The 51,763-nt window shown below is 73.3% G+C and carries 44 protein-coding genes and 1 pseudogene (1 of these 45 cut by a window edge); 16 read left to right on the top strand and 29 right to left on the bottom strand.

The window, feature by feature from the left end; translation table 11 throughout:
* Positions 1-168, bottom strand: partial view of an aspartate 1-decarboxylase gene (panD, locus tag ACFYYN_RS23390; RefSeq protein WP_500547380.1) — the 5' portion only. The gene continues 255 nt to the left of window position 1, outside the view; only the first 168 of its 423 coding nucleotides appear in the window; its start codon is at positions 166-168; its stop codon lies off the left edge, out of view.
* A 212-nt stretch (positions 169-380) separates the two neighbouring features.
* Between panD and ACFYYN_RS23395 the strand changes: the two genes are divergently transcribed.
* Positions 381-2,186 (top strand): AMP-dependent synthetase/ligase, encoded by a 1,806-nt coding sequence (locus ACFYYN_RS23395; protein ID WP_500547381.1) that lies wholly within the window; start codon positions 381-383, stop codon positions 2,184-2,186.
* Here the strand turns inward: ACFYYN_RS23395 and ACFYYN_RS23400 are convergent.
* The 13 genes from ACFYYN_RS23400 to betA all read right to left on the bottom strand — a co-directional run bounded on the left by ACFYYN_RS23400 (position 2,165) and on the right by betA (position 20,828).
* Positions 2,165-2,695, bottom strand: a complete 531-nt coding sequence (locus ACFYYN_RS23400) for an NUDIX hydrolase (RefSeq protein ID WP_500547382.1) — start codon at positions 2,693-2,695, stop codon at positions 2,165-2,167. The genes ACFYYN_RS23395 and ACFYYN_RS23400 overlap by 22 nt on opposite strands.
* A 17-nt stretch (positions 2,696-2,712) precedes the next feature.
* The gene (locus tag ACFYYN_RS23405; RefSeq protein WP_500547383.1) at positions 2,713-3,915 is read right to left on the bottom strand and encodes a globin domain-containing protein; all 1,203 of its coding nucleotides are present in this window, start codon (positions 3,913-3,915) and stop codon (positions 2,713-2,715) included.
* An 89-nt stretch (positions 3,916-4,004) separates the two neighbouring features.
* The gene (locus ACFYYN_RS23410; protein WP_500323110.1) at positions 4,005-4,454 is read right to left on the bottom strand and encodes an RrF2 family transcriptional regulator; all 450 of its coding nucleotides are present in this window, start codon (positions 4,452-4,454) and stop codon (positions 4,005-4,007) included.
* A 61-nt stretch (positions 4,455-4,515) separates the two neighbouring features.
* Entirely contained in the window at positions 4,516-5,109 is a 594-nt protein-coding gene (locus tag ACFYYN_RS23415) for a sarcosine oxidase subunit gamma (RefSeq protein ID WP_500547384.1), read from the bottom strand.
* Positions 5,102-8,155, bottom strand: coding sequence for a sarcosine oxidase subunit delta (locus ACFYYN_RS23420; protein WP_500547385.1), 3,054 nt, complete (start codon positions 8,153-8,155; stop codon positions 5,102-5,104). Before ACFYYN_RS23420 ends, ACFYYN_RS23415 begins: the two co-directional genes overlap by 8 nt.
* A 12-nt stretch (positions 8,156-8,167) precedes the next feature.
* Positions 8,168-9,400, bottom strand: a complete 1,233-nt coding sequence (locus ACFYYN_RS23425) for a sarcosine oxidase subunit beta family protein (RefSeq protein WP_500547386.1) — start codon at positions 9,398-9,400, stop codon at positions 8,168-8,170.
* Positions 9,397-10,683 carry a serine hydroxymethyltransferase gene (gene glyA, locus ACFYYN_RS23430; RefSeq protein ID WP_500547387.1) on the bottom strand — a complete coding sequence of 429 codons (1,287 nt, stop codon included), beginning with the start codon at positions 10,681-10,683 and terminating at the stop codon, positions 9,397-9,399. Before glyA ends, ACFYYN_RS23425 begins: the two co-directional genes overlap by 4 nt.
* A gap of 61 nt (positions 10,684-10,744) precedes the next feature.
* A complete protein-coding gene (locus ACFYYN_RS23435; RefSeq protein WP_500547388.1) occupies positions 10,745-13,186 on the bottom strand; it encodes a GcvT family protein in 2,442 nt (813 codons plus the stop codon).
* 249 nt (positions 13,187-13,435) lie between these two features.
* Positions 13,436-14,425: an ABC transporter substrate-binding protein gene (locus ACFYYN_RS23440; RefSeq protein ID WP_500547390.1), complete on the bottom strand. Its 990-nt coding sequence runs from the start codon at positions 14,423-14,425 to the stop codon at positions 13,436-13,438.
* Positions 14,426-14,444: 19 nt separating this feature from the next.
* Positions 14,445-16,433, bottom strand: a complete 1,989-nt coding sequence (locus ACFYYN_RS23445; protein ID WP_500547391.1) for an ABC transporter permease — start codon at positions 16,431-16,433, stop codon at positions 14,445-14,447.
* On the bottom strand, positions 16,433-17,533 hold the full coding sequence (locus tag ACFYYN_RS23450) for a quaternary amine ABC transporter ATP-binding protein (protein ID WP_500323098.1): 1,101 nt from the start codon (positions 17,531-17,533) through the stop codon (positions 16,433-16,435). Before ACFYYN_RS23450 ends, ACFYYN_RS23445 begins: the two co-directional genes overlap by 1 nt.
* Before the next feature lie 20 nt (positions 17,534-17,553).
* The gene (locus tag ACFYYN_RS23455; RefSeq protein WP_500547392.1) at positions 17,554-19,023 is read right to left on the bottom strand and encodes an aldehyde dehydrogenase family protein; all 1,470 of its coding nucleotides are present in this window, start codon (positions 19,021-19,023) and stop codon (positions 17,554-17,556) included.
* Between the two features lie 140 nt (positions 19,024-19,163).
* Positions 19,164-20,828: a choline dehydrogenase gene (betA, locus tag ACFYYN_RS23460; RefSeq protein ID WP_500547393.1), complete on the bottom strand. Its 1,665-nt coding sequence runs from the start codon at positions 20,826-20,828 to the stop codon at positions 19,164-19,166.
* 206 nt (positions 20,829-21,034) lie between these two features.
* Between betA and ACFYYN_RS23465 the strand changes: the two genes are divergently transcribed.
* Positions 21,035-21,832, top strand: a complete 798-nt coding sequence (locus ACFYYN_RS23465) for an IclR family transcriptional regulator (RefSeq protein WP_500547394.1) — start codon at positions 21,035-21,037, stop codon at positions 21,830-21,832.
* Here the strand turns inward: ACFYYN_RS23465 and ACFYYN_RS23470 are convergent.
* The 3 genes from ACFYYN_RS23470 to ACFYYN_RS23480 form a co-directional block, all read right to left on the bottom strand.
* Positions 21,820-22,953, bottom strand: a complete 1,134-nt coding sequence (locus tag ACFYYN_RS23470; RefSeq protein ID WP_500323094.1) for an aromatic ring-hydroxylating oxygenase subunit alpha — start codon at positions 22,951-22,953, stop codon at positions 21,820-21,822. The genes ACFYYN_RS23465 and ACFYYN_RS23470 overlap by 13 nt on opposite strands.
* Positions 22,954-23,035: 82 nt before the next feature.
* Entirely contained in the window at positions 23,036-24,205 is a 1,170-nt protein-coding gene (locus tag ACFYYN_RS23475) for an NAD(P)/FAD-dependent oxidoreductase (protein WP_500547395.1), read from the bottom strand.
* Positions 24,202-24,564 (bottom strand): bifunctional 3-phenylpropionate/cinnamic acid dioxygenase ferredoxin subunit, encoded by a 363-nt coding sequence (locus ACFYYN_RS23480; protein WP_500547396.1) that lies wholly within the window; start codon positions 24,562-24,564, stop codon positions 24,202-24,204. Before ACFYYN_RS23480 ends, ACFYYN_RS23475 begins: the two co-directional genes overlap by 4 nt.
* Before the next feature lie 260 nt (positions 24,565-24,824).
* Here ACFYYN_RS23480 and ACFYYN_RS23485 point away from each other — a divergent pair, with 260 nt between their 5' ends.
* From ACFYYN_RS23485 to ACFYYN_RS23495, 3 genes are all read left to right on the top strand, one after another.
* Positions 24,825-25,550: a response regulator transcription factor gene (locus ACFYYN_RS23485; RefSeq protein WP_499515328.1), complete on the top strand. Its 726-nt coding sequence runs from the start codon at positions 24,825-24,827 to the stop codon at positions 25,548-25,550.
* Between the two features lie 195 nt (positions 25,551-25,745).
* A complete protein-coding gene (locus ACFYYN_RS23490) occupies positions 25,746-28,520 on the top strand; it encodes a SpoIIE family protein phosphatase (RefSeq protein WP_500547397.1) in 2,775 nt (924 codons plus the stop codon).
* An 84-nt stretch (positions 28,521-28,604) separates the two neighbouring features.
* Positions 28,605-29,639 (top strand): helix-turn-helix domain-containing protein, encoded by a 1,035-nt coding sequence (locus ACFYYN_RS23495; RefSeq protein WP_500547398.1) that lies wholly within the window; start codon positions 28,605-28,607, stop codon positions 29,637-29,639.
* Here ACFYYN_RS23495 and ACFYYN_RS23500 read toward each other — a convergent pair.
* The gene (locus tag ACFYYN_RS23500; protein WP_500547399.1) at positions 29,626-31,050 is read right to left on the bottom strand and encodes a sensor histidine kinase; all 1,425 of its coding nucleotides are present in this window, start codon (positions 31,048-31,050) and stop codon (positions 29,626-29,628) included. The two genes, ACFYYN_RS23495 and ACFYYN_RS23500, sit on opposite strands and share 14 nt — an antisense overlap.
* A gap of 115 nt (positions 31,051-31,165) precedes the next feature.
* Between ACFYYN_RS23500 and ACFYYN_RS23505 the strand changes: the two genes are divergently transcribed.
* The 3 genes from ACFYYN_RS23505 (at position 31,166) to ACFYYN_RS23515 (ending at position 32,676) form a co-directional block, all read left to right on the top strand.
* The gene (locus ACFYYN_RS23505; RefSeq protein WP_500547400.1) at positions 31,166-32,110 is read left to right on the top strand and encodes a D-2-hydroxyacid dehydrogenase family protein; all 945 of its coding nucleotides are present in this window, start codon (positions 31,166-31,168) and stop codon (positions 32,108-32,110) included.
* 146 nt (positions 32,111-32,256) lie between these two features.
* Positions 32,257-32,415: a hypothetical protein gene (locus tag ACFYYN_RS23510; RefSeq protein WP_500547401.1), complete on the top strand. Its 159-nt coding sequence runs from the start codon at positions 32,257-32,259 to the stop codon at positions 32,413-32,415.
* A gap of 18 nt (positions 32,416-32,433) precedes the next feature.
* Positions 32,434-32,676, top strand: a complete 243-nt coding sequence (locus ACFYYN_RS23515) for a DUF4190 domain-containing protein (RefSeq protein ID WP_500547402.1) — start codon at positions 32,434-32,436, stop codon at positions 32,674-32,676.
* Between the two features lie 43 nt (positions 32,677-32,719).
* On the opposite strand, the gene ACFYYN_RS23520 is transcribed toward ACFYYN_RS23515, so the two are convergent.
* The 5 genes from ACFYYN_RS23520 to ACFYYN_RS23540 form a co-directional block, all read right to left on the bottom strand.
* Positions 32,720-33,352 carry an MBL fold metallo-hydrolase gene (locus ACFYYN_RS23520; RefSeq protein WP_500547403.1) on the bottom strand — a complete coding sequence of 211 codons (633 nt, stop codon included), beginning with the start codon at positions 33,350-33,352 and terminating at the stop codon, positions 32,720-32,722.
* The gene (locus tag ACFYYN_RS23525) at positions 33,349-34,434 is read right to left on the bottom strand and encodes an S-(hydroxymethyl)mycothiol dehydrogenase (protein ID WP_500323083.1); all 1,086 of its coding nucleotides are present in this window, start codon (positions 34,432-34,434) and stop codon (positions 33,349-33,351) included. The genes ACFYYN_RS23520 and ACFYYN_RS23525 overlap by 4 nt, the downstream gene beginning before the upstream one ends.
* A gap of 203 nt (positions 34,435-34,637) precedes the next feature.
* Complete coding sequence (locus ACFYYN_RS23530; protein ID WP_500547404.1) at positions 34,638-36,944, bottom strand: ABC transporter permease; 2,307 nt, start codon at positions 36,942-36,944, stop codon at positions 34,638-34,640.
* 5 nt (positions 36,945-36,949) lie between these two features.
* Positions 36,950-37,723, bottom strand: coding sequence for an ABC transporter ATP-binding protein (locus tag ACFYYN_RS23535; RefSeq protein ID WP_500547405.1), 774 nt, complete (start codon positions 37,721-37,723; stop codon positions 36,950-36,952).
* Positions 37,720-38,226: a PadR family transcriptional regulator gene (locus ACFYYN_RS23540; protein ID WP_500547406.1), complete on the bottom strand. Its 507-nt coding sequence runs from the start codon at positions 38,224-38,226 to the stop codon at positions 37,720-37,722. Before ACFYYN_RS23540 ends, ACFYYN_RS23535 begins: the two co-directional genes overlap by 4 nt.
* 169 nt (positions 38,227-38,395) lie before the next feature.
* On the opposite strand from ACFYYN_RS23540, the gene ACFYYN_RS23545 reads away from it, so the two are divergent.
* The 7 genes from ACFYYN_RS23545 to ACFYYN_RS23575 all read left to right on the top strand — a co-directional run bounded on the left by ACFYYN_RS23545 (position 38,396) and on the right by ACFYYN_RS23575 (position 47,123).
* The gene (locus ACFYYN_RS23545) at positions 38,396-39,673 is read left to right on the top strand and encodes an ABC transporter substrate-binding protein (RefSeq protein ID WP_500364001.1); all 1,278 of its coding nucleotides are present in this window, start codon (positions 38,396-38,398) and stop codon (positions 39,671-39,673) included.
* 254 nt (positions 39,674-39,927) lie between these two features.
* Positions 39,928-41,613, top strand: a complete 1,686-nt coding sequence (locus tag ACFYYN_RS23550; protein WP_500547407.1) for a glycoside hydrolase family 13 protein — start codon at positions 39,928-39,930, stop codon at positions 41,611-41,613.
* Positions 41,614-41,653: 40 nt separating this feature from the next.
* Entirely contained in the window at positions 41,654-42,985 is a 1,332-nt protein-coding gene (locus ACFYYN_RS23555) for an ABC transporter substrate-binding protein (protein WP_500547408.1), read from the top strand.
* Between the two features lie 9 nt (positions 42,986-42,994).
* Complete coding sequence (locus ACFYYN_RS23560; RefSeq protein WP_500547409.1) at positions 42,995-44,347, top strand: carbohydrate ABC transporter permease; 1,353 nt, start codon at positions 42,995-42,997, stop codon at positions 44,345-44,347.
* A complete protein-coding gene (locus ACFYYN_RS23565; protein ID WP_500323075.1) occupies positions 44,344-45,270 on the top strand; it encodes a carbohydrate ABC transporter permease in 927 nt (308 codons plus the stop codon). The genes ACFYYN_RS23560 and ACFYYN_RS23565 overlap by 4 nt, the downstream gene beginning before the upstream one ends.
* A 175-nt stretch (positions 45,271-45,445) precedes the next feature.
* Positions 45,446-46,717, top strand: a complete 1,272-nt coding sequence (locus ACFYYN_RS23570; RefSeq protein ID WP_500547410.1) for an alpha-L-fucosidase — start codon at positions 45,446-45,448, stop codon at positions 46,715-46,717.
* Positions 46,718-46,790: 73 nt separating this feature from the next.
* Positions 46,791-47,123: a hypothetical protein gene (locus tag ACFYYN_RS23575; protein ID WP_500547411.1), complete on the top strand. Its 333-nt coding sequence runs from the start codon at positions 46,791-46,793 to the stop codon at positions 47,121-47,123.
* A gap of 159 nt (positions 47,124-47,282) precedes the next feature.
* Here the strand turns inward: ACFYYN_RS23575 and ACFYYN_RS23580 are convergent, their stop codons facing one another.
* The 5 genes from ACFYYN_RS23580 to ACFYYN_RS23600 all read right to left on the bottom strand — a co-directional run bounded on the left by ACFYYN_RS23580 (position 47,283) and on the right by ACFYYN_RS23600 (position 51,101).
* Positions 47,283-47,672 carry a hypothetical protein gene (locus ACFYYN_RS23580; protein ID WP_500547412.1) on the bottom strand — a complete coding sequence of 130 codons (390 nt, stop codon included), beginning with the start codon at positions 47,670-47,672 and terminating at the stop codon, positions 47,283-47,285.
* 143 nt (positions 47,673-47,815) lie between these two features.
* On the bottom strand, positions 47,816-48,796 hold the full coding sequence (locus ACFYYN_RS23585) for a hydroxyacid dehydrogenase (protein WP_500547413.1): 981 nt from the start codon (positions 48,794-48,796) through the stop codon (positions 47,816-47,818).
* 209 nt (positions 48,797-49,005) lie between these two features.
* The gene (locus ACFYYN_RS23590; protein ID WP_500547414.1) at positions 49,006-50,082 is read right to left on the bottom strand and encodes an adenosine deaminase; all 1,077 of its coding nucleotides are present in this window, start codon (positions 50,080-50,082) and stop codon (positions 49,006-49,008) included.
* The gene (locus ACFYYN_RS23595) at positions 50,079-50,501 is read right to left on the bottom strand and encodes a VOC family protein (RefSeq protein WP_499515307.1); all 423 of its coding nucleotides are present in this window, start codon (positions 50,499-50,501) and stop codon (positions 50,079-50,081) included. Before ACFYYN_RS23595 ends, ACFYYN_RS23590 begins: the two co-directional genes overlap by 4 nt.
* Before the next feature lie 114 nt (positions 50,502-50,615).
* Positions 50,616-51,101 carry an acyl-CoA thioesterase gene (locus ACFYYN_RS23600; RefSeq protein ID WP_500547415.1) on the bottom strand — a complete coding sequence of 162 codons (486 nt, stop codon included), beginning with the start codon at positions 51,099-51,101 and terminating at the stop codon, positions 50,616-50,618.
* On the opposite strand from ACFYYN_RS23600, the gene ACFYYN_RS23605 reads away from it, so the two are divergent.
* The gene (locus tag ACFYYN_RS23605; protein WP_500547416.1) at positions 51,100-51,621 is read left to right on the top strand and encodes a hypothetical protein; all 522 of its coding nucleotides are present in this window, start codon (positions 51,100-51,102) and stop codon (positions 51,619-51,621) included. The two genes, ACFYYN_RS23600 and ACFYYN_RS23605, sit on opposite strands and share 2 nt — an antisense overlap.
* Here the strand turns inward: ACFYYN_RS23605 and ACFYYN_RS23610 are convergent.
* Positions 51,605-51,763 (bottom strand): annotated as a pseudogene (locus ACFYYN_RS23610) (ABC transporter ATP-binding protein); the annotation flags it as partial. The gene ACFYYN_RS23605 and the pseudogene ACFYYN_RS23610 overlap by 17 nt on opposite strands.

The following is a 51,763-nucleotide window of genomic DNA, read 5'->3' on the forward strand; positions in this document are numbered from 1 at the left end:
CTCCAGTCGGGCGCCGTTGGTGATGTCCACGATGTGGACCAGCTCGCCGGGCAACAGGTCGGCGGCGTCCATCAGATCGGCGTCGACGGTGACGGAGCCGACGTAGTGCAGGTCGGCCTCGGTCACGGTGGCACGGTGGACCTTGGACTTGAACATGGTGCGCAGCACGGCTCACACTCCTGATGCGGACGGTCGCGTCCCGGTCGGGGTACGCGCCTGATGAGGCCATGATAGTCGGCGCGAACCACGGGCCCCGAGGTGCCCGTTCGCGTCAGTGACTGCCGCTTCCGCCCCACCTCTAGGCAAGTGGACCAATAGCCGGATATCTTCCCTGCCTGCCGCCTCGCCGCGGCGTGGCACAGGCTCGGGGAAGGGGCGCCGTGCGCGAGTTCAGCCTTCCGCCCCGGGCGGAGCAACTGCGGTCGGGGGGACTCGCCGACTCGGTGTACGACGCGGCCGACAGGCGCCCGGACGCGGCCGTCCTGGCCCGGCGCGAGGGGCACGAGGGCGATCGCTGGCAGGAGGTCGGCGCCGCGGCCTTCCGCGACGAGGTGGCCGAAGTGGCCCGCGGTCTGGTGGCGGACGGTGTCCGCTTCGGCGAGCCGGTGGCGGTGATGGCCCGCACCCGGTACGAGTGGACGCTGTTCTCCTACGCGCTGTGGTCGGTGGGTGCCCGGATCGTCCCCGTCTATCCCACCTCCTCGGCCGAGCAGGTCCGCTGGATCCTCGCAGACTCCGGGGCGGTCGCGGTCGTCGTCGAGCACGAGGACCACGCCATGACGGTGGGCGCCGTCTGCGACACGCTGCCCGCGCTGCGCCGGATCTGGCAGCTGGACGCGGGGTGCGTCCCGTGGCTGGCGGCGCTGGGCCGGCAGGTCCACCCGGTGATGCTCGACCAGTTGCGCTGGGCGGTCGAGCCGCAGTCGGTGGCGGTGATCGCCTACACCTCGGGCACCACGGGGCCGCCCAGGGGCTGCCTGATCACCCACGCCAACCTCGCCGCCGAGTGCGACACGCTGCTGGCCGGGTACGGCTCGATCTTCGCCCCGCCGGGGGTGCGGCCGTCGGTGCTGGCGTTCCTGCCCATGTCGCACATCTACGGGCTGATGGTGACCACCTGCGCGGTGCGCGGGGGCGTGCTGCTCGGTCACCAGCCCGACCTGACACCGGGCGAACTCCTCCCGGCGTTCCGTTCCTTCCGGCCGACCATCCTGCTCGCCGTCCCGTACGTCTACGAGAAGATCATCCAGGGCGCGCGGAACACCGCCGCCCGCGGCGGCAAGGCCCATGTCTTCGACCGGGCGGCGGACGTGGCGGTGCGCTACGCCGAGGCCGTGGAGCGGCACGCGCTGGGCTCGGGTCCGGGGCCGGGACCGCTGCTGCGGGCGGCGCACTCGGCGTTCGACCGGATGGTCTACCGGCGGATCCGGGACGTGCTGGGCGGGCGCGTGCACTACACCGTCTCAGGCGGGTCCCCGCTCAGCCGTGAACTGTCGCTGCTGTTCGCGGGTGCCGGGCTCACCATCTACGACGGGTACGGGCTGACCGAGACCACGGCCGCGGTGACCGCGCAGCCGCTGGGGAAGGTGCGCTTCGGCACCGTGGGCCGGCCGCTGCCGGGCAGCGCGGTGCGGATCGCACCGGACGGCGAGGTGCTGGTGCGGGGGACGACGGTCTTCGCCGGCTACCACGCCGACCCGGTCGCGAACCACGAGGTGTGGCGCCGCGGCGGCTGGATGGCCACCGGCGACATGGGCTCGCTCGACCCGGACGGGTACCTGACGATCACCGGGCGGAAGAAGGACATCATCATCACCAGCGGCGGCAAGAGCGTGGCGCCGCTGGTGCTGGAGGAGCGGCTGCGCGCGCACCCGCTGGTCTCGCAGTGCATCGTGGTCGGCGACAACAGGCCCTTCGTCGCGGCGTTGATCACCCTGGACCGGGAGGCCGTCCAACTGCGGACCGCGATGGCCGAACCGGACGTGCACGCCGAGGTCCAGCGCGCGGTGTCGATGGCCAACGCGGCGGTCTCGCGGGCCGAGTCGATCCGGGCGTTCCGCATCCTGCCGCACGAGTTCTCGGTGGAGAACGGGATGCTGACGCCCTCGCTGAAGCTCCGCAGGAACACGATCGTCAGCGAGTACGCGGCGCAGATCGAGTCGATCTACTCCTCTCCGGCCCCCTGACCGGCTCCGCCGGCGCCGCCCCCGTCGATCAGCCGGCGCAGCCGGTCGAGGAACGTCCGCTGGGCGGAGAGGATCTTCCCGTGGGCGGCCGGGCCGAGCGGGAACCACGCGGCCCGGTCGACCTCGGGGAACTCCCGGACCCGGCCCGAGCCCCGGGGCCACTCCATGGAGAAGGTCCCGGGCACCACGAGGCCGGTGTCGAGGTCGCCCTCCAGCGCCCAGACGGTCACGACCTTCCCGTTGGGCTGCAGGTTCTCGCCGAGCGGCAGCAGCTCGCCCTGCGGCACGGGCAGGCCCAGTTCCTCCAGGAACTCGCGCCGGGCGGCCGCCTCGGCGGTCTCGTCGGGCTCGTACTCGCCCTTGGGGATGGTCCAGGCCCCGGCGTCCTTGGAGGACCAGAACGGGCCGCCCATGTGGGCCAGCAGCACCTCGGGCGCGCCGCGCGGGGTGCCGCGGAAGAGCAGGATCCCCGCGCTGCGCTTGACCGCCTTGTCCGCCTTGTCCGCCATCCGACCAGTGTGGCCGGTCAGCCGCGGGCCAGCCACAGGTCGGGGCCGAAGACCTCGTAGTGCACGTCCGCGGCGGGCACGCCGCGTTCGATGAGCTGGCTGCGCACGGCGCGCATGAAGGGCAGCGGGCCGCACAGGTAGGCCCGCAGGCCGTCCGGCAGGTCGACGCCTGACAGGTCGACCCGGCCGGTGCGGTCGCCGGGGACGGCGTCGGTGCCCGGGTCCTCGTACCAGAAGTGGGCGCTGCCCCCGGAGAGCTTCTCGGTCAGGGCGCGGTGGTCGGCGGCGTGGGCGTGGTGCCGCGGCGTGCGGTCGCCGTGGACGACGGTCACGGGGGCGCCGTAGCCGTCGCCGGCGAGCCGGTGCAGCATGGCGAGCATCGGGGTGCAGCCGATGCCTGCCGAGGCGAGCAGCAGGGGCCCGCCGTCGTCGTGGAGGACGATGTCGCCGTAGGGGGCCGACAGCTCGACCAGGGCGCCCTCGCCCACGTGGTCGTGGAGGTGGCCGGAGACCTCGCCGGCCGGATCCCCGGCGACGCCGCGCTCGCGCTTGACGGTGATCTGCCGGGTGGTGTCGCCGGGGGCGCCGGAGAGGCTGTACTGCCGGATCTGCCGGGCACCGTCGGGGAGTTCGACGCGCACCGAGACGTACTGGCCGGGGCCGAAGTCGGGAAGCGGCAGGCCGTCCGCGGGACGGAGCCGGAGGGAGACGACGTCCTCGGTCTCCTGCACCTTCCCGGCGACCTCCCAGGGGCGCCAGGTGTCCCCGGCGAGGACGCCGTGCTCGGCGTACAGCCGCTGCTCGATGGCGATGAGGGCGTTCGCCATCAGCCAGTAGACCTCGTCCCAGGCGGCGGCGACCTCCTCGGTGACGGCGTCGCCCAGCACTTCGGCGATGGCGGCGAAGAGGTGCTCCTGCACGACGTGGTACTGGCCCGGGGTGATGCCGAGCGACGCGTGCTTGTGGGCGATGCGGGAGAGCATCGCGTCGGGGCGCTGTCCGGGGTGCTCGACCAGGACGGTGGCGAAGTGCGCGATGGCTCCGGCGAGCGCCTCGCGCTGCGTGCCGGCCGCCTGGTTGCCGCGGTTGAACAGGTCCCTCAGCAACTCGGGGTGGGCGGCGAAGAGCCGGTCGTAGAAGAGCGCGGTGATCTCGGAGATCGCGCCGCCGACGGCGGGCAGGGTGGCGCGGACGGTCGCTGCGGACTTCTCGCTGAGCATGGACGGGCTCCCTAATTGGTATCTGATACTCGCATTAAAGGACGTGCGAAGGCCCGCCCTCGGCGGGCGGTCGGTTCGGACGGGCCGGGTCAGCCCCGCGGACCGGGCGGGCCGGAGCCGACCAGCCCCACCAGGACGGGTCCGGTGGGCGCGGCGGTCAGATCCGCGACGGTGAGCGGGTCCAGGGAGGCGTAGAAGGCCTCCTGCGCCCGGCGCAGCGCGCCGCGCAGCCGGCAGGCACCGGCGAGCGGACAGGGCGTCTCGCCCTCGCAGTCCACGACGTCGCCGACACCCTCCAGCTCCCGCACCAGGCGGCCGACCGAGGCCGTCCGCCCGGCGGCGGTGAGCTCCAGGCCACCGCCGCGCCCCCGGCGGGTCTCGACGACCCCGAGGTGCTGCAGCCGGGCCACCACCTTGGCCAGGTGCGAGTACGGGACCCGCATCGCCTCGGCCACGTCCCGGGCGGTGGACGGCTCGTCCTTGACGGACAGGGCCATCACCGCGCGGAGCGCGAGGTCGGTGGACTTCGTCAGGCGCATACCTTGAGGCTAGATAATGCGCATCAGGGATTCAAGTTAAGAGGGGGGCGTGCGGCCCACGTCACACGTACTCCGTGGCGGCGTCCAGGAGCCAGTCGGCGAGGTACCCGGCGAAGGAGGAGCGGACCAGTACCCAGAAGCCCGCCCGCACCTCCTCCCTGGCCACCAGCACCACCTGGGCGCGGGCCAGCGCGGTCTGCGCGCAGCGGCCGGCGGTGAACGCCCGCGGGTGCAGGTCGAGCGAGCAGCCGTGGGCCAGCAGGTCGCGGGCGCGGGGGCCGGAGACCAGCAGGGTGGTGCGCTGGGCGGAGACGTCGGTGACGGAGACGTGCGCCTCGCCCGCGGCCTTGCGCAGACGGGCCTCCAGATCCTCCTGGGCATCGGGCGGCCCGACGACCAGCCACTGGTCGGGGCCGAGCCACAGGACCGCCAGGTCCCCGGTGCGGACGGCCGTGCAGGGCTCCAGGGGCAGCGGTGCGCCCAGGGCGAGCCCGGCGGCCTCGGCAGCCGGGCCCCGGAAGTCCAGGCGCAGGTCGATCTGCGTGAGGAAGGGCAGTTCGGCCAGGCGCAGGGCGCCTCCCGAGGCGCGGGTCGCGGCGGCGAGCCGGCCGGCCGCGGCCGACAGCGGACTGAGCCGGGCGACGGTGTCAGCCATCACGGCGGGCCCCCTCGGGGTCGTAGAGGACGGGGGAGGCGACGGTCACGGGCACCAGACGGTCGCCGACGGGCGCGTACAGCCGCTCCCCCATCCGCTCCCGGCCGCCCTTGACCAGGGCGAGCGCGAAGGTGCGGCCGAGGGCGGCACTGCGGTAGCTGGAACTGACGTGGCCGAGCGCCGGGACGGGCGGTCCGGGCAGTACCGGGTCCGCGACGAGGTGGGTGCCCTCCGGGAGCAGCAGGCCCGGGTCCTCGGGCAGCAGGCCGACGAGGTGCTTGCGGTCGGGGCGTGCGGTGTCGGTGCGGGTGTGCGACCGCTTGCCGATGAAGTCGCGCTTCTTCTTCGACACGACCCAGCCCATGCCGAGGTCCTGCGGGGTGACCGTGCCGTCGGTGTCCTGGCCGACGATCGGATAGCCCTTCTCGGCGCGCAGCACGTGCATCGTCTCGGTGCCGTACGGGGTGGCGCCCGCGGCCCGCACCGCCTCCCACAGGGCCGTCGCCCGCCAGGGCAGTACGTTGATCTCGTACGCGAGCTCCCCGGAGAAGCTGATCCTGCACACCCTCGCCGGCAGCCCCGCCACCGTCGCGTCGCGCCAGGCCATGAAGGGGAAGTCGGCGTTGTCCACGGCCAGTCCGGGGGCGAGCGCGCCCAGCACCTCGCGCGAGCGCGGGCCCACGAGGGCGACGGTGGCCCACTGCTCGGTCACCGAGGTGCAATGGGCGCGCAGTTCCGGCCACTCGGTCTGCAGCCACTCCTCCATCCAGTCCAGCACGGCCGCGGCGTTGCCCGTGGTCGTCGTGACCAGGAAGCGGTCCTCCGCGAGCCGGATGACCGTGCCGTCGTCGAAGACCATGCCGTCCTGGCGGCACATGACGCCGTAGCGGATCATGCCCGTGCGCAGGGTGGACATCAGGTTGGTGTAGAGCCGGTCCAGGAGCTCCGCCGCGTCCGGGCCCTGGACGTCGATCTTGCCGAGGGTCGAGGCGTCCATGAAGGCCACGTCCTCGCGGGCGGCCCGGCACTCGCGAAGGACGGCCGCCGCCATGTCCTCGCCGGGGCGAGGGTAGTACCGGGGGCGTTTCCACTGCCCCACGTCCTCGAAGACCGCGCCTCCGGCGAGGTGGAGGTCGTGCAGCGCGGTCACCCGGACCGGGTCGTGGAGCGCGCCCCGGTCGCGGCCCGCGAGCGCGGCGAAGGACACCGGCGCGTACGGGGGGCGGTACGTCGTCGTGCCGAGCGCGGACACCTCCACGCCGAGCAGGCCCGCGACGACGCCCGAGGCCAGGACGCCGGAGGTCTTCCCCTGGTCGTTCGCGGTGCCCGCGGTGGTGTACCGCTTGGTGTGCTCCACCGAGCGCATCCCCGTGCCGGCCGCGCGCGCCAGGTCGGCCACGGTGACGTCGCGCTGCAGGTCGACGAAGCGCGGGCCGGGGGCCGGGACGGGGACGTCGAAGAGGGCGGTCGGCGGGCGCCCGGGTCCCGGCTCCGCCGGGGGGACGAGGGGCCGCGCCGGCGTGAAACCCTCGGCCGCGAGCGCGCGGGCGGCGGCCGCCACTCCCTCCGCGGGTGTGGCGGCGAACTCCACTGCCTGGTGCGTCGATCCGGGCACCGGGACGAAGGTGCCGAGGGCCCCGTCGTACCGCAGGGCACCGCCCGCCTGGCTGTAGAGGTGGCCCACGGGGTTCCAGCCGCCCGAGACCAGCAGCAGGTCGGCCTCGATCCGCCGGTCGCCCACCAGGACGGCCGTCAGCCGGTCCGTCCCCTCGGTGCCGGTGACGTACGCGCCGTCGCGCGCGTCGACCACCGCCGCGATCTCCACGCCGGCGGCGGCCAGGTCGCGCACGACGTCGCCGGTGCTGTCGTTGGTGGTGAACACGACGGCCCGGCGCCCGGGTACGACGCCGTAGCGGCGGACGTAGGCGCGGGCCGCTCCGGCCAGCATGACGCCGGGCCGGTCGTTGTCGGGGAAGGCCAGCGAACGCTCGTGCGCGCCGGTGGCGAGGACGACCCGGCGGGCGCGGACGCGGTGGACGCGTTCGCGGGACACGCGGGCGGGGGCGGCGGCACCGAGGTGGTTCGTGCGCCGCTCGACGGCGAGGACGTGGTTGTCGTCGTAGTGGCCGAAAATCGTCGTACGGCGCAGGACGCGGATCCCGGGTTCGGCGGCGAGGAGGGCCTCGGTCTCCGCGACCCAGTCCAGGTGCCGTCCGCTGCCGAGCAGGCTGCCGCCCGGTTCCGGCTGGTCGTCGGCGAGGATCACCCGCGCCCCGCTGCCGGCCGCCGCGGCCGCCGCCGCGAGCCCGGTGGGGCCCGCTCCGACGACCAGCAGGTCGCAGTGGGCGTGGACGGCGTCGTAGCGGGCGGGGTCGGGCTCGGTGGCGAGCCGGCCCCGACCGGGCAGGCCGGTCGCCACGAGGCCGTGGTACAGCTCGACGGTCGTCGCGGGCAGCATCGGTTCGGGGAACGGGAACTCGATCTGCACCAGGGCGTTGGGCTCCTCCACCCCGGCGGAGAAGATGCCGCGCGGACGCCCCAGCCTGATGCCGGTACCGGTGGCGACGACCCCGTGGGCGAGCAGCGCGGAGGCGAGGGTGTCCCCGCGGTAGCCGGTGTACGTGGTGCCGTCGAAGGTGAACGTCAGGGGCGTGGCGCGGTCGATCCGCCCGCCCTCGGCGAGCCGGAAGGGCTGTGCCGGGTCACGCGCGGGCCGCAGGGCGGGGGCCGGGGCGGCCGGCGCGCGGGACGGCGTCGGGCCGGCGGGCGGGGACGCGGCCGGGCCGAGGTCCGGGGCGGACGCGCCGGTGACGAAGCGGTTCGTCGCCGTGTCGCGCACCGCGTCGAACCAGCGGCGGCAGCCCGCGGTGTGCATCCAGCGTTCGGCGAAGGGACCCTTGGGGTTGTCGCGGAAGAAGAGGTGGCGGGCCCACTCCTCGTCCGTCAGGGCCGCCGGGTCGCGCGGGTAGGCGAGGTGCGCCTGACCGCCGTAGTGGAACTCGGCCTCGTCGCGGGGCCCGCACCAGGGGCAGGGGATGAGCAGCATCGATCGGGCTCCTCAGTGGGCGACCGCGGCCGCGCCGTGCTCGTCGACGAGCGCGCCGGTGGTGAATCGTTCGAGCGAGAAGGGCACGGCCAGGGCGTGCGGGCTGTCGTGGGCGATGGTGTCCGCGTAGACCCAGCCCACGCCGGGGGTGGCCTTGAAACCGCCGGTGCCCCAGCCGCAGTTGAGGTAGAGGCCGTGGACCGGGGTGAGGCCGACGATCGGCGAGGCGTCCGGGCTGACGTCGACGATGCCGCCCCAGGTGCGCAGCAGGTGGGCGCGGGCGAAGACCGGGAAGAGTTCCAGCGCGGCGGCCATCTGCCGCTCGATGACGTGGAACGCGCCGCGCTGGGTGTAGGAGTTGTAGGCGTCGATGCCCGCGCCCATGACCAGTTCGCCCTTGTGGGCCTGGCTGACGTACACGTGCACCGCGTTGGACATGACGACCGTGGGGTGCACGGGCTCCAGGAGTTCGCTCACCAGCGCCTGCAGCGGGTGGCTCTGCAGCGGCAGGTCGAAACCGGCCATCCGCGCCAGCACCGAGGTGTGGCCGGCCGCGCAGAGCGCCACCTTGCCCGCGGCGATGGGCCCGAGGTTCGTCCGTACGCCGGTGACCCGGCCGTCGTGGACGTCGATGCCGGTCACCTCGCAGTTCTGGACGAGGTCGATGCCGGCCGCGTCGGCCGAGCGGGCCAGGCCCCAGGCCACGTGGTCGTGCTTGGCGATCCCCGCGCGGGGCTGGTAGGTCCCGCCCATCACCGGATACCGCACGTCCGGCGAGGTGTTGACGATCGGGCAGACCTCCTCCACCTGCGCGGGGTCGAGCCACTGGGCGTCGACTCCGTTCAGCCGGTTGGCCTCGACCCGGCGGACGCCGTCGCGTACGTCCTGGAGGCTGTGGGCGAGGTTGAGGACCCCGCGCTGGGAGAACAGGATCGGGTAGTCCAGTTCCTCCTCCAGGCCCTCCCACAGCTTCAGGGCGTGCTCGTAGATGCCCGCGCTCTCGTCCCAGAGGTAGTTGGAGCGGATGATCGTGGTGTTGCGGGCCATGTTGCCGCCCGCCAGCCAGCCCTTCTCCAGCACGGCCACGTCGGTGATGCCGTGGTTGCGCGCCAGGTAGTGCGCGGTGGCCAGGCCGTGCCCGCCGCCGCCGACGACGACCACGTCGTAGGAGCGCTTGGGTTCGGGCGTGCGCCAGAGGAACTCCGGGTGCTCGGGGAGGTCGGCACCCGGGGTGCGCGGGGTCATCGGGCGTCGTCTCCGTCCTGCGGCAGGTGCGGGTAGAGCGGGTGCGCGGCGGCGAGCGCCTCGGTGCGGGCCCGCAGCGCGGGCAGGTCGGGCGCGGGGCCCAGGGCGAGCGCGACGACGTCGGCGACCTCGGCGAAGTCGTCCTCGGTGAAACCGCGGGTGGCCAGGGCGGGCGTGCCGATGCGCAGCCCCGAGGTGACCATGGGCGGGCGCGGGTCGAAGGGGACGGCGTTGCGGTTGACGGTGACGCCGATCGAGTGCAGCAGGTCCTCGGCCTGACGGCCGTCGAGGGCGCAGGCACGCAGGTCGACGAGGACGAGGTGCACGTCGGTGCCTCCGGTGAGCAGCGACACGCCCGCCCGCGCGGCGTCGTCCCGTGTCAGGCGCTCGGCCAGGATGCGGGCACCGGCCAGGGTGCGGGCCTGGCGTTCCCTGAACTCCTCCCCCGCGGCGACCTTGAAGGAGACCGCCTTCGCGGCGATCACGTGCTCCAGGGGGCCGCCCTGCATACCGGGGAAGACCGCCGAGTTCAGCTTCTTGGCGAGGTCCGCGTCGTCGGTCAGGATCACTCCCCCGCGCGGGCCGCCGAGCGTCTTGTGGGTGGTCGCGGTGGTGACGTGGGCGTACGGGACGGGGTTCGGGTGGAGCCCTGCGGCGACCAGGCCCGCGAAGTGCGCCATGTCGACCAGGAGCAGCGCCCCGACCTCGTCGGCGATGCGGCGGAAGGCGGCGAAGTCCAGCTGCCGGGGGTACGGCGACCAGCCCGCGATGATCATCTTCGGGCGGTGTTCCTTGGCGAGCCGCTCGACCTCGTCCATGTCGACCCGGTGGTCGGTCGCGGAGACGTGGTACGGGACGACGTCGAGCATCTTCCCGGAGTAGTTGAGCCGCATCCCGTGCGTGAGGTGGCCGCCGTGCGCGAGGTCCAGCCCGAGCACGGTGTCGCCGGGCCGCAGCAGGGCGAAGAGCACGGCGGTGTTGGCCTGCGCCCCGGAGTGCGGCTGGACGTTGGCGTACGCGGCGCCGAAGAGGGCCTTGACGCGCTCGACGGCGAGCCGCTCGGTGACGTCGACGTGCTCGCAGCCGCCGTAGTAGCGGCGGCCGGGGTAGCCCTCGGCGTACTTGTTGGTCAGCACCGAGCCCTGGGCCTCCATGACGGCGGCGGGCGCGAAGTTCTCCGAGGCGATCATCTCCAGGGTGGACCGCTGACGGGCCAGTTCGGCGCGCAGCGCGGCGTGCACCTCGGGGTCGAGTTCGGACAGGCGGGCGGTCAGCGGGTTCATGCGCGGGGCTTCCTCTCAGCGGCGGCGTCGGAGGTCTCGCGGTGGTGCCGTCCGTGGGGTGTCAGCCGCGGAGGCGGGACATGGCCGGGTCGAACAGCGGCTCCGCGGCGACCCGCGCCGCCACGCGCCGGTCGAAGTAGGCGATGTCGAGGGCGCGTCCCGGCACGGCGAGCTCCGCCGGCAGCCAGGCGTAGGCGATGCCCTTGCCGACCGTGTAGCCGTAGGCGGCGCTGGTGACGTACCCGACGGGCCGGTCGCCGTCGTACACCGGCTCCTTGCCCATCACCACGGCGCCCGGGTCGTCGACGGTCAGGCAGGTGAGCCTGCGCCGCACCTGGTCCCGGCGCCGGGCGAGCGCGGCCTTGCCGGTGAAGTCGTCCTTGTCCTCCCTGACCGCGAAGGCGAGGCCGGCCTCGTACGGGTCGTGCTCGAAGGTCATGTCGGTGCCGAAGGAGCGGTAGCCCTTCTCCAGACGCAGGCTGTTGAAGGCCCCGCGCCCGGCCGGGATGCCGCCCAGCGGCCGGGCGGCGGCCAGCAGGGTGTCCCAGAGCTTCAGGCCCAGGTCCGCCGTGGTGTACAGCTCCCAGCCCAGTTCGCCGACGTAGGACAGCCGCATCGCCGTGACGGGCACGGCCCCCACGTGCGCCCGTTTGGCGCGGAAGTACTTCAGTCCGGCGTCGGAGAAGTCGGCGTCGGCGAGCGGCTGCAGGACCTCCCGGGCGAGCGGCCCCCACAGGCCGATGCAGCAGGTGCCCGCGGTGATGTCGCGGACCGCGACGGTGCCGTCGGCGGGGAGGTGCCGGGTGAGCCAGTCCAGGTCCAGGTTGCCGTTGACGCCGACCTGGAAGAGGTCGCGGCCGAGCCGGGCCACCGTGATGTCGCTGCGGATGCCGCCGTCGTGGTCCAGGAGCAGGGTGTAGGTCACCGACCCGACCGACTTGTCGACGTTGCCGGTGGTGAGCCGCTGCAGGAAGGCGGCGGCGCCGCGTCCGGTGACCTCCAGGCGCTTGAGCGCGGTCATGTCGTACAGGGCGACGGTCTCCCGGGTGACCTGGGCCTCGGCGCCGACGACCGGCGACCAGTAGCGGGCCGCCCAGTCACCCGGGACGGGGAGGGAACGGCCCGCCACCAGGCCGGCGTTGCTCTCGTACCACTGCGGCCGCTCCCAGCCGTTCGCCTCCAGGAAGAACGCCCCGAGCTCCTCCTGGCGGGGGTGGAAGGGGCTGGTGCGGATCGGGCGCGGGGCGCCCGTGGGCTGGAGCGGGTGGATGATGTCGTAGACCTCGACGAAGTTTCGGCAGTCGCGGGCGAGCACGTAGTCGGGGGCGAGCTGGTGCGGCTCGAAGCGGTTGACGTCGCATTCGTGGAGGTCGAATGACGAGCAGTGGCCGTCCACCAGCCATTCGGCCATCGCCCGGCCGACGCCGGCCGAGTGCGTGACCCAGACGGCCTCGGCGACCCAGAACCCCTTCACCTGCGGCGACTCGCCGAGCAGCGGCATGCCGTCGGTGGTGAAGGAGAACAGGCCGTTGATGCCCTCCTCGACCTTGGCGTCACGGGTGGCGGGCAGCAGGGACCGGGTCTCGGTCCAGGCGTCGGCGAAGTCGTCCTCGGTGAACTCCAGGACGGACGGCATCCCGTCCGCGGCGTCGAACGAGGCGATGTCGTCGACGGGGACCGGCATGGGGCGGTGGCCGTAGGAGCCGATGCCGATGCGGTCGTGGTGGTCGCGGTAGTAGAGGTCGGCGTCCTGGTGGCGCAGGATCGGGCGGACGGCCTCGGCGGCCTGGCCCGCCAGGGCGGGGACCGGGCCGGTCCAGGCGAGCTGGTGGGCGAGCGGGGTGAGCGGCAGCTCCATGCCCGCCATCCGGGCCACCTTGGGGCCCCAGATGCCGGCGCAGCAGACGACGACGTCGGCCGCGAGCTCGCCGCCGCGGTCGGTGACGACCCCGGTGACGCGGCCGTCGTCCTGGGTGACGGCGAGGACTTCGTGACGTTCGAGGAAGCGGACGCCGCGCGCGGCGGCACGCCGGGTCTGCGCCTCGACCGCGAGGACGGCCTTGGCGAGGCCGTCGGTGGGGACGAACAGTCCGCCCAGGACGCGTGAGCGGTCCAGCAGCGGGTGCAGCGCGGCGCATTCGTCGGGTCCGACGACCCGGGCCTCGACGCCCCACGAGGTCACCCAGCCGTGCCGCCGGTGCAGTTCGGCCAGGCGCTCGGGGGTGGTGGCCACCTCCAGACCGCCGACCTGGAGGAAGCAGGGCCGTCCGTCGACGTCGAGGGAGCGGAGCTTGTCGACGGTGTAGCGGGCGAGTTCGGTCATGGTCTTGGAGGGGTTGGTCTGGAAGACCAGGCCCGGGGCGTGGGACGAGGAGCCCCCGGTGGCGGGGAGCGGCCCCTGGTCGACGACCGTGACGTCGGTCCAGCCGGCGGAGGACAGTTCGTCGGCCAGCGCCGACCCCACGACACCCGCTCCGATGATGACCACGCGGGGTCCCGTCATCGCCAAACCTCCCAGTTGCTGTCAGCGCAACATGATTCAGGTTGCGCAACTCAATGTGCCGGGCGCCGGAGAGGGTGTCAAGAGGCCCGCCAGGGGCGGGAGAAGGCCGCCCGCAGGCGCCTGGAGCGGCCCCGGGAGGGCCTGGTGACGGCCCGGGGAACGACGGTGCCCGGCGGGCTGTCGGAACAGCCCGCCGGGCACGGGAACGGCGCGTTGGGGCGCGGTGCGCCCCGGTGGCGCGGCGCGGGGTTACTTGCCCCAGGCGTCCACCTTGCCGGGGTTCGCCTTCACCCACTTCTCGGCGGCGGCTTCGGGGCTCATCTTGTCGACGGCGATGTACTTGGCGACGAGGTTCTGGTCCTCGTTCGTCCAGCTGAAGTTCTTCACCAGGTCGTAGGCCGGGCTGCCGGAGCCGGCGAACTTCTTGCTGACGATCTTGTCCAGGTCGTAGACGGGGTAGTCACAGGCGACCTTCTCCGCGTCGGCGTCGCAGCCGGCCTCGTACGGCGGCAGCTCGACCTTGGCGAGCGGGACCTCCGACAGGAACCACTGCGGCTCGTAGAAGTAGCCGAGCAGCCACTGCTTCTTGGCCTCGGCCTGCCGGAAGGCCTGGATCAGCGCGGTCTCGCTGCCCGCGTACACCACCTTGAAGTCCAGCTTGAGGTTCTTCACCAGGGCGGCGTCGTTGGTGACGTACGACGGGTCGCCGTCCAGGAGCTGGCCCTTGCCGCCGGACTCGGAGGTGCGGAACTTGTCGGCGTACTTGTCGAGGTTCTTCCAGTCCGTGATGTCCGGGTGCTCCTTCGCCAGCCACGGCGGCACGTACCAGCCGATCACGCCCTTGTTGCCGGTCGGGCCCGCCTCGACGGCGGTCTTCTGCTGCTCGACGTACTTCTTCTTCAGGTCGTCGTGGCCCCAGTTCTCCAGGATCGCGTCGACCTCGCCGGTGCCGAAGCCCTGCCAGGCGATCTCCTCCTTGAGGTCCTTCTTCTTGACCGTGCAGCCCAGCTTCTCCTCGGCGACGTACGCCACGACCGCCGCGTCCGCCTCGTAGCCGACCCACGGGTTGACCGCCAGGTTGAAGGTGCCGCACTTGCCGGAGGATCCCCCGGAACCGGCCTCCGACCCGCCGACCTTGGCGCCGCCGCAGCCGGTGAGGACGAGCCCCAGTGCCGCGGCCCCGGCCGCCCCGGCACGCCATCGCGCCGACCGGCCGGCCGCCGTCAGGTGTGTTGCCATGTGTCTACCGCCTCCTGCCCTAGCGCCCGCCGGGCACCCTCGTGGTGCGCCCGGCCGCGGCCTGAGTGATCCGGTCGAACATCACGCCGAGCAAGACGATGGCGAGTCCCGCCGCCAGCCCCTTGCCGTACAGCTCGCCCTGCGAGAAGCCGGCCACGACGTCGTAGCCGAGGGCGCCCGCACCGACCAGGCCGCCCACCACGACCATCGACAGCACGTAGATCAGGCCCTGGTTGGTCGCGAGCACCAGGGCGCCGCGCGACATCGGCAGCTGGACCTTGGTGACGAGCTGCCAGGTACTGGACCCGGCCGCCGCCGCGGCCTCCACGGTCGTCCCCGGTACGCCCCGGACGCCGTCGGCGACGATCTTCACCGTCACGGGCGCGGCGTACACGACGGCGGCGACGATCGCGGTGAAGCGGCTCGCGCCGAACAGCGCGAGGAACGGAACGAGGTAGACGAAGGGCGGCATGGTCTGCGCCGCGTCCAGGCCGGGCCGGACGATCCGGTCGGCGAGCGCGCTGCGGCCCATCCACACGCCCACCGTGACCCCGAGCAGCATCACCAGCAGCGTCGCCACGACGGTCGAGGCGAGCGTGGTCATCGCGTCCTGCCACACCCCGGTGCCCACCAGCAGCCCCACGCACACCGCGGCGGTGCCGCCGGCGCCGAGGCCGCCGAGGACCGTTCCCAGGGCCACCAGCACGAGGCCGGTGAGCCACCACGGCGAGTCGGTGAGCAGGGTCTGGAAGGGGTTGAGGAGCGCGTTGGTGAGCACGTCGCGGACGGCGCCCGTGACCCCGGACAGGTGCTCCTGCGCCCAGGTGGTCACGGTGTCGGCGGCACTCGCCAGGGAGCGCCCCGCTCCGCCCTCGCCGGGGAACTCCGCGGCCCAGACGTAGGTGTGGGACAGCCAGGCGGCGACCGCGGCGGCGACGGCGCCCGCGGCGAGCAGCGGCCTGCGCCAGCGCCGCGGGCGGCCGCCGGAGCCCTGCCCCCGCTCCGTCCTGACGGCGGCCGCGGTGGTGACCCGGTCCAGGACGATGGCCATGACGACGATGGCGAGGCCGGCGTTGAAGGCGGTGCCGACGTCGAGCGACTGCAGGGCCTGGACGACGGTCTTGCCGAGGCCGGGGGCGTCGATGAGGGCCGCGATGGTCACCATGGACAGGGCCGCCATGATGCTCTGGTTGACGCCCATCACCACGGTGCGCCGCGACATCGGCAGCAGCACCTTGGTGAGGGTCTGCACCCTGGTCGAACCGAGCGACTCCGCCGCCTCCACCGTGGTCGCGGGCACCGAGCGGATGGCGTGCGCGGTGATGCGGACGGCGGGCGGCGCCGCGTAGATCAGGGTGGCGATGGTGGCGGAGGCCGGCCCGATGAGGAAGAAGAGGGTGAGCGGCGCCAGGTAGACGAAGGTCGGCATCGTCTGCATGAAGTCCAGCACGGGGGTCAGGACGCGGTTCACCCGCGGCGACAGCCCGGCCCACACGCCCAGCGGGATGCCGAACAGCAGCGCCACCAGCACCGCCGACACGGTGAGCGCCAGGGTGTCCATGCTCTCCTGCCACAGGCCCTGCAGCCCGAAGAAGGTGAAGCCCGCGACGGCCAGCAGCGCCACGCGCCAGTTGCCCAGCGCCCAGGAGACGTAGCCGGCGATCGCGACCACGCCGAGCCAGCCGATCTGCGGCACCGGGCGGCCGTCGGGCGGCTGCGAGATCAGCGTCTGGACGAAGGTCACCAGGGTGTCGATGACCAGCCGGATCTCGTTGAAGAAGTAGAGGAAGAGCGGGTTGCTGTTGCGGTCCGCGCCGATGGTGTCGTTGACGTCGTTGAACCAGCGGTGCAGCGAGGTCAGGTCGGCCGCCGCGAGGGCGAGCGTCTGCCGGCCGCGCAGGAGCGCGAAGAGCACCAGCCACAGCACGACGATGCCCGCCACGACGGCCCGGCGGCGCAGCCGGACGGGCGCGAGCCGTTCGCGTGCCCCGGAGGCGGCGACCGCCATCACGCCCCGCCTTCCCGGCCCGCGACGACGGCGAGGATCTCCTCGTCGCCGACGACGCCGAGCAGCCGTCCGTCCTCGACGACCCTGACCGGCTTTTCGGCGGCGAGCACGGCCCGTGTCGCCTCGCGGACAACCGTGCCGGGGCCGAGTTCGGGGCCGTCGAGGGCGTCGTCGGGCCGCGGGTCGCGCATGATCCAGCGGAGCGTCAGCACGTCGGCCCGCGGCACGTCCTTGACGAAGTCGCGCACGTAGTCGTCGGCGGGGGCGCCGACCAGTTCGTCGCCCGTGCCGCACTGCACCGTCCGGCCGTCGCGCATGATCAGGATGCGGTCGCCGAGCTTGAGTGCCTCGGACAGGTCGTGGGTGATGAACACCATCGTCTTGCCGACCTCGTGGTGGAGGCGGATGACCTCGTTCTGCATGTCGCGGCGGATCAGCGGGTCGAGCGCGGAGAAGGGCTCGTCGAAGAAGAGGATGCCGGGGTCCCCCGCCAGTGCCCGGGCCAGGCCGACGCGCTGCTGCATGCCGCCGGAGAGCTGGTCGGGGTAGGAGTTCTCGTAGCCCGCCAGGCCCACCAGTTCGACGACCTCCAGGGCCCGCTTGACGCGCTCGGTCCGGCCCATGCCGCGGATCTCCAGGCCGTACGCGACGTTGTCGACGACCCTGCGGTGCGGCAGCAGGCCGAAGTGCTGGAAGACCATGGAGAACCTGTTGCGGCGCAGTTCGCGCAGCCGTTTGGCGTCGGCGGCGCGGATGTCCTCGCCCTCCAGGACGACCTGGCCGGCGGTGGGTTCGACGAGCCGGGTCAGACAGCGCACCAGGGTCGACTTGCCGGAGCCGGACAGGCCCATCACGACGAAGACCTCGCCGGGCGCGACGTCGAAGTGGACGTCGCGCACGGCCGCGGTGCAACCCGTGCGCTCCATCAGCTCACGGCGGCCGAGCCCGCGCAGCTCCTGCGATTCCGGCACCCTGTCGGCCTTCGGCCCGAACACCTTCCACAGCCCGCGCACGGAGATGACCGCGTTCCGGTCCTGGTCCTGGTCCTCGTCGTGGGACGCGCCGCGCCGCTGCGGCACATCGGTCGGTGCTGGGGTCACGGTCGGCCTCTCCTGGGCGTTCAGCCGCGGAACCAGTGCTGCGGCCTGGGTCGGATGTTCTGCCAGATGTGCTTGGGCTCGCGGTACTCGTCCAGGCCGGTCGGTCCCAGCTCCCGGCCCACGCCCGAGTGGCCGAAGCCGCCCCATTCCGCCTGCGGTACGTAGGGGTGGTAGTCGTTGATCCACACGGTGCCGTGGCGCAGCCGGCGGGCGACCCGCTGGGCGCGGCCGGCGTCCCCCGTCCAGACGGCGCCGGCGAGGCCGTACTCGGTGTCGTTGGCGATGCGGACGGCGTCGTCCTCGTCGGTGAAGCGCTCGACGGTCAGCACGGGTCCGAAGGACTCCTCGTGGACGACGCGCATGCCCTGGTCGCAGTCGTCGAGGACGGTCGGCGGGTAGTAGAAGCCGTCCTGGAGCGCCGGGTCCGTGGGGCGGGCGCCGCCGAGGCGCAGCACGGCGCCCTCGGCGATCCCGGCGGCGACGTACGCCTCGACCTTGTCGCGGTGGGCGGCGGAGATCAGCGGGCCGGTCTCGGCCGCGGGGTCGAAGGGGCCGCCCAGGCGGATCGCGCCGGCGCGCCGTACGACCTCGTCGACGAAGGCGTCGTGGACCGTGTCCTGCACGATCAGCCGGGCCCCGGCGGAGCAGACCTGGCCGGAGTGCAGGAAGACGGCCGTGAGCGCGAAGTCCACGGCCGTCTCGAAGTCGGCGTCGGCGAAGACCACGTTGGGGTTCTTGCCGCCGAGTTCGAGGGCGACCCTCTTCACCGTGGCGGCGGCCGCGCCCATGACCCGCTTGCCGGTCTCGAGACCGCCTGTGAAGGACACCATGTCGACGCCGGGGTGCTCGGCGAGCGGGGCGCCGGCCCCGGGCCCGGCGCCGAGGACCAGGTTTCCGGCCCCGGGCGGGAGTCCGGCCTCCTCCAGGGCCCGCATGAGGAGCACGGAGGTGGAGGGGGTCAGCTCGCTGGGCTTGAGGACGAACGTGTTGCCCGCGACGAGCGCGGGCGCGACCTTCCAGGAGGCCTGCAGCAGCGGGTAGTTCCAGGGGGTGATCAGGGCGCAGACGCCGACCGGCTCGTACTCGACACGGCTGACGGCGTCGTCGCGGCCGGTGTCGACGACCCGTCCGGCGGAGGTCCCCGCGATGCCGCCGTAGTGGCGCAGGCAGGCGACGACGTCGGCGACGTCGTACTCGCTCTCCACGAGCCGCTTGCCGGTGTCGAGGGATTCGGCGCGGGCGAATTCCTTGGCGTCCCGTTCGACGATGCCCGCGGTGCGGAGCAGGAGGGCGCCGCGTTCGCGCTCCGGGGTGCGCGGCCAGGGGCCGTGGTCGAAGGCGGCGCGGGCTGCGGCGACCGCGGCCTCCGCGTCGGCGCCGGTCGCCTCGGAGACCGTCGCGACGAGCACTCCGTCGGCGGGGCAGCGGATCTCCCGGCGGCCTCCGGCCACCGCCTCGCGCCACTCTCCGTCCAGGTACAGGTCTGCCACGCGCGGAGTCCTCGCTTCGTTGCACATAGCGCATCGAATTGCTTGTGGTGGAACACCCTGTCCGAACGGCCACCGGCCGTCAAGGGGTGGCACGGGGTGTACGGCACATCTTGATCCGGTGAACGCGGCACCGGACACGATCAGTTGGCGGTGGCCTCGCGGTGCCGGTAGAACTGCGCCTTCGAGGGCGGCAGCGGTTCACGGCCGAGGATCAGATCCGCGGCCTTCTCGGCGATCATCATCACGGGGGCGTAGATGTTGCCGTTGGTCACGTAGGGCATCACGGAGGCGTCGACCACGCGGAGCCCCTCCACGCCGTGCACCCGCATGCTCGCCGGGTCGACCACGGCCATCGCGTCGGTGCCCAGCCTGCACGTGCAGGACGGGTGGAGGGCGGTCTCGCCCTCCTTGGCGACCCACGCCAGGATCTCCTCGTCGGTCTCGACCCCGGGGCCGGGCGAGACCTCGCCGCCGTTGAAGGGGGCGAGCGCGGGCCGGCCGAGGATGTCGCGGGCGACGCGCACCGCCTCGACCCACTCGCGACGGTCCTGTTCGGTGGACAGGTAGTTGAAGCGCAGCGCGGGCTTCTCGCGCGGGTCCCTGCTCCTGATCTTCACCGAGCCGCGGGCGTCGGAGTACATCGGCCCCACGTGCACCTGGTAGCCGTGGCCGCCGGCCGGGGCCGAGCCGTCGTAGCGCACCGCGATGGGCAGGAAATGGAACATCAGGTTGGGGTAGTCCACGTCCTCGTTGCTGCGCGCGAAGCCGCCGGCCTCGAAGTGGTTGGTGGCGGCGGGACCCTTGCGGAAGAGCCACTGCAGACCGATGAAGGGGTAGCGCCACTTGGCCAGGTACGGCTGCATGGAGACCGGCTGCGTGCAGGCGTACTGGACGTAGACCTCCAGGTGGTCCTGGAGGTTCTCGCCGACGCCGGGCAGGTCGTGCACGACGTCGATGCCGAGCGCGGCCAGTTCCCCGGCGTTGCCGACGCCCGACAGCTGCAGCAGCTGGGGCGAGTTGACGGCCCCGCCGCAGAGGACGACCTCGCGGGCGCGCACCTGTTCGCGGCGGCCCTTGCGGCGTTCGTACTCCACGCCCACGGCGCGCTTGCCCTCGAAGAGCACCCGGGTGACCAGGGTCCGGGTCCGCACCGTCAGGTTGGGGCGCCTGCGCACCGGGTCGAGGTAGGCCCGGGCGGCGGAGAGCCGGCGGCCGCGGTGGACGTTGCGGTCGAAGGGCGCGAAGCCCTCCTGGCGGTAGCCGTTGACGTCGTCGGTGAGCGGATGCCCCGCCTCCTGGACCGCCTCGAGGAAGGCGGGGAACAGCGGGCTGGAGGCGGGCCCGCGCTCCAGGACGAGCGGACCGTCGTGACCGCGGAACTCGTCGTCGGGGCCGGCGGCGAGGCAGTTCTCCATGCGCTGGAAGTACGGCAGGCAGTGGGCGTAGTCCCAGTGCTCCATGCCGGGGCCCTCGGCCCAGCGTTCGTAGTCCATGGGGTTGCCGCGCTGGAAGATCATGCCGTTGATGCTGCTGGAGCCGCCGAGCACCTTGCCCCGGGCGTGGTAGATCCGCCGTCCGCCCATGTGGGGCTCGGGCTCGGACTCGTAGCCCCAGTCGTAGAAGCGGCTGCCGATGGGGAAGGTGAGCGCCGCCGGCATGTGGATGAAGACGTCCCACGGGTAGTCGGGGCGGCCGGCCTCCAGCACCAGGACACGGTTGGCCGGATCGGCGGAGAGCCGGTTCGCGAGGGCGCAACCGGCGGAGCCCCCACCGACGATGACGAAGTCGTACTGCACGGGAGCCATGTCAGCCTCGTCTCACTCGTCTCGCTTGAATCGCTCGTCTCGATCGCGCGGTCGACAGGTCGACTGGCGCAGCATGCTAGTACGGTGCCGCTATGCGCACCAGGTTGCGAGCCGCGCAACTTGACACCGGAGTTTCGGTCGTGTTTCCCGTCCGGACTCCGCCGGGGAACCCCGACGCTGTTGTTTACCGCGCGTATAGTTTCGCTGTGAGCAACTTCAGTGCAGATACCGAAACAACCGCTGCGCAGCCGGGCGGCGTCCAGTCCGTGGACCGGGCCATCAGCGTGCTGGAGATCCTGGCGCAGCGCGGCGAGGCCGGCGTGAGCGAGGTCGCCGCCGAGATCGAGGTCCACAAGTCGACGGCGTTCCGGCTGCTCGGCGCGCTGGAGGCACGCGGGCTGGTGGAGCAGGCGGGCGAGCGCGGCAAGTACCGGCTCGGCTTCGGCATCGTGCGGCTGGCCGGCGCGGTGACCGGCCGCATCGACATCACCCAGCAGGGCCGGCCGGTCTGCGAACGGCTCGCCGAGGAGATCGGCGAGACCGTCAACATCGCCGTGATGGAGAAGCACTTCGCGATCAACCTGTACCAGGTGCGCGGACCGGCGGCGGTGACCGCGCACAACTGGGTCGGCCAGCTCACGCCGTTGCACGCGACCTCCAGCGGCAAGATCCTGCTCGCCCACCTCTCCGCCGCGCAGCGCGCGGAACTCCTCACGGACGCGGGCCTGGAGAAACTGACCCCGCACACCCTCACCTCGCGGACGAAGCTGGAGAAGAACCTCGCCGAGGCCAGGGAGCGCGGGTACGCCTGGACGCTGGAGGAACTGGAGATCGGCCTGCACGCGATGGCCGCCCCCGTCCGCTCGCGCGACGGCGAGGTCATCGCCGCCGTCAGCGCCTCCGGCCCCTCGTACCGCTTCACCCAGGAGCGCATGCACGAGCTCGCGCCGCTGCTGGTCGCCGGGGCGGCCGAGATCAGCCACCGCATGGGCTACCTGGGCTGAGCCGTGCCGAGGCGCTCGTGGACCCAGTCGTGGAAGCCGGCGATGTGGTGCTCGCTGGGGACCAGCACCCCGCCCTTGGCGTAGAGCCGGGATCCCATCGCGGGCTGGCAGCGCTCGCAGGCCTCGAAGTCCTGGCGGTTGACCCGGTCGAAGAGCTCCACCGAGCGGCCGACGTCCCTGCCCGCGGTGACGACCTCCTCCAGGTAGAGCCAGTCGCACTCGACGACCGTGCGGTCGGCCGCGACCGGGTACATGCGGTGGAAGATCACGTGGTCCGGCACCAGGTTGACGAAGACCTGCGGCTTGATGGTGATCGCGTAGTAGCGCCGGTCCTGGGCCGCGGAGACCCCCGGTATACGGTCCAGTCCCGGCGAGCCGTCCACCGTGAAGCCCTCGATGTCCGCGCCGAACTCGGCGCCGTGGCCGACGTAGTACTGCGCGGCGTAGCCGCCGGCGAACTCCGGCAGCACCTCGGTCAGTTCGGGGTGGATCGTGGCGCAGTGGTAGCACTCCATGAAGTTCTCGACGATGAGCTTCCAGTTGGCCCTGACGTCGTACACGATCCGCCGGCCGACCCTCAGGTCCTCGATGCCGTAGCGCTCCAGGGACTCCACGTCCCCGAGCCGGGTGACCACCTCGCCGACCACCTGCTCCTCGAAGGAGGGCGGGTCCTCGGCCAGGCAGACCCAGACGTACCCCAGCCATTCGCGGACGTGGACGGGGACGAGCCCGTACTCGGTACGGCCGACGTCGGGCATCTTGGTGAGGTTGGGGGCCGCCACGAGCCTGCCGTCCAGGTCGTACGTCCAGGCGTGGTACGGGCATTGGAACGCCCGCCTGACCTCGCCGCCCTCCTCGGTGAGCAGCCGGGCGCCGCGGTGCCGGCACACGTTGTAGAAGGCGCGCACCGCGTGGTCCCGGGACCGGGTGACCAGGATGCTCTCGCGGCCGACGTCCACGGTCCTGAAGGCGCCCGGCCTGCCGAGCTCGGAGGAGCGAGCCACGCAGAACCACATCGTCTCGAAGATGCGCTCCTGCTCCTGGGCGAAGATCCCGGGGTCCGTGTAGTAGGAGCCGGGGAGGGTGGCGATCAGGCTGTCCGGCAGACCGGTCGGGGTCACGGGCACTCCTTGCGGGACGTTGTGTAATGAGCAACGGAGTGTGCACTGCGCAACTGCAGCATGTGGTGCCGCTCCGGCGCTGTCAAGACGCGGCGGCGGCCAGCTGCTTGCGCCAACGGGTGAACGACCGGGGCCGGTTCATGCCCAGTACGGCGACCGGAATCCCGCCCCTGCGGTAGACCGCGAGGACGTCGCGTTCCTCCGCGACGCCCTCCTCGACCGTGACGGTGTCGGCCCCCGCGGCGCGGCCCGCGAACTGGATGCGCACGCCGTACTGGTCGGACCAGAAGTACGGTGGGCGGGGGGCCCGTTGCCCGCCCGCGCCGCCGGACAGCAGCGCGGCGACGGCGGTGGCCGGACGCTCCAGGGCACCCGTCCAGTGCTCCACGCGGTGGTGCGCACCGGCGGCCGGGTCGTACCAGGCGGCGCAGTCACCGACGGCGACGACGCCCGGCAGGCCCGTCCGGCCGTCCGCGCCGCACAGGACACCGTCGCCGAGCTCGATCCCGGACCCGGCGAGCCAGTCCGTGCACGGGCGCGCCCCGATGCCGACGACCACGGTGTCCGCGGGCAGCCTGCGGCCGTCGGCCAGGACCACGGCCACCACCCGCCCCTCGCCGTCCGCCTCGGTCCCGCGCACCCCCGTACCGCACAACAGCCGTACGCCGTGGTCGGCGTGGAGGCCCGACACGACGCCGCCCATCGTCTCGCCGAGCGGGCCCGACAGCGGGGTGGGCGCCGCCTCGACGACGGTGACGTCCAGGCCGAGGGCGTACGCGGTCGAGGCGACCTCGGCCCCGATGAAGCCGCCACCGATGGCGACGAGCCGCCCGCCGCGCGCCAGATCGGCCCGCAGCGCGCGGGCGTCGTCCAGGGTGCGCAGGGTGTGCACACCGGACCGGCCCGCCGCGCCGGGCAGCGTACGGGCAGCGGCCCCGGTGGCGATGACGACTCCGTCGGCGGTGACGGCGCTGCCGTCCGCGAGCCCGACGACCCGCGTGCCCGGGTCGAGCGTCACGGCCCGGGCGCCCAGCAGCCATTCGGCCCCGAGGTCCTCGCCGTCCGCCTCCAGGACCAGGGCCGCCTCGTCGGCCTGTCCGGCGAGGAACTCCTTGGACAGCGGCGGCCGGTCGTACGGCCGGTGCGGCTCGTCGCCCACGACCACCAGCCGGCCGTCGTACCCCTGGGCGCGCAGTGCCCGCGCCGCCGACAGCCCCGCCAGCGAGGCGCCGACCACGAGGACCGCTCTCATCCGGCTCCCCCGGCGAGCCGGCCGGCCGCGCACGAGGGCGGGCCGGGGGCGGGCGCCGACAGCCGTACGTGGATCACGCCGTCCTCGACCACGACCTCGTGCGTCCGCACGGGCCGCCGGGCCGGGGGCGCGTCCACCGCACCCGTGCGCAGGTCGAACTTCGAGGCGTGCAGCGGGCACTCGACCTCGCACCCCTCCAGCCAGCCGTCCGCGAGCGACGCGTCCTGGTGGGTGCAGGTGTCGTCGACGGCGTAGAGCTCGCCCTCCTCGGTGTGGAACACCGCGACGGGCGGGTCGGTCTCGAGCCGGAAAGCCTCGCCACGCGGGAGGTCCGCGAGCCGGCACACGGGAATCATCATGACACCTCGGTGCGTATTGCGGAACTGATTGCGGTTGACGCAACATCAGTGTGGGGGTGCCCCCCACCCCTGTCAAGGCATCGTCCGGACACCCGGAATCCGCATCTGACGGGGGCTCATCCGCAGCTCCGCGGGGGAGGCCGGCGGCGGATCGTCGCGATTCGGTCACGGGGGTTGTCCGGGTTCAGCTGAATGACATAATCCGTTCCTCTTCTGTGTGACAACGGCCGGAATACGGCCCGGAGGAAGTGACCCGCGGCATGAACGTGACCGTCTCGGCCCAGCAGCCCCGCGTGCTGGTCGTGGAGGACGAGGCGAGCATCGCCTCGATGCTCGCGATGGCGCTGCAGTTCCTGGGCTTCGACGTGGTCACGGCCGGGACCGGCGAGGAGGCGGTGAGCACGGCCGCCGACCGCGCCGCCGACGTGATCCTGCTCGACGTCGGACTGCCCGACCTCGACGGCTTCGAGGTGTGCCGCAGGCTCCGCGCCGCCCGGGTCGACGCGCCCGTCCTCTTCCTCACGGCCCGGGACGCCGTGGAGGACAAGATCAGGGGCCTGGCCCTGGGCGGCGACGACTACGTCACCAAGCCCTTCGACATCAACGAGGTCGCGGCCCGCGTGAACGCCCTGCTGCGCCGGGGCCGGGCCCCCGAGCCCGCCGGGCGCCGGCTGCGCGCGGGCTGGGTCGAGCTGGACGCGGACACCCACGAGGTGTGGCGGCACGGCCGGCCGGTCCAGGTCTCGGCGACCGAGTTCGCGCTGCTCCGCTTCCTGCTGGAGAACCCGGACCGGGTGGTGTCCAAGGGGCAGATCCTCGACGCCGTGTGGAGCTGCGACTTCCAGGGCGAGTCCGGGATCGTGGAGACCTACATCTACTACCTGCGCCGGAAGCTCGGCGACACCGACCAGTCGCTCATCCGCACCGTGCGGGGGGCGGGCTACCTGGTGAGGGCGGCGCCTGCCGGCGATACGGCTTCGCGCTGACGGTGCCCGCGCGCGGCGCTATGTTGGCCTTCGGAGGAAAGCCGACGAGAAGAGGGCACGATCCCGAACGAAGCCGCCGCCCAGGAGCCTGAAGCGCCGCTCGACCAGCCGGGAGCGGAGCGGCTGCGCCTGCTCCGGTCCTCGGGCGACGACCAGGGCGAGCGCGAGGCGCTGCGGCTGGGACTGCAGCAGGCCGTGGCGGCGCTGAACGGCTTGGGCGGACTGGTCCACCTGCGCGGGCAGGAGGCCCGGGGCGGAGTGCCCCTGCGCCTGGCCGCCAGCACCGGTCTGCCCAGGAACCTGACCCGTGCCTGGCTCTTCCTCCCCCCGCAGGACGCCACCGCGCCGGGCCGCGCGACGACCGGGGGCGAACCGGTGTGGCTGCCCACGACGGAGACGACCCCCGGCCCGCTGCCCGGCGGGTCCGGGCTCGCCGCCGTACCGCTCCCCGGCCCCGAGGGCCCGCTCGGCGCGCTCTCGGTGGTGACCGCGGACGCCGTACCGCCGGCTCCCGGCGCGTGGGAGCTGCTGCGGGGGATCGCCGCGTGGGTGTCGGAGCGGCTGGGCCGTACGGCAGCCGTCGGGTCGCGCGAACGCTGGCGCCTGGCGGAGGGCGGCTCGGGTTCCCGGCCTCGGGAGACCCCGTCCGACGTGGGCATCGGCACCTGGGAGTGGAACGTCCGCACCGGCGAGGCCTACCTCGACGAGACCGCGCGCTCCGTCTTCGGGATGTCCCCGCAGATGTACGACGGTCGCCTGGAGACCTGGGTGGAGCTGGTCCACCCCGAGGACCTGCCCTGGGTGATCGCCGACGCCGAGGAGGCCGCCCGGGCCCGCGGCGGCTTCGCCTGGGAGTACCGGGTCCGCCGGCCCGACGGGACCTTCCGCTGGGTGCAGGCCCGCGGCCGCAGCGTGCTCGGTGCGGACGGCAAGGCCGTCCGGCTCGCCGGCGTGCTGTGGGACAGCACGGAGACCCGGATCGCGATGGACGCCGCCGGCCGGGCCCTGCGTCACATGAGCGACGGCTTCCTGGCGGTCGACGACGACGGCCGCATCGCCTTCGCCAACCCCCAGGCCGAGCGGCTGCTGGGGGCGCGGCGGCCCCTGGTCGGCGCGGTGCTGTGGGACCTGCCCGGCGTCCACGACTCGGAGCTCGAGGCCCACTGCCGCCGGGCGGCCGAGGGCGACGCGACCGTCAGCGCGGACATCGAGTGGGGCGGCGGCACACGCCGCTACCACCTGCGCGTCATGCCCGTGCCCGACGGCCTGACCCTCTACCTCACCGACGTCACCGAGCACCGGCTCGCGGAGGAGGCCCGCGCCGACGCCGCCCGCACCGCCGCCGACCGCGCGGCGCACATCGGCCGGCTGACCACCGCGCTCGCCGAGGCCGTCACCGTCAAGGACGTCGTCGCCGCGGTCGCCGACCGCGTGCTGCCGCTGTTCGACGCCACCGGGCTGATCATCAAGACGCTGGAGGGCGACCTGCTGCGCGTGGTCGGCTTCGTCGGCTACCCCCCGGGCCTGATGGAGCGGCTCAGCCGGACCCGGCTCGCCGAGGGCAGCCCCAGCACCGACGCCATCCGCGAGCGCGTGCCCCGCTACATCACCTCCGCCAAGGAGTTCCACGAGGCGTACCCGGCCCGGGTCCACCTCCAGGAGTGGTCCCAGAAGCACGCCTGGGCCTTCCTGCCGCTGATCGTCTCCGGGAAGGCCGTCGGCTCCTGCGTCGTCTCCTTCTCCGAGCCGCGCCCGTTCAGCGAGGAGGAGCGCACCCTGCTGACCGCGCTCAGCGGGCTGGTCGCCCAGGCCCTGGAGCGGGCCCGGCTGTACGACGCCGAGCACGGACGGGCCCAGGAGCTGCAGCGTGGCCTGCTGCCGCGCGTCCTGCCCGAACTGCCGGCGGTCAGCGCCGCGGCGCGCTACCTGCCCGCCGTCGAGGGGACGACGGTCGGCGGGGACTGGTACGACGTCATCCCGCTCTCCGCCGACCGGGTCGCGCTGGTCATCGGGGACGTGATGGGGCACGGCATCTCCGAGGCCGTGACCATGGGGCGGCTGCGAACCGCGGTGCACACCCTCGCCGGTCTCGAACTGCCCCCCGACGAGCTGCTCGCGCACCTCAACGAGCTGGTCAGCGACCTCGGGGACGACTTCTACGCGACCTGCCTGTACGCCGTGTACGACCCCACGAACCGCACCTGCGCGTTCTCCCGGGCCGGGCACCCGCCGCCCGCGCTGGTGCTGCCCGACGGCACCGTCCACTTCGCCGGGCACTCGCCGGACCCACCACTGGGCGCCGCCACGCCGCCGTTCGCGACCGTGGAGCTCGAGATCCCCGAGGGCAGTCTGCTGGTGCTCTACAGCGACGGCCTCGTCGAATCCTCCCGCCGGGACATCGACACGGGCATGGCCGGGCTGGCGAAGGCCCTCACCGGCGCACCGGCCGCGGCGCCCGTGCGGCCGGCGGACGGCCGCCGGGGCGAGGTGGAGCGCCTGGGAAGGCTCTGCGACGAGGTCGCCGCCGCCCTCGACCCCCACCAGGAGCACGCCGGGGACGACGCGGCCCTCCTCATCGCCCGCACGCACGCCCTGTCGCCGGGCGACGTCGCCTCCTGGTCCCTGCCCGAGGACCCGCTCGCCGCGGGCCAGGCCCGCGAGCACATCCGCCGCCGGCTGGACGCCTGGGGACTGGGCGAACTGGTCATGACGACCGAGCTGATCGCCAGCGAGCTGGTCGGCAACGTGGTCCGGCACGCCCGGGGCCCCATCGGCCTGCGGCTGATCCGCAGCCGCACCCTCGTCTGCGAGGTCTCGGACGGCAGTCTCAGCACCCCCCGGATCCGGCACGCCGGCGACACCGACGAGGGCGGCCGCGGGCTGCAGCTGGTCGCCGCGCTGTGCCAGCGCTGGGGTACCCGCTACGTCCCCGGCGGCAAGTGCATCTGGACCGAGCAGGCGATCCCCTGACCGTCGTGAGAGCGGGCGATCCCCAGCGCGGACTCTGATCCCGCTTTGATGTGACTTTGATGCTCCGGTGCTTGGCTTGCGCGCATGACCACCCACGCACCGGTGTCCACGGGCCTGGATTCCTGTCTTGACCTGGGATTCACCGACTCCGGCGGAGGCGAGCCCTCGCTGCGGCGGGAGCTGTTCGCCGCCCTGATAGAAGTCGTCTCCGGCTCGGGAGAGTGGAGCGAGCAGACCGCCGCGCGGATCCGCGGCGAGGGGGTCGCCTGGGCCGCTCGGGGCGAGCCGGTGAGCGCGCTGCGGGTCGCCGTCCAGGAGACGACGGAGTACATCCTGGTCTCCGGCGGACACGCTGCGGCCGGGGCCGACGGCTCGCGCGGCGAGTTCGCCCGGCGCCTGACGGACGCGGGGCGCCGTGTGGCCCGGGAGCTGAACCGGGGCTACTTCGCCCAGTCCGGGCGGGAGGCCCCCGCCTCGGTCCCGGAGCCACCGCGGCCCGGGCCGTCCTACGCCCCGCCCGCCTACGCCGTGATGGCGCTGCGCGCGCCCGGCCTCCCCCTCGGCGACGTCGAGGCGGTGGCCCGCGGCCACGGCGGCCCCGAGACGGCCGTGCTGCCCTCGGCGCGCGGGCTGTACGTGCTCACCCCCGCGCCGCGCCACCAGGAGTCCGTCGACCTGGCGGACCGCATCCACCGCGACCTCGCCGGGACGGCCCGGCTCGCGGTGCACTGGAAGCCCTACAACGAGGTGACGGCGGGTCAGCTGCTGGTGGACGACATCTGCGCGGTGGTGGACGCGCTGGGCTTTGGACCCGGCGTCTACGAGCTGGACGACGTCCTGGTGGAGTACGCGGCAGCGCAGACGCCCGACATCGCCCAGCGGCTGGTCGGCATGGTGCAGCCGGTGCTGGACGACCAGGTGCTGCGGGAGACGCTGAGCGCGGTGATCTCCGCCGACGGCGACCCGGACCTGGCGTGCGAGCTGCTCACGCTGCGCCGCAAGTTCTTCGACCACCGGCTGCGCCGGGTCGAGGAGCTGACCGGCCGGCGCGTCGACGGCCCGCGCGACCTGCAGGTCCTCAGGACGGCCGTCGCGGTCGCCGCGATCATGCGCCAGTGAGCGCCGGCAACCGCACCCGGAACCACGCACCCGACTCCGAGGCCTCCACCCGCACCGACCCCGCGTGCGCCGCGGCGATCGCGGCCACGATGCTCAGGCCCAGCCCGCTGCCGGGGGCGGGGTGGTCGTCCCGGCGGGCGGGGCGGGGGGTGCCGCCGCCGGCGCGGAAGAACCGCTCGAAGATCCGCTCGCGCAGTTCCTCGGGTACCCCGGGCCCGCCGTCGATGACGTCGACGATCTGCTCGTCGCCCTCGCGGCCGACCCGCACCTCGGCGGGGACGTCGTGGGCGGTGTGCGCGACCACGTTGGCCAGCAGGTTGGTGACCACCTGACGGAGCCGGTCGGGGTCACCGGTCACCATGTGGGGCCCGGGTTCCACGACGAGGGTCACCGGGCGGTCGGGGTCGACGACGCGGGCGTCGGCCACCGCGTCGGCGCAGAGTTCGGCCAGGTCCACCGGGCGGCACTCGAGGGGGCGGCCCTGGTCGAGGCGGGCCAGCAGCAGCAGCTCGTCCACGAGGGCGGACATCCTGCGGGTCTCGTTCTGCACCCGGCGCATGGCGTCGTCCAGACGGGCCGGGTCGTCGAGGGCACCGAAGCGCACCAGCTGCGCGTAGCCGCCGATCGCGGTGAGCGGGGTGCGCAGCTCGTGGCTGGCGGCGCCGACGAAGTCGCGCAGCTGCTCCTCGGCCTTGCGGCGGCGGTTGAACTCCTCGTCGACCCGGCCGAGCATCGCGTTGACGGCGTCGGCCAGCGCCTCCACCTCCGCCGTCGACACCGGGGCGGCGACCCGCTGCGAGAGTGCGCCCTCGGCGGCGAACCGGCGGGCGGTGGCGGTGATCTCCTTCAGCGGCGAGATGGTGCGGCGGCTGAAGTACAGGGCGCCGAGCACGACTCCGGCGACCAGCGGCACACCTGAGACGGCCTCGATGACCACGAGGTTGTGCACCGTGGCCGCGTCGTCCGCGGTGGACTCCGCGATCACCAGGTAGCCGCCGTCGGGGAGCTTCTCGACGACCGCCCGCATCGGGGCCGGGCCGACCGTGCCCGCCCGGCCGGCGGTCGCCATGCGGTCCAGGTCGGCGCTGGACAGCCGGATGACGGCCCGCTCCACCATGGCACCGGACTCGCGCTGGACGACCCTGCCGATGGCGTCGGTGAGCAGCACCACGGCCGTCGCCCCGGCGGGCTTGAGGTCAGAGCTGGTCTCCAGTTCGTCGAGCCGGTCCTGGCGTATGGAGGCCAGCTGCTGGTCCAGCCGGTTCCGCAGGCCGTCGGCGAGGGCGTGCGCGGCGTAGACGTCCGCGGCCGCGACGCCGACCGTGGTGATCGCCAGGAAGCCGAGCGCGAGGCGCCAGTACAGCGAGCGGGGCCACCAGCGCAGCCGGCGCCGCCTGCCGGGTGTCTCCACGTGCCCACCCCTCGTCCGGTTCCGGCGGCTGCCGGGATCCGGCCGCTGTCCGAGCAGATACTAGGACAGACCCCGGGGACACCCGTTCGACCGATCGAGCCGAGGAGACCGCACCATGCGCATCGCCGTCCTGGACGACTATCAGAAGGCGGCGCACCGGTTCGCCGACTGGGGCGCGCTGGGAGCCGAGGTGGTCTTCCTCCACGACCACGTCTCCGGTACGGCCGAACTGGCCGAGGCGCTGGACGGCTTCGACGTGGTGGTCGCCATGCGCGAGCGCACCCCCTTCACCGAGGAGCGCTTCGCGGCGCTGCCGGCGCTGCGGCTGCTGGTGACCACCGGGATGGCGAACGCCTCCGTCGACCTGGACGCCGCCCGCCGGCACGGGGTGACGGTGTGCGGCACGGAGAGCGTCGCGCACGCCACGGCCGAGCTGACCTGGGGGCTCGTCCTGTCGCTGGTCCGGCACCTCCCCGAGGAGACGGCCGGGATGCGGCGCGGTGAGTGGCAGCACGCGATCGGCGGCGATCTGCACGGCCGGACGCTGGGCGTGGTGGGGCTGGGCCGGCTGGGCGCGCGGGTCGCCTCCATCGGCACCGCCTTCGGGATGCGCGTCCTGGCGTGGAGCGCCAACCTGGACCCGGAGCACGCCGCCGCGTGCGGCGCGCGGGCGGTCGGCAAGCGTGAGCTGTTCTCGCAGTCCGACGTCGTCACCGTGCACTACAAGCTCAGCGCGCGCAGTACCGGGCTGGTCGGCGCCGAGGAGCTGGGCTGGATGAAGCCCACGGCGCTGCTGGTCAACACCTCACGCGGTCCGCTCGTCGACACCCCGGCGCTGGTCGCCGCGCTGCGCGAGCGCCGGATCGCCGGTGCGGCCCTGGACGTGTACGACACCGAGCCGCTGCCCGCCGGGGACGTCCTGCGGAGCCTGCCGGGCGCGCTGCTCACCCCGCACCTGGGCTACGTCACGGAGGCGACGTACGAGGTCTTCTACCAGCAGGCGGTCGAGGACATCGCGGCCTTCCGGGACGGCGCGCCGCTGCGCGTGCTCACCGCCTGAGCGGCGGGCGCGCTTTCCGGCCGAACCGGCGTCCCGGCACCCGCGGGGCGCCGGTCCGCGTTTTCCGGGGGCGGTGGCGGGCAGAAGCTCCGTGTACAACTGTTCACCGAATTTCCCGGAACGTCGGAGCACAGGGAAGGACCGGAATGCTGTTCCTGGTGGCCGCACTGGCCCTGTTCGGGCTGCTGCTCGGACCGGTCGCGCATCTGCCGCTGCACGTGACCCTCGTCGTCGCCGCCGGCATCGTCGGGTGGCTCGCGCTGTACGCGGCACGCCGGCGCGTCGCGCACCGAAGGGAGGGGTGAGGGATGCCCGGGACACCCGTGAGCACGCGCCGTGCCCACGCGGACGGCGCGGCGGTGGCGTCGTTCGTCCTCGGACTGGTGGGCCTGCTGGTCTTCAGCGTGGTCCTCGGCCCCGCCGCCCTGGTGCTGGGCTCGATGGCGCTGTTCCAGGGGACCGCCCGCCGCGGGCGGGCCGTACTGGGGCTCGTACTGGGGGCGGCCGACCTGGTCGTGCTCGCGGTGGTGACCGCGAGCGACCACGCCTACGTGTGGTCGCTCTGACCGCGGTGGCCGCCGCACCCGTGGGTGCGGCGGCCACGGGGGCTCAGTGGCCGCGGGCGATCCACTCGTCCAGATGCGGGGCCTCGGCGCCGATGGTGGTGCTGTCGCCGTGGCCGGTGCGGACGACCGTCTCCGGCGGCAGGGTCAGCAGCCGCTCGCGGATGGAGTCGATGATGGTGGGGAAGTCCGAGAAGGACCGCCCCGTGGCGCCCGGGCCGCCCTGGAAGAGGGTGTCGCCAGTGAAGACCGTGCCGAGGGCCGGCGCGTACAGGCAGACGGCGCCCGGCGCGTGGCCCGGGGTGTGCAGCACCGTGAGCTCGATGCCGGCCACCGCGATGACCTGACCGTCCGTCAGCTCTTCGTCCGGGGAGCGCTCCGGGTGGGTCTGCTTCCACAGCGGCAGGTCGTCGCCGTGCAGCAGGATCTTCGCGCCGGTGCGGGCGGCGAGCGCGGGCGCGGCGTCGACGTGGTCGTTGTGGGCGTGGGTGCTCACGATCGCGACCAGGCGGCGGCCGCCCAGCGCCGCGGCGATGGCGTCGGCGTCGTGGGCGGCGTCGACGACGATCGCCTCGGTGTCGTCGCCGACGATCCAGACGTTGTTGTCGACGTCCCAGGTACCGCCGTCCAGCGAGAAGGTGCCCGAGGTGACGAGGTGGTCGATGCGGGCGGTCGTCACAGGACCACCACCGAGCGCAGCACGTCGCCGTGGTGCATCCGCTCGAAGGCCTTCTCCACCTCGTCCAGGGCGATGGTCTCGGTGACGAAGGTGTCCAGGTCCAGCCGGCCCTGCAGGTGGAGGTCGATGAGCATGGGGAAGTCGCGGGAGGGCAGGCAGTCGCCGTACCAGGAGGACTTCAGGGCCCCGCCGCGGCCGAAGACGTCCAGCAGCGGGAGTTCCAGCTTCATCTCGGGGGTGGGCACGCCGACCAGGACGACGGTGCCGGCCAGGTCGCGGGCGTAGAAGGCCTGCTTGTACGTCTCGGGGCGGCCGACCGCCTCGATGACGACGTCGGCGCCGAAGCCGCCGGTCAGCTCGCGGACCGCCTCGACGGGGTCGGTCTCCTTGGAGTTGACGGTGTGCGTGGCGCCCAGCTTCTTCGCCGTCTCCAGCTTCCGCGCGTCGATGTCGACCGCGATGATCTTCGCGGCACCGGCCAGCCGGGCGCCGGCGATCGCCGCGTCGCCCACGCCGCCGCAGCCGATGACGGCGACGGAGTCGCCGCGGCCCACGTTGCCGGTGTTGATGGCCGCGCCGATGCCCGCCATGACACCGCAGCCCAGCAGCCCGGCGACGGCCGGGGAGACGGCCGGGTCGACCTTGGTGCACTGCCCGGCGTGGACGAGGGTCTTCTCGGCGAAGGCCCCGATGCCGAGGGCCGGGGAGAGCTCGGTGCCGTCCAGCAGGGTCATCTTCTGCTTGGCGTTGTGGGTGTTGAAGCAGTACCAGGGGCGGCCGCGCAGACAGGCACGGCACTGGCCGCACACGGCACGCCAGTTGAGAACGACGAAGTCACCGGGGGCGACGTCGGTGACGCCCTCGCCGACCGACTCCACGATGCCCGCCGCCTCGTGGCCGAGCAGGAACGGGAAGTCGTCGTTGATCCCGCCCTCGCGGTAGTGCAGGTCGGTGTGGCAGACCCCGCAGGCCTGGATCCGTACCAGCGCCTCCCCGGGCCCCGGGTCGGGCACGACGATCGTTTCCAGGCTGACGGGGGAACCCTTCTCCCGGGCGACGACGGCACGGACCTGGTGAGCCATGGGGCACTCCTCGGCTGGTACGGAACCCTGAGACGGGCGTTTCTCATTACGGCACATTCTGCACGTGCCGCAACGCAAGCATCGACGACGGCCGACAGAGCGGTCAAGGACCGCGCAGCCGGGCCGGCCGGCGCGCTTCATTCTTACCAAGGATCTTGCCCGGCGGCCCCGTTCGGCGGGGCACGGCGTCCGGTGTCTTCCCCTCACTGGGCGTTGAACAGCATCCGCGGATTGCGGTCCCCCGCCGCGCGGGAGGCGGGCAGCAGCGAGAGTGCCACCGCCGCCGCGACGCACACGCCGACGATCAGGGCCAGCACCGCTCCCGGCGGGGACTGGGCGATCCCCGCGCCGACGCCGCTGGAGCCGGCCTGCAGGTCGATCAGCCAGTCGGAGGCGAACACCCCCGCGGTGACCCCCGCCGCGGCGGCGGCCAGGACCACCAGGCCGACGCCGGTCACGACGGTCGCCACGGTCTGCTGGGGCGTCAGGCCCACGGCGCGGTAGGCGCGCATGTCGCGGGCGTGGTCGCGGATGCCGCTGCCGACGGCGGTGGACAGTTCGGCCAGGGCGATCAGCGCGAGGACGCTGACCAGTCCGATGATCACGCCGCGCACCGGGGAGAGTTCGGCGCCGGGGCCGGTGACCTCGCGCACTTCCAGGGCGCCGTGCGACGCGTCGGTGAGGGCGCCGCGCACCGCCGCGCGGTCGGCGCCGGAACGCAGCACCAGGCTGTAGTACGAGGGCCCGATGGAGGCGTCCTGGGCCCGCAGCACGTCGAGCGGGGCGGAGATCACCCGTCCGCCGTGCCCGGTCTCGATGCTGCGGCCGACGATGTGCAGGATGTGCGGCGTGCCGCCGACGGTGACCCGGACCCACTGGCCGACCTCGATGTGCAGCGCGTCGAGCAGGCCCTGCCCGGCGAGTGCCTCGTCAGGTCCTGCGGGGCGCCGGCCCTCCGCGACGGCGAAGGGGTAGGGGTCGGCGGTGGTGCCGATCCCCCGCAGGGTGACGGACTGCGACTGGCCGGGGGCGAGCGCGGGGAGGTCGACGCCCGGGTGCGCCGCGGTGATCTCCGGTCGTGCGGCGAGCAGCTGCCGGACGGCTCCGTCGGTGAGGCCGTTGGGGCGGGCGGTGAGCGCGCCGGCCTGGCCGAGCAGTTCGGGGTGGTGCTCGAAGCGGTCGAGGGTGGCCCAGGTCCCCAGCGCCACGGTGATCATCAGGACCGGCAGGGCGAGCCGGGCCACGGCGGCCGCCGAGCGCGCGGGCCGGTGCAGTACACCGCGGCAGCCGAGCACCAGGGCGGGCGGGGTCCCCAGGCGCAGCGCGGCCCGGGCCGCGCCGGACATCCTGCGGCGTCCCGGAACGGCCCCCCGCGCGGCGGGGATCGGCGGCACGCGGCCGGCCCGCCAGGCGGCGAGCACCGTGGCCAGGGCGATGACCAGCACGGTCGCCGCGGCCGTACCGGGGAGCGCCCAGGTGTGCTGCGGCAGTCCCTGCCACAGCCCCATGGCGTCCCCCATCGGCCCGGGGATGCCCGGCGCGAGCGTCTCCGCGGCGACCGATCCGAGCACCACACCGGCGGTGGCGAGCACCGCGTGCTGCACGAGGAACATCCGGACCACCTGGGCCGGGGTGAAGCCGACCGCCTTCAGGACGGAGATGTCACGGACGTACGCCAGGACGCGGGTGGCGATGCCCCCGGTCACCGCGATCGCGGCGGCCAGCAGCGCGGCCAGCCCGAACAGGCCGAGCAGCAGCCCGAGGAGGTGGTTGTCGCCCTCGGCGTCGGCGCGGGCCTCCCGCCAGGTGGCGACGCTCGTGACGCGGTCCGGTCCGACGGCGGAGACGGCCCGCTGGATGACGAAGGCGGTGTCCGCCGGGTCCTTCAGCCGCAGCCCCACGGTCTGCCCCGCCCGCGCCTGGCCGGTGGCGAGACCGCTCACCAGCGTGGGCGACGCCCACGCGACACCGGGGTTGTCTCCCGGGGAGTAGAGCGGTTCGGCGGTCCCGGCGACGCCGACCACGCGGACGGTGCTCCGCCGTCCGTCACGGGTCACGCTGATCTCGTCGCCCGGCTCGGCCCACAGCGCCGACGCCACCGACCGTTCCAGCACGACACCGTCGCCGTCGTCGCCGTCCAGCCAGCTCCCGCGGTCCATGAGCGGCCGGCCCACCGACGGCGGGCTCGTGCCCGCGGCCCGCAGGTCGAGGGCGGCCTTCTCCCGGCCGTGCTGCGCGGTGACGGTGAGGGTGCGGAAGGGTCCGGAGACCGCGGTGACCCCGTCGATCCGCGACAGGGCGCCGGTGTCGGCGCGGCCGTCCGTGCGCAGCCAGACGTGGGCTCCCTCGGTGGCGGTGAACATCCGCTGCCAGGGGTTGGCCGCGTACACCAGCAGCGCGACGGAGAGCAGCAGCGCCACGGTGATGCCCGCGGTGGCCAGGACGATGGACAGGGCCTGGCCGCGGTGGGTGCGCAGATCGGCGAGGGCCCAGCGGGCGGTGGCGCGCACGGCGGTCAGCCCTGCAGCTTCACGACGTCGGCGGCGGCACGGGAGGGACGCGAGGCGTACGGCGGGACGTCGAGGGTGATGTCGTCGACGATCTCGCCGTCGAAGAGGCTGATCACCCGGTCCGCGGCGCTGGCCACCTTGGCGTCGTGCGTGACGAGCAGGATCGTCTGACCGCGTTCGTGGCAGCGGGTCAGCAGCCGCAGCACCTCGCGGGTGCCCTTGCTGTCGAGGCTGCCGGTGGGCTCGTCGGCCAGCAGCAGGGCCGGGCGGTTGACCAGGGCCCGGGCGAGGGCGACCCGTTGCTGCTCACCGCCGGACAGGTCGGCGGGGGTGCTGTCCTCCTTGCCCGTCAGGCCGAGGTCGGCCAGCAACTCCTGGCGCGCGGCGCGCACCTGGCGGGGCGAGCGGCCGGCGAGCAGGGCGGGCAGTTCGATGTTGTCCGCGACGGTGAGGGTGGAGACGAGGTTGAAGAACTGGAAGACGATGCCGACGCCGCGCCGGCGCAGTACCGCCCAGCGTGCCTCGCTGAGCTGGTCGACCCGCTGCCCGTCCAGCCATATCCGCCCCCGGTCGGGGCGTTCCAGGCCGCCGAGCAGATGCAGCAGGGTGGACTTGCCGGCGCCGGAGGGGCCGGTGACGGCGACGAACTCGCCCGGCCGCACCTCCAGGTCGACCCCGCGCACGGCCCTGACCTCGCCGCCGTCCACGCGGTGCGTCTTGACCAGGCCCTCGACCCGGAGCATGTGCGGCGCCGCGGGGGGCGGCTCGGCCCTTCTCATTCCAGCTCCTCCTGGCAGCGCTCCAGCCAGTCGAGGTCCGCCTGCAGATGCAGCGTCGCGCCCTCGATCAGCAGCTGCGCGATGGTGTTGTCCCGGTCCTCCCCCGCGGCGAGCCGGGACATGGCCCGCATGAGGTTGAGGTAGTGACGGCGCTGCTTGTTGATCAGGGAGACCTGGTCGGCCAGGCCCGTGGCCGGGGCGAGGGCGAGCTTCATGAAGAACTCGTCGCGCACCCGCGGCTCGCTGGACGGCTCGTCGAACCAGGCGGAGACCGCCTCCTGCCCGGCGTCGGTGAGTTCGTAGATCCGCTTGTTGGGCCGGCCGGACTGGGTGACGTCCTCGCCCCGGATCAGTCCCGACTTCTCCAGGCGCGCCAGCGTCACGTAGATCTGGCCGATGTTCGGCTGAGGATAGGCCGCACCGAAAAGCTTCTCAAGTGCCGTTTTGAGCTCGTAACCATGGGCGGGCCCCTTGGCGAGGAGTGCCATGAGCGGAAGGCGCACGCTCGACCTGCCTCCTCCCCGGCTACCTGCTTGTTAGGGGCCGCTCACCAGCCCGATCACCGGTGAGCAGGCCATCTTGCCGCAATGGCTAGTATCGCGCATGTCCAACAGGTATACATGTCCCTTCGGACGACGACGCCGTCGCCGGAAGCGGGACCTGGAGGATCGTATGCGCTGGGCGCGGGCCGCGGGCAGGACCCTGCTCGCCGCTGCCCTGCTGCTGACGGGATACGCCTCCGAGGGCGCCCGCGCCGCCGACGGACCGCCCGGCACGACGGGCCGGGGCCCGGTGACCCTCGCGACCGGTCGCGATCTGACCGGCTACCTCCAGCACGTGCTGGACGGCTGGAACCGTGGCCACCCCCTGGAGAAGGCGACGCTCGTCGAACTGCCCGAGGCGGCCGACGAGGTGCGCGCGCAGATGGCCGACAGCCTGCGCTCCGGCAGCGACCGCTTCGACGTGCTCAACATCGACGTGGCGTGGACCTCCGAGTTCGCGGGCGCCGGATGGATCGCGCCGGTCGACCCGCGTGGCCTGCCGCTGGACCGGCTGCTGCCCTCGGTGGTGGACACCGCCACCTTCCGCGAGCGGCTGTACGCGGTCCCGTACGTCACCAACGCCGGGCTGCTCTACTACCGCAAGGACATCCTCGACCGGGAGCACCTGGATCCGCCGCGCACCTGGGCGGAGTTGGAGCGACAGGCGCGCACGCTCGCCCCGAAGTACGGGATCGGCGGCTACGCCGGGCAGTTCCTGCCGTACGAGGGCCTGACCGTCAACGTCACGGAGGCGGTGCAGTCGGCCGGGGGCGGCATCCTCGGCGGCGACGGCAGCCGGGTCACCGTGGACTCCGCCGCGGCCCGCGAGGGGCTGGGCTTCCTGGTGCGCGGGGTGCGCGAGGGCTGGATCCCGGGCGAGGCACTGCGGTTCAAGGAGGAGGAGTCCCGGCAGGCCTTCGAGGACGGCCGGCTGCTCTTCCTGCGCAACTGGCCGTACGTGTACGACCTCGCCTCCGCGCCGGGCTCCAAGGTCGCGGGGCGCTTCGGCGCGGTGCCGCTGCCCGGCCCGGACGGGCCGGGCGCCAGCGTGCTGGGCGGGTCCAACCTCGCGGTCAACGCGCACTCGCGGCATCCGCGGACGGCCGCCGACCTCATGGCGTACATGACGGGTGAGTCCGTGCAGCGCCAGGTCCTGACGGAGGGTTCGCTGCCGCCGGTGTGGGCCGATCTGTACCAGGACCCCGGGCTGGTGCGCCGGTATCCCTACCTGCCGGTGCTGGAGCAGAGCGTACGGGCGGCCAAGCCGCGCCCGAAGAGCGCCCGCTACGAGCAGGTGAGCCTGGCGGTGGCGGCGGTGAGCCGGGACGCACTGGCGCTGCACACCACGCCGGAGCAGGCCGTCGCACGGCTGGACCGCGAGCTGCGGGAGATCGTGCGGGACCGCTGATCCCGCGGCGCCTTGGATGGATGTCACTGCCCACCTCATACCTACTTGTTAAGTAGCTTCGAGAACTCCCCCAACACCCCTGCGGCTCCCGGCTGCGGACCTTACCCGCACAAATTACCCCAGTAAGCGCCGTCTATCGGCAGCTCCGTTGACACCTTCCCGACACTGCTACTTAACATGCATGCATAACGAGCCACCCCGCGCGGCGTGCAGTGTCGTGACCGTCCGCGCGCCCGCAGTCAGGATGGTGACGGGTGTTCACAGCCCCTCTGGAGGACGGTTCCTCCACCGCCGCCGCCCCCTCCCCGGCACTCACCGCCGCACGCCCCTGGTGGCGCGACGCGGTGGTCTACCAGGTCTACGTGCGCAGCTTCCTGGACAGCACCGGCGACGGTGTCGGGGACCTGGCCGGCGTCCGGGCCGGTCTGCCCTACCTGCGCAAGCTGGGCGTCGACGGGATCTGGCTGAGCCCCTTCTACCCCTCGCCGCAGCACGACCACGGCTACGACGTGGCCGACTACACGGGCGTCGACCCGCTCTACGGCGACCTCGCCGAGTTCGACCGCCTCGTGGCCGACGCGCACCGGCTGGGTCTGCGCACCGTCGTCGACGTCGTCCCCAACCACTGCTCGACCGCCCACCCGTGGTTCCGCGAGGCACTGGCGGGGGGACCGGGCGGCCCTGCCCGGTCGCTGTTCCACTTCGCCGACGGACGCGGCGAGCACGGCGAACTGCCGCCCAACAACTGGCGGGCGATGTTCGGCGGTCCCGCCTGGTCCCGGGTGACCGAGCCGGACGGCCGTCCGGGCCAGTGGTACCTGCACCTGTTCACCCCGGAGCAGCCCGACCTCAACTGGCGCGACCCGCGGGTCGGGGAGCACTTCGAGCACGTGCTGCGCTTCTGGCTGGACCGCGGGGTCGACGGCTTCCGCATCGACGTGGCGGCGGGCCTGTTCAAGCACCCCTCGCTCCCCGACTCCCCCGACCCCGCGGCGGACGAGCGGTCCCGCGACTCCGTCAACCCGCTGGCCTGGAACCGTCCCGAGGTGCACGGGGTGTGGCGGCGGTGGCGCGCGATCTGCGAGGAGTACACCGCCCGCGACGGACGCGAACGCCTGCTGGTCGGCGAGGTCTCCGTCCCCACCCCGGCCGAACAGGCCCGCTACGTCCGCCCCGACGAACTCCACCAGGCCTTCTTCTTCCACCTGCTGAGCGCCCCCTGGAACGCGCAGGCGTTCCGCACGGCCATCGCCGAGGCGCTGCGCGACATCGCCGGGACCGGGTCCACCGTCACCTGGGTGCTCAACAACCACGACCAGGTCAGGACCGTCACCCGGTACGCGGGCGGCCCCACCGGGCACTTCGGCGCCGCCCGGGCGCGCGCCGCCGCGCTGCTGATGCTGGCGCTGCCGGGAGCCGCGTACGTCTACCAGGGCGAGGAACTGGGACTGCCCGAGGTCGTCGACCTGCCGGACGAGGTCCTGACCGACCCGATCTTCCGCCGCACCGGCAGCCGCCGCTTCGTCCGGGACGGCTGCCGGGTGCCGCTGCCCTGGTCGGGCCACGCCTCGCCGTTCGGCTTCACCGCCGAGAACAGCGCGGCCCGTCCGTGGCTGCCGCAGCCCGACTGGTTCGCCGAGCACAGCGCCGACCGCGCGCTGCTGGACACCGGTTCCTTCTGGCACCTGTACCGGGAGGCGCTCGGCCTGCGGGCCCGGCTGCCCCAGCTCGGCGAGGGGACGCTGCGCTGGCTGGAGGCACCGCCCGGCGTGCTCGCCTTCGTCCGCGGCGAGGGCCTGGTCTGCGCCGTGAACTTCGGCGACGAGCCGGTCCCCGCCCCCGTACCGGGACAGCCGCTGCTGTCCAGCGCCCCCTGCCCGCCGGGGGTCCTCCCCGGCAACGCCGCCGCCTGGTGGGTCCACGACCCGGCGCGCACCTGACCGTTCCGCACCACTCCACCGAAGAAGGGACACCACCCCGATGAAGCGCACCCTCGTCGCGGCCACCGCCATATGCGGTCTGGCCCTCGCGACCACCGCCTGCGGCGGTGACACCAAGGCCTCCTCCGACTCCGGCCCGGCGGCCGGCGGCCAGAAGCTCAAGGGCCAGACGGTCACCGTCGCGGCCGTCTGGACGGGCGTCGAGCAGCAGAACTTCCAGAAGGTCCTGGACGGCTTCACCGCGAAGACCGGTGCGAAGGTGGCGTACGTCTCCACCGGCGACAACTTCGCGACCGTCCTGGGCAGCAAGGTCGAGGGCGGTGACTCGCCCGACGTCGCGATGGTGCCGCAGCCCGGCGTGCTCAAGGAGTTCGCGGGCAAGGGCTGGCTCCAGCCGCTGTCGCCGGAGGTGAAGGGCGCCGCGGAGAAGAACTACGCCAAGATCTGGCAGACGTTCGGCACGGTCGACGGCACCTACTACGGCCTGTACTTCAAGACCTCCGACAAGTCGACGGTCTGGTACAGCCCGCAGGCGCTGGAGACGGCCGGCGTGCAGCCGCCCAAGACCTTCGCGGAGATGCTGGACGCCGCCCGCGCCGTCTCCGACTCGGGCCTGCCCGCCTTCGCCGTCGGCGGCTCGGACGGCTGGACGCTCACCGACTGGTTCGAGAACGTCTACCTCTCCCAGGCCGGCCCGGAGAACTACGACAAGCTGACCCGGCACGAGATCCCCTGGAGCGACCCCACCGTCGTCAAGGCGCTCACCACCTTGTCCCAGCTGTTCGGCGAGGACGACCTGCTCGCGGGCGGCCGCAAGGGCGCCCTGGCCACCAGCTTCCCGGACTCCGTCGCGCACGTCTTCGGCAAGAGCCCCAAGGCCGGCCTGGTCTACGAGGGCGACTTCGTCGGCGGTGTCATCTCGGGTGACCTGGGCGGCAAGGTCGGCGAGGACGCCAAGTTCTTCCCCTTCCCCTCGGTCGACGGCGGCCCGGCACCGGTGGTCGGCGGCGGCGAGGCCGCCGTGGCGCTGAAGTCCGGCAAGAACGCCAAGGCCGCCATGGAGCTGATCGCCTACCTGGCCACCCCCGAGGCCGCGCAGATCTGGGCCAAGGCGGGCGGCTTCCTCTCCCCCAACACGAAGCTGGACCCGGCCTCCTACGCGGACGACACCCTGCGCACGGCCGCCAAGTCCCTGGTCGACGCCGGTGACACGGTGCGCTTCGACATGTCCGACCAGACCCCGCCCGCCTTCGGCGGCACGCCCGGCAAGGGCGAGTGGAAGATCCTGCAGGACTTCCTGCGCGACCCCTCGGACCCGAAGGCCACCGCGGCCGAGCTCGAGGCCGCGGCCGCCAAGGCGTACAAGGGCTGAGGCCGGATCATGTCCGCCCTCACCCGCAAGGTGCCGTCCGCCCCGGCGGGCGGCACCGCCCCGGCCTCCGTCCGGCGGCGTTCACGCCGGGCTCGCATCACGGCGATCGTCTTCGCGCTGCCGGCGCTCGCCCTGCTCGGCGCCCTCGTCGGCTACCCCATCCTCTTCTCGGTCGGCCGCAGCCTGTTCGACGCGAGCGGCGACCGCTTCGTGGGACTCGCCAACTACCAGGAGATGTTCAGCGACCCGGCCACCCTCAAGGCCGTCCGCAACACCGCGATCTGGGTCGTGGCCGCGCCGGCGCTGCTCACGGGCGTCGGCCTGGTCCTGGCCGTGCTCACCGAGAAGATCCGCTGGGCCACCGCCTTCAAGCTGCTGATCTTCATGCCCATGGCGGTCTCCTTCCTCGCCGCGGGCATCACCTTCCGCCTGGTGTACGACCAGGACCCGCAGCGCGGCGTCATGAACGCGGTCGCCGTCGCCGTCCACGACACCTTCAACGACTCCTCCGCCTACCCCGGGGCCCGGCCCCGCGGCACGGACGTGCTGAAGGAGTCGGGCGACGGCGGCTACCAGGCGGTCGCGCGGGTGGAGCCGGGCAAGGGCGTCACGCTGGGCCTGGTCGGCCTGCCGCCCGCGTCCCTGCCGGAGCAGGCCCGCCCGGCCGCGCCCGCGCAGACCTCCGACGACGCCGTCACCGGCGTGGTCTACCTGGACTTCGTCCCGGGCGGCGGGGGCACGCCCGGCGCCGTGGACCCGCGGGAGCGCGGCCTGCCGCACATGGCGGTCGAACTGACCAAGGGCGATGCCGTGGTCGCCACCACGACCACCGGTGACGACGGTTCCTTCCGCTTCGCAGGAGCCGGGGACGGCCCGTACGGCGTCCGGCTGCCCGGGAAGAACTTCGCGGAACCGTACGCGGGCATCGACTGGCTCGGCCCGACACTGATCACCCCGGCGATCATCGGCGCCTACCTGTGGATCTGGACCGGCTTCTCCATGGTGCTGATCGGCGCCGGGCTGTCCGCGCTGCCGCGCGAGACGCTGGAGGCCGCCCGGATGGACGGCGCGGGCGAGTGGCAGATCTTCCGCAGGATCACCGTTCCGCTGCTCGCGCCGGTGCTGGGCGTGGTCTTCGTGACACTGGTGATCAACGTGATGAAGGTCTTCGACCTCGTGTACATCATCGCGCCGGGCCCGGTGCTGGAGGACGCCAACGTCCTGGCGCTGCAGATGTGGCTGGTCTCCTTCGGCGGCGGCAACAACCAGGGCCTGGGCAGCGCGATCGGTGTCGTCCTGCTGCTGCTGGTGCTGCCGGCCATGGCCCTCAACATCCGACGCTTCCGCAGGAGCAACCGATGACCGTGCAGACCGCCGCTCCGCACCCCGCTCCGCCCACCCCGCCCGGCGGGACGTCCGGCCGGACCCCCGGGCGTCCCTCCGTGGCGGGCCGGCTGGTCTCGGTGCTGCGCGGGGGGCTCGTCCAGGTCCTGCTGACGGTCGTGGCTCTGATCTGGCTCACCCCGACGGCCGGGCTGTTCGTCTCCTCGCTGCGCAACTCCGACGACAACGCCGGTTCCGGCTGGTGGACCACCCTGCTCCACCCCGGCTCGCTGAGCTTCGACAACTACTCCGCGATCCTCGGCGACAGCGGGATCACCCAGGCGCTCTGGAACACCGTGCTGATCTCGGTGCCCGCCACGGCCGCCGTGGTGGTCCTCGCCGCGCTGGCCGGATACGCCTTCGCCTGGCTGGAGTTCCCGGGGCGCGACTGGGTCTTCCTGGTGGTCGTCGGCATGCTCGTGGTACCCGTGCAGATCGGGCTGCTGCCGGTCGCCAGGCTGTTCCGGGAGGTCGGGCTGTTCGGCACGACCGCGGGCGTGGTCCTCTTCCACGTGGCGTACGGACTGCCGTTCGCGATCTTCCTGCTCCGCAACTACTTCGCGGAGATCCCGCGCGAGATGCTGGAGGCCGCCCGCATGGACGGCGGGACGGAATGGACGATCTTCCGGAAGCTGGTGCTGCCGGTGGGCCGTCCGGCGATCGCGAGCCTGGCCGTCTTCCAGTTCCTGTGGGTCTGGAACGACATGCTGGTCGCGCTGATCTTCGCCGGCAGCGACGCGCAGCCTCTCACGGTCGCCCTGCAGTCGCAGATGCGGCAGTTCGGCTCCAACATCGACGTGCTGGCGCCGGGGGCCTTCCTGTCGCTGATCGTGCCGCTGGCGGTCTTCTTCGCCTTCCAGCGCCACTTCGTGGAGGGGGTCATGGCGGGATCGGTGAAGTAGGTGAGGCAGGTGAAGTAGCCGCCGGGCCGCCGCGGGAGCGGGTGCCGCGATACGTCGGAGGTCTTTCTTGTCAGTCGCCCTGATCCCCCTTAGGGTCGGGGCGGAGGACAGGACTCCTCCGACGTATCACCGCACCCGCGGTCGTCTTCTCCCCTCCCGCGAGGACTCGTCAGCCATGCCCCTGCAGCCGTGGTTCGCCGACGCCAAGCTCGGCATCTTCATCCACTACGGGATCTACGCGGTCGACGGCGTGCCCGAGTCCTGGGCCTTCTACAACGGCGAGGTCCCCCACGAGCGGTACATGCGCCAGCTCGACGGGTTCACCGCGGCGCGGTACGAGCCGCGTGCCTGGGCCGGGCTCTTCGCCCGCGCGGGCGCCCGCTACGCGGTGCTGACCGCCCGGCACCACGACGGGGTCGCCCTGTGGGACACCGCGCAGGGCGACCTGTCGGTCGTCCGGCGCACCCCGGCCGGGCGCGACCTGATCGCCCCGTACGCGCAGGCGCTGCGCGAACACGGCCTGAAGGTCGGGCTCTACTACTCCCACTCGGACTGGAACCACCCGGACTACCCCAGCGTCGTCCACCCCGCCCCGCCCACCGACGACGTGGTGACCAGCCCCTTCGTCGCCCCGGCGGACGGCACGGAGGACCCGGCCGCCTGGGAGCGCTACCTCGCCTACCGCGACGCCCAGGTCGGCGAGCTGGTCGACCGCTTCCGGCCCGACCTGCTGTGGTTCGACGGCGAGTGGGAGCGCAGCGAGGAGCAGTGGGGCCTGGACGCCCTGGCCGCGCGGATCCTCGCCGGGAACCCGGAGACGGTCCTGAACGCGCGCATGCTGAGCCACGGCGACTACGCCACACCCGAGCAGGGCATCCCCGTCGAACCGCCGGCCGGGCCGTGGGAGCTGTGCCTGACCGTCAACGACTCCTGGGGCTTCCAGCACGCCGACCACCGCCACAAGTCGGTGCGCCAACTGGTCCGCTACTTCACCGAGACGATCGGCGCCGGCGGCAACCTGCTGCTGGACGTCGGCCCCCGTGAGGACGGCACCATCACCCCGGAGCAGACGGCCCGCCTGGAGGGCCTCGGCGACTGGATCCGCGGCCACGCCGACGCCGTGTACGGCACCGTCGCCGGCCTGCCGGCCGGACACCACTACGGCCCCAGCACCCTGTCCGCCGACCGCCGCACCCTGTACCTGGTGTGCTTCGACGCCCCGCGCGAGACGGTCGCGCTGCGCGGCCTGCGCAACCGCGTCCGCCGTGTCTCGGTGGTGGGCACGGGCGCCGGGCTGGGCCACCACGTGACCGGCGGGCTCCACGACGTGCCCGGCGTCACCTGGATCGACGCGCCCTCCCCCGACGCCCTGGACCCGCACGCCACCGTCCTCGCCCTCGAACTCGACGGCGAACTGGACCTCTACCGCGGCACCGGTCGTGCCTAGCTCCGTGCCGCCCTCCTGTGAGGTGCCTTCCCGTCCCTGCTTCCGGAACCCTCCCGCGCTGCCCCACGAGGTGGTGGCCGAGACCCTGGAACGGGCCCTGCGCGACCGCGCGCACGAGGCCGAGGCGGCGAGCGTCCTGGTCGGGAGCGCGCTGAACGACGACGACCGGCGGTTCGTCGAGCACTGGTGCGTCGAGGTCGGGACGCGGGCCGTGCCGGGAAGTCCCCTTCTCGGCCTGGCCGGTCTGTGCCTGGGGCACACCGCCAGACGGTTCGGGCGCCTCGGCGACGCGGCCCTCGCGCTGACGGAGTCGCTGGCGGCGCGCGCGGAGGCGGATCCGTCGGACGTGGACACCCGGGCCCTCGACGGCCGTGCCGACGTCAGGAACTTCCTGCGCCTTCGGTGATCGGGCCGCACCGGGACGTCCGGCGCGGGGCCCGGTTCCTGGATGACCCATTCCAAGGGATGCCTGCGGGGGGGGTATGGGGCGGGCGGCGGCCGAAGCCACCGCGAGACGGTCAGGCGGTGGGCTGCCGCCCCTGGTTGTCGAGGTGGCAGCGGGCGGTCAGGCGTCAGGGTCGACTTCGGGGTGCGTGAACCGCACGGGCTTGCCCAGCGACCGGGCGTAGGCGATTTCGGCTCGGGTGCTGTCTCCGATGTAGTCGCCGACCACGAGCACCTCATCGGCGAGCCGGATCTTCGCCCGGTGCAGATCGTCGAGTCGAACCTTCAGCGCCTCGGCCTCGACAGGATCGGACCAAAGTTCGTGCGGCGACTTCATGTCACAGCCCGGTTTGACGACGATCCTTCCGGCTGTGGTCTCCCGCAGATCGGCCTCGTCCATCTCGGTCATGAAGCGGGTGGAGCCGCAGATCACGACGATATGCGGGAGGCTCAACAGCTTCTTCGCGTCGGCGAGCTTCTCCTCGGGGGTGAGCAGTTGCGGGTATGACACCGGTTCCTCCTGGTGGTGCGGTCCAAGGGGTGCCTGCGGAGACGAGAACGAGGGTGTCCAAGATCGTTTCGTCGAACGACGTGGACACCCTCGCGACAGCACTCTATGCGACGGCCGACGACATGCCGACGGAGCATCCTTCCTCAGGCGGAACGTGCGAGCGCGTCGCGGTTGACGGCGTGGGCGAGGGGCGCACCGTGGGCGAGACGTTCGATCTCCTCGATCGCGGTCTCGGCGAGCCGGGCCAGTTCGCCGCCGAGCGAGCCGGCGACGTGCGGGGTCAGCAGGACGTTCGGCAGATCGTAGAGCGGCGAGTCGGCGGGCAGCGGCTCGGGGTCGGTGACGTCGAGGACGGCGTGCAGCCGGCCGGAGACCAGTTCGGCGGTGAGCGCGGCGGTGTCGACCAGCGAGCCCCGCGAGGTGTTGATCAGCGTGGTCCCGTCCCGCAGCAGCGCCAGGCGCGCGGCGTCGAACAGGTGCCGGGTCTCGGGCAGTTCGGGGGCGTGGACGGTGACCACGTCGCCGAGCAGGCACAGTTGGTCCAGCTCGACCGGCTCCGCACCGAGCGCGACCGCCTCGCCGGGGTCGAGGTGGGGGTCGTGGACGAGCAGGCGCAGGTCGAAGGGGCGCAGCAGCTCGATGACCCGCCGCCCAATGCGGGAGGCGCCGACGACCCCCACGGTACGACGGTAGTTGCCGATGCCGGGGCACACCCCGGAGGGCTCCGGCCGGCGGCGGGCCGCCCGGTAGGCCTGCGCCGAGGCCAGGACGCGCTTATTGGCGAACAGCACGGCGGCGACGGTGTACTCGGCAACCGGCAGGGCGTTGGCCGCGGCGGCGGTGGAGACCTGGATGCCGCGCCGCCACACGGCGTCGGTGACGTGCTGCTTGACCGATCCGGCGGCGTGGACGACCGCGCGCAGCGCGGGCATGCGGGCCAGCGCCGCCTCGTCCAGCGGCGGGCAGCCCCAGCCGGTGAGCAGCACCTCGGCCTCGGCGAGCGGTTCCGCCACGGCGGGGTCCCCGAAATCCTCGACGAGCAGGGCGGGGTCGACGCGGGCGACACGGCAGAGCCGTTCGAGCGCCGCGTCGCCGAGGACGGCCTCACGGGTCCCGGCGCTCATGGCCAGGACGGTACGGGGACGGTGGTGCGCGCGGGTCACGTGGCGGCTCCCCCTGTGGAGACCTGCGGACGGGTGAGGGCGCCATCATTCGCACGTGACCCGGCGCCGTCAAGGGCGGACCGGGCCTCCCCGGCCCCGGCACGCGCACCGCCGCGGACGCCGCACACGGGGTACCGGACCGGGAGCCGGGCCGGTACCCCCGTCGGGGGTCAACTGCCCGCGGCGAGCACCGTCTCGTAGCCCGGCAGGACGACGTCGCGGATGATCGCGTTCCGCTCGTCGAAGGGGAGGAACGCGCTCTTGAGCGCGTTGACGGTGACCTCGCGCAGGTCCTCCGCCGTCCAGCCCGCCTCGGTGACGAGCAGCTCCATCTCGCGGGTCATGGTGGTCGCCGAGACCAGCCGGTTGTCGGTGTTGAGGGTGACGCGGAAGCCGAGTTCGCGCAGGAGGGTGATGGGGTGCTCGGCGATGGAGGTGGCGGCGCCCGTCTGGAGGTTGGAGGTCGGGCAGACCTCCAGTGCGATGCGGCGGTCGCGTATCCAGCCCGCCAGGCGGCCGAGCTTGCCGTCCACGATGTCCTCGGCGAGGCGGACGCCGTGGCCGATCCGCAGCGCACCGCAGACCTGCACCGCCTGGTGGATGCTGGGCAGGCCGTGGGCCTCGCCCGCGTGGATGGTGAAGGGCACGTTCTCGCGGCGCAGGTGCTCGAAGGCGGCGAGGTGGTCGGCGGGCGGGAAGCCGTCCTCGGCGCCCGCGATGTCAAAGCCGACGACGCCCGCGTCGCGGTACGCGACGGTGAGGTCGGCCACCTCGCGGCTGCGGTCGGTCATGCGCATCGCGCACAGCAGGGTCCCCACGCGGACCGGCGTGCCCGCGGCGGCGGCCTTCGCCATGCCGGCGGCCAGGCCCTGCTGGACGGTCTCGACGACCTCGGCCAGGGTCAGGCCCCGGTGCACCAGCAGCTCGGGCGCGTAGCGCACCTCGCCGTAGACGACGCCGTCGGCGGCGAGGTCCAGCACGTACTCCTCGGCGACGCGCAGCAGGCCCTCGCGGGTGCCCATCACGGCGATCGTGTGCTCGAAGGTGGCGATGTAGCGGACCAGGTCGCCGGAGTTGGCGGCGTCGTAGTACCAGGCGGCCAGCTCGCCGGGGTCGGTGGCGGGCAGGGTGTGGCCGATCTCCGCGGCCAGTTCGACCAGGGTGGCCGGGCGCAGGCCGCCGTCCAGGTGGTCGTGGAGGACGGCCTTGGGGAGCCGGCGGATCAGGTCGGTGTCGAGGGCGGTCACGCGGTGGGCTCCTGGTCGGTGGGGGCGGTGGCGGCGGGCTGGAGGAGGTCCCAGCGGTTCCCGTAGGGGTCCTGGAAGACGACGACCGAGCCGTACGCCTCGTGGCGGGGCTCCTCCAGGAAGGTCACCCCCGCGGCGCTCATCCGCGCGTGGTCGCCCGCGAAGTCCTCGGTGTGCAGGAAGAAGCCGACCCGTCCGCCGGTCTGGTCGCCGACCCTGGACAGCTCCGCGTCGTTCTTGGCGCGGGCGAGCAGCAGCCCGCTGCCCGCGGCGCCGCCGGGCGGGCGCACGACGACCCACCGGCTGCCGCCGGGGCGCGGCTCGTCCTCGACGAGCTCGAAACCGAGGGCGCCGGTGTAGAAGGCGATGGCCTCGTCGTAGTCGCGGACGACGAGGGTGACCAGGGCGATACGGGACATGCGCGAACGTTATACGTAACACCACGACCCGGGCAAGACGCTCCCTCCGGCTGGGAGGGGCGCCTGTCCCTGCCCGGGCGGGGCGGCGGCCGGCCGCCCCGCCCGGCCCCTGGGTCAGCCCGCCTCGGCCTGCCGGACGCGCAGGGCGCGGCGCCGCAGCGCCCGGGCGTGCCGCCGCTCGTCCTCGGCCGACGCCGGCCTGAGCTCCGCCACCGGCCGGGGCCTGCCGTCGGCGCCGGTGGCCACGAAGACCAGGTGCGCCGTGACGACGTCGGTCACCGGGCCCGGGGTGTCCCAGCGCTCGGCGGTGACGCGGACGCCGACGTCCATCGAGGTGAGGCCCGCGTGCTCCACGACCGCGTGGACGGTGAGCAGGTCACCGGCGTGCGCCGGATGGAGGAAGGCCATCCCCTCCACGGAGACGGTCACCGCGGGGCCCGAGGCCTCCTCCAGCCGCGCACGCGGCATGTCACCGGGCACCAGGTGGCCGGCCAGGCCTCCGACGGCGACGAGGTCGTCGTCCCGGACGTTTCGGTGGGCGTGGCACACCCCGAACTCGGTCTCCCGCAGGGCCTGGTGGTTCCCGTAAATTGCTTCCATGGGGGCACGGGACGCACAGGACGAACCGATGCGAGGCGGCCGGCGATCGGAAGGGCGGGGCTCGGGCGAGGGCTCCGCGCATCCCCTGGCGCTCCTGCTGGCCGGCGTGGTGTTCCTCGCGGCGGGCGTCTGGCTGCTGACCGCGACGGCCAGGGACACCCTGGCCGTGCGCTACGGCGTGCACACGGTGGGCACCGTCCGCGAGGCCCGCGACGCCTCCGGCGACGGCCGGCTGTGGGTGACCTTCACCGTGGCGGGCGCCGAGGTGACCCACCCGCTGCCGCCGGGCACCAACCGCCGCCAGGTGAACCACGGGGACCGGCTCCCCATCGTCTACCGGGCCGACCGTCCCGAGCGGGTCGTCGCCCGCCGTGACGTCGGGCACGGGCCCCTGCTGTTCTGGTCGGGGTTCACCGCGGTGGGACTCGTCCTGGCCGGCTGGTCCGGCCTGGCGCTGCACCGCGCCGGCCGGCGGCGGACGCGCGGCGGCCCCGGGACGTGGGTCAGTCGGTGGGGGTGATGTGGCCGTCGCGGAGTTCCAGGACGCGGTCGGCGAGGGCGAGGAGTTGGGGGTCGTGGGTGGCGACGAGGGCGGTGACGCCTTCGCTGTGGACGACGGCGCGCAGGAGTTCCATGACGGCGCGGCCGGTGTCGGCGTCGAG

It is taken from the genome of Streptomyces sp. NPDC001902 (assembly GCF_042891295.1).
Classification (GTDB): Bacteria; Actinomycetota; Actinomycetes; order Streptomycetales; family Streptomycetaceae; genus Actinacidiphila.

What these genes read in the sequence shown, in the direction of transcription:
- ACFYYN_RS23570 (WP_500547410.1), top strand. Translation starts at nt 45,446, where the DNA reads ATGCCCCTGCAGCCGTGGTTCGCCGACGCCAAGCTCGGCATCTTCATC.
- ACFYYN_RS23445 (WP_500547391.1), bottom strand. Translation starts at nt 16,433, where the DNA reads ATGGCGGTCGCCGCCTCCGGGGCACGCGAACGGCTCGCGCCCGTCCGG.
- ACFYYN_RS23565 (WP_500323075.1), top strand. Translation starts at nt 44,344, where the DNA reads ATGACCGTGCAGACCGCCGCTCCGCACCCCGCTCCGCCCACCCCGCCC.
- ACFYYN_RS23415 (WP_500547384.1), bottom strand. Translation starts at nt 5,109, where the DNA reads ATGGCTGACACCGTCGCCCGGCTCAGTCCGCTGTCGGCCGCGGCCGGC.
- ACFYYN_RS23525 (WP_500323083.1), bottom strand. Translation starts at nt 34,434, where the DNA reads ATGGCTCACCAGGTCCGTGCCGTCGTCGCCCGGGAGAAGGGTTCCCCC.
- ACFYYN_RS23425 (WP_500547386.1), bottom strand. Translation starts at nt 9,400, where the DNA reads ATGACCCCGCGCACCCCGGGTGCCGACCTCCCCGAGCACCCGGAGTTC.
- glyA (WP_500547387.1), bottom strand. Translation starts at nt 10,683, where the DNA reads ATGAACCCGCTGACCGCCCGCCTGTCCGAACTCGACCCCGAGGTGCAC.
- ACFYYN_RS23510 (WP_500547401.1), top strand. Translation starts at nt 32,257, where the DNA reads ATGCTGTTCCTGGTGGCCGCACTGGCCCTGTTCGGGCTGCTGCTCGGA.
- ACFYYN_RS23495 (WP_500547398.1), top strand. Translation starts at nt 28,605, where the DNA reads ATGACCACCCACGCACCGGTGTCCACGGGCCTGGATTCCTGTCTTGAC.
- ACFYYN_RS23475 (WP_500547395.1), bottom strand. Translation starts at nt 24,205, where the DNA reads ATGAGAGCGGTCCTCGTGGTCGGCGCCTCGCTGGCGGGGCTGTCGGCG.
- ACFYYN_RS23405 (WP_500547383.1), bottom strand. Translation starts at nt 3,915, where the DNA reads ATGCTCAGCGAGAAGTCCGCAGCGACCGTCCGCGCCACCCTGCCCGCC.
- ACFYYN_RS23435 (WP_500547388.1), bottom strand. Translation starts at nt 13,186, where the DNA reads ATGACGGGACCCCGCGTGGTCATCATCGGAGCGGGTGTCGTGGGGTCG.
- betA (WP_500547393.1), bottom strand. Translation starts at nt 20,828, where the DNA reads ATGGCTCCCGTGCAGTACGACTTCGTCATCGTCGGTGGGGGCTCCGCC.
- ACFYYN_RS23440 (WP_500547390.1), bottom strand. Translation starts at nt 14,425, where the DNA reads ATGGCAACACACCTGACGGCGGCCGGCCGGTCGGCGCGATGGCGTGCC.
- ACFYYN_RS23545 (WP_500364001.1), top strand. Translation starts at nt 38,396, where the DNA reads ATGCGCTGGGCGCGGGCCGCGGGCAGGACCCTGCTCGCCGCTGCCCTG.
- ACFYYN_RS23420 (WP_500547385.1), bottom strand. Translation starts at nt 8,155, where the DNA reads ATGCTGCTCATCCCCTGCCCCTGGTGCGGGCCCCGCGACGAGGCCGAG.
- ACFYYN_RS23410 (WP_500323110.1), bottom strand. Translation starts at nt 4,454, where the DNA reads ATGCGCCTGACGAAGTCCACCGACCTCGCGCTCCGCGCGGTGATGGCC.
- ACFYYN_RS23585 (WP_500547413.1), bottom strand. Translation starts at nt 48,796, where the DNA reads ATGAGCGCCGGGACCCGTGAGGCCGTCCTCGGCGACGCGGCGCTCGAA.
- ACFYYN_RS23480 (WP_500547396.1), bottom strand. Translation starts at nt 24,564, where the DNA reads ATGATGATTCCCGTGTGCCGGCTCGCGGACCTCCCGCGTGGCGAGGCT.
- ACFYYN_RS23485 (WP_499515328.1), top strand. Translation starts at nt 24,825, where the DNA reads ATGAACGTGACCGTCTCGGCCCAGCAGCCCCGCGTGCTGGTCGTGGAG.
- ACFYYN_RS23605 (WP_500547416.1), top strand. Translation starts at nt 51,100, where the DNA reads ATGGGGGCACGGGACGCACAGGACGAACCGATGCGAGGCGGCCGGCGA.
- ACFYYN_RS23535 (WP_500547405.1), bottom strand. Translation starts at nt 37,723, where the DNA reads ATGAGAAGGGCCGAGCCGCCCCCCGCGGCGCCGCACATGCTCCGGGTC.
- ACFYYN_RS23505 (WP_500547400.1), top strand. Translation starts at nt 31,166, where the DNA reads ATGCGCATCGCCGTCCTGGACGACTATCAGAAGGCGGCGCACCGGTTC.
- ACFYYN_RS23560 (WP_500547409.1), top strand. Translation starts at nt 42,995, where the DNA reads ATGTCCGCCCTCACCCGCAAGGTGCCGTCCGCCCCGGCGGGCGGCACC.
- ACFYYN_RS23555 (WP_500547408.1), top strand. Translation starts at nt 41,654, where the DNA reads ATGAAGCGCACCCTCGTCGCGGCCACCGCCATATGCGGTCTGGCCCTC.
- ACFYYN_RS23600 (WP_500547415.1), bottom strand. Translation starts at nt 51,101, where the DNA reads ATGGAAGCAATTTACGGGAACCACCAGGCCCTGCGGGAGACCGAGTTC.
- ACFYYN_RS23400 (WP_500547382.1), bottom strand. Translation starts at nt 2,695, where the DNA reads ATGGCGGACAAGGCGGACAAGGCGGTCAAGCGCAGCGCGGGGATCCTG.
- ACFYYN_RS23595 (WP_499515307.1), bottom strand. Translation starts at nt 50,501, where the DNA reads ATGTCCCGTATCGCCCTGGTCACCCTCGTCGTCCGCGACTACGACGAG.